Below are 55683 nucleotides of genomic sequence, written 5' to 3' on the forward strand. Positions count from 1 at the left end.
TCGCCTGACGCGCACCCACCACGCTCCCCCGCCTGACGCACCGCCGCACCCACGCTCCCCCGCACCCGTTCACGACCCCGCCCGGCCCGCCCCCACACCACCCGCGGAAGGCAGACCAGACATGTCGCACACACCCGTCCCCTACGAACCGTTCGAGCTGCACGGCGACGCGCTGCGCGAGGCGGTCCTGGCCTACGCCGCCAATCCGCTCTACCAGGACAACGAGGAGTGGGAGAACTCCGACAGCCCCTACCGCCGCCAGCTGCGCCCGCAGGTGCTGCCCTACCTGGACTTCGACCGGGTGGCGGGCCGCGACCGGATCCTGGAGTACAGCAGCCTCGCCGCCCAGCGCCTGCTGACCAGCATCTACGAGGCCGACCTGGTCTTCTTCCCCAAGGCCGGCCTCGGCGACCAGGCGCAGGACCTGCGCCACTACTACAGCCCCGGCAACCGGGCCCGCGGCGAGCTGATCCGCCCCGCGCTGGAACGCTTCGCCTTCGGCTTCCTCGACCAGGAGGTGGAGGTCAGCGGCGACTGGACCACCGAGAGCCTGCTCGCCTACCTGGAGGACCTCGACGTTCACGCCCAGGGCGGGGCCTCCCCCGCCGAGAAGGCCGTCCGCGATTCCTCCGACCCGAAGCGCGCGGCCAGGATGTGGCTGATCCAGTTCGCCCCGGACTTCCTGTCCGAGGCCTCGCCGATGGCCCGGAACGTCCTCGGATATTACGGCTCCGAGCAGTCGGAATGGTTCAAGATCCTCATCGACGAATACGGCTACGGCGTTCACGACACCAAGCACAGCACCCTTTTCGAGGCCACCCTGGAATCCGTCGGACTCGGCTCCGACGTACACCGCTACTGGCAGTACTACCTGGTCTCCAGCCTCGCCCTGAACAACTACTTCCACTACCTCGGAAAGAACCACGAGCACTTCTTCCGCTACGTCGGCGCGCTGTTCTACACCGAGAGCACCCTGGTGGACTTCTGCCGCCGCGCGGAGAACCTGCTCGCCGACGTGTTCGAGGGCACCGCGGACGCCCGCTACTTCTCCGAGCACGTCCACATCGACCAGCACCACGGCCGGATGGCGCTGGAGAAGCTGGTCAAGCCCCTCGTCGAGCGCCACGGCGAGCAGATCATCCCCGAAATCGTGCGCGGCATCGAGGAGTTCCGCCTGCTGAGCGCCATCGCCGACGACGACTTCGCCACCCAGATCGCCTGGATGGACGACGCGGACCGCTACAAGGACCTGCACGAGCCCGTCTACGCGGCCATCACCGAGGGCCGGATCACCCCGCCGGTCGCGGACATCGTCGAGCCCTTCGGCGAGCTGTCCAACACCCACAGCCACGAGGGCGACGAGCTCTGCCACATCGTCAGCGGCACGATGCGCTTCGTCAGCGGCTTCAACTCCTACCGGATCCTGGAGGCCGGCGAGGGCACCGTGATCCAGCGCAACCGCCTGCACGGCGCGATCATCGAGTCCGAGGAGTGCGTCTACCAGATCTTCTCCGTGGGGGACTACCGCGCATGCCTGTCGTGACGTTCAAGGCCGGCGGCGCGGACAACTGCGCCCGCGTCGCCGGCCTGCCCTACGTGTACATCCGCACCGAGGCGGGCGGATCGGTGCTGCCCGCCTCCTGCCCGCACCGGGGCGGCCCGCTGAACCTGGGCACCCCCGACCCCACCGGACGGCGGCTGGTGTGCCCGTGGCACGAGCGGGGCTCCTCGCTCAGCCGGCTGCGCCGCCAGGTGCCGGCCGTCCGCTCCGGCGACACCGTCACCGCGGTGCTGCCGGGACCGGCGGACGCCGCCGCCGAACTCTGCCACCTTCCGCTGTCCCCGGCCCTCGCCGCCGGAGCCTGAACCGCCCCCGGGGGCCGCCCCCGGAGACAGGACGCTCCCGTGAACGCCCCGTCCTCCCCCCAGGTCGCCGTCATCGTCGACCCGTTCTCCTCCGGCGCCCAGTACGCGCCCCGGTTCGCCGAGTTCGGCATCCCCTCGGTCGCGGTCAGCTCGCTGCCCGAGGTACCCGCGGCCTACGCGGACTCCTGGGACGCCACCCGCTACCGGCAGCTGCTCGCCTTCGACGGCGACCTCGAACGGCTGGTGGCGCAGCTGCGCCCGCTGTCGCCGCGCTGCGTACTGGCGGGCGCCGAGAGCGGCGTCGAGCTCACCGACCGGCTCACCGAGCGGCTGCTCCCGGAACAGGCCAACACCCCGCAGCTGTCGGCGGCGCGCCGCGACAAGGGCGCCATGGCGCAGGCGCTGCGCGCCGCCGGGGTCCCGACGATCCGCCAGATCTGCACCGACGACCCGGCGGCCGTCCGGGCCTGGATCGACCGGGAGGGCCTGGCCGGCCGCGACCTGGTGGTCAAGCCGCCCAAGAGCGGCAGCACCGACGGCGTCACCCGGGTGCCGGCCGGCGCGGACTGGCGGGTGCCGTTCGACGCCCAGCTGGGCCGGGTCAACCAGTGGCACAACCTCAACGACCGGATGATGGTGCAGGAGTACGCCCGGGGCACCGAGTTCGTGGTCGACACCTTCAGCCACCGGGGCCGGCACACCGTGGCCGACATCTGCCGCTACAGCAAGATCGACAACGGCGAGCAGATGGCCGTCTACGACAGCCTCACCTGGGTCTCCCCCGACGACCCCGCGGTGCCCGCGCTGACCCGCTACGCCGAGGCCGTGCTCGACGCGGTGGGCCTGCGCCACGGCGCCGCGCACATCGAGATCATGCTGACCGACGAGGGCCCGCGCCTGATCGAGATCAACTCCCGCCCGCACGGCGGCGGCCACCCCGCGTTCAACCTGACCGCCACCGGCGACAGCCAGGTGCACCGCGCGGTGCGCTGGTTCGCCCGCGAGGAGAGCGCCCCCAAGGGCTACCGGCTGCTGCGGCACATGACCGTGGTCTTCCTGATCGCCCGCCGCTCCGGCACGGTGTCCAACACCGCCGTCCTGGACGGGATCACGGAACTGGCGTCGTACCACCACTCGGCGGTCAGGCTCCGGGACGGCGACCGCCTGGAGGTCACCCGCGACCTGCTGGGCACCCTCACCCTCGGCTTCGCGGTGCTCGCGCACCCGGATCCGGCGCAGGTCGAACGGGACGTGGCCGCCGTCCGGGCCATGGAGGCCGCCCTCGTGGTCACGCCGGACTCCGCCGGCTCGCCTGGCTCCTCGGGCTCCGGCGGCTCCGGCGGCTCCGGCGGCTCCGCGCCGGTGGCGGTGGCACCGGGCCACGCCGCCCGATGACCCCGGGCGCCCTCGCCGTCGCCGCCAGCCCGGCCTTCCTGGCCAGCTGCGCGGCGGTGGTGTGCAGCCCGGGCCCGGACAGCATGCTGGTGCTGCGCCTGGTCAGCCGCACCCGCCGCCGCCCGCCGGTGCTGGCCGCCGCCGCGGGCATGCTGCTCGCCGGCGCCGGGTACGCGGTGCTGGCGGTCACCGGCGGCATGGCGGTCGTGGCGCTGCGGCCCGGACTGCTCCACGCCTGGCAGGTGGCGGGCGCGCTCGTGCTGGCCGTGACGGGCGGCCGCGCCCTGTGGGAGGCCCTGCGCGCCCGCCCGGCCGGGGCGCAGACGGAGGAGGCTGAGGGGGCGGGCGTCGACCGGCTGCCGCGGCACCTGCTGCTCGGCTTCCTCTCCACGGCGGGCAACCCGAAGGTCGGCCTGTTCCTGACGGTTTTCCTCCCGCAGTTCCTGCCGACCGGCAGCCCGTCGGCCGGGGCGCTGCCGCTGCTGGCGGCGGTGTACCTGTCGATCGGGGCGCTGTGGCTCCTGCTGCTCACCGAGGTGGGCGTGCGGATCGTGACGGTGCGCGGGGCGAACGGCCGGGCCGCGTTCCCACCGCTCGCGGAGCGGATCGGCGGCGCGGTGGTGGGTCTGGTCCTGCTGGGCCTCGCTGTTGGGCTGCTCCTTCGATGACCTGCCGGGAGGATGGACGGGAGGGTGCACGGCTTCTGGCCATGACGGACGGTCACGACAGACGGCGGCGACGGACGACGGCGAGGACAAGCGGGCTTCCGAGGGGCGGGCTTCCGAGGGGCAGGTGGAGATGGACAGCCAGGGCGGCGGCGCGGATCGGCGGCCGGGACCGAACTCCGGGCCGCGGTGGCGGGCCCTCGGGGCAAGCCTGGACGGCGAGTTGGTGCTGCCCGGGGACGCCGGGTACGAGGCGGCGCGGCTGCCGCGCAACCTGCGGTACGCCGACCGGGCCCGCCCCGGAGCGGTCGCGTACTGCGCCGGGCCCGAGGACGTCGCCCGGTGCGTGCGGTTCGCCCGCCGGTACGGCCTGCGGCTCACGGTGCGCGGCGGCGGCCACTGCTACGGGGCCTGGTCCAGCCGGATGCCGCTGGTGGTCGACGTGTCCCGGCTGTCCGGCGTCCGGGTGGAGGGCGGCGGCCACGCGGAGATCGGCGCGGGCACCCCGCTGATCACCGTCTACGAGGAACTGGCCCGGCACGGCGTGACGGTGCCCGCCGGCAGCTGCCCGACCGTCGCCCTGGCCGGGCTGGCCCTCGGCGGCGGCCACGGGGTGGTCAGCCGCGCGTACGGGCTGACCTGCGACAGCCTGGTCGGCGCCGAGGTGGTGCTCCCCGACGGCCGGACGGTGCGCTGCGACGAGCGGACCGAACCCGACCTGCTGTGGGCCCTGCGCGGCGCGGGCAACGGCAACTTCGGCGTGGTCACCTCGCTGCGGATGCGCACCCACCCGGCCGCCGACCTGACCGCGTTCCGGGCCTCCTGGCCGTACCGGGAGGCGGGCACCGTCCTGGAGCACTGGCAGGACCGGGCGTTCACCGCCCCCGACCGCCTCTGGTCGCACTTCCTGCTGGAGACCCGCCCGGGCGGCCCGGTCACCGAGGTCGCCGGGTTCCTGCTCGGCGGCGGCGGGGAGGAGGAGGCCGAGCGGTGGCTGGACGGGCTGGAAGCCGCCGCCGGACCCGCCCGCGAACGGCAGGCCGTCCGCCGGTCGTACCTGGCCGCCGTACGGGCGAACGCCGGCGGCGAGGCCGTCATCGGGCGCCCGGACGAGCAGCGCGTCGCCTTCGCCGCGGCCTCGCACTTCTTCGACCGCGGGCTCGGCCCGCAGACCGTCCGGGAGACCCTCGCGGTGCTGCGGCGCGTGCCCGACGGCGTGTGCGCCTCGATCTCCTTCAACGTCCTGGGCGGCGCCATCAACCGGGTGCCCGCCGACGCCACCGCCTTCGTGCACCGCGACGCGCGCTTCCTGGCCCAGTGCTACGCCTGGTGGCCCGCCGACGGCCCCTCCGGCCCGTCCGACGCCACCGAGGACGCCGAGGACGCCGCCGTCCGCTGGGTCGGCGAGGCCCGCGAGGCGCTGCGCCCGTACGCCTCCGGCCACGCCTACCAGAACTACCGCGACCCGCAGCTCGCCGACTGGCGGCGGGCGTACTACGGCGCCAACCTGCCCCGGCTGGAACGGCTGCGGGCGCGCTACGACCCGGACCGGCTGCTGGACTTCCCGCAGGCCCTGTGAACGGGCGGCACCGGCTCCCCGGGGGCCTTCGGGAAGGTGAGGGGAGGTCAGGCCGGCACGGGTCGGCAGCTGCGGCAGGCCCGGTAGCCCGCCGCCCGGGCGTCGGCGGCCGAACCGAACGGCACCCGGTGCCGGTCGGTGATGCGGCGGGCGTCGGCGCAGGTCGGGTAGCAGAAGATCCGGGTGGTGTCGCTGCCCAGGAAGTGGGTGCCGTCCGCGGCGAACCGGTGCAGGCGCTCCCCGTCGATGCCCTCGTGCGCGCGCAGCCGCTCGACCAGGTCGGCGGGCAGGCCGCAGTCGAGGGGCCGGCCGTCCTCGTCGCCGAGCCGGTGCACCGGGATCAGCACCGGAACGGGGTTGGCGCGCACCGCCGCCAGCAGGTCCGCCTCGTCCGCGTCCGGCAGCCCCGCCTCGAGGCCCAGCCAGCGCGGAGGCCGCAGTTGGCCGCGCGGGATGGCGCGCACCGCCTCCAGGACGCTGCGCTGCGCCTGCGGCAGGGGGCCGTAGTCGTAGCGCAGCATGCGGTCGCGGCCGGTGCGCAGCGCGCCGACGACGCCGGGCAGCGGTTTGCCGGCGGGCAGCGCGGTGCGGCCGGTGCGGCGCAGGTGGGCTTCCTCGAAGGCCTCCGCGCCGGGGTACCAGTCGACGGGTGCGGCTGCGACGACGGCGCCGCGTCCGTGGGCGACGAACAGGGCGGTGACCGGGCCGTCGACCACGGTGTACCGGTCGTACTCGCGGTCGGCGACGCCGGCGCGTTGCAGGATCCGGATCGCCAGGTCGGCGGGCATCGGTACCTGTAGGGCGTCGAGGCCGGGCACGGTGTGGCTGTCGCTGTCGTTGTCGCTGTCGTTGTCGGGCACGGTGTGGCCGCCGGGCGGTGGGATGTCCGTGGTCCGTGCGGTGGACGCCTTGGGCGTGGCCGTGCCGTTGACCGTGCGCCGTACCGCGTCGGGTGCCGCGTCGTGCGGGGCCTGGCCGTACGGGTCCTGGCCGTCCGGGGCCGCGTGCGGGTGTCCGCTCATCCTCTCACCTCCTCTACCGCCAGCCGGGGTTGGCTGCGCAGTGCGGCCAGCCCCCGTGACACCTGGGCCTTGACGGTGCCTACCGGGCATTCCACCAGCTCCGCGATCTCCGCGTAGCTCAGCTCTCCGACGTGCCGCAGGACCACCGGCAGCCGGTGGTGTTCGGGCAGTTCGGCGAGCGCGGCCACCAATCTCCCCCGTTCGTCCGCGTGCTCCGCCCGCTGTTCGGGTCCGGGTTTGCCGTCCACCAGGGGCAGTTCCCGGACATCCACCCCTTCCGCGGCGGCGGGCCGCCGGGTCAGCGTGCGGACGTGGTTGCGCCACACGTTCGTGCCGATCGCCAGCAGCCAGGCCTTCGGCTGCAGGGCCTGGCGCCGCGCCGGCGGGTAGTCGCGCAGCGCCGTGTACGCCCGCAGGAAGGTGTCCTGCACCAGGTCTTCCACGTCGCGCGACGCCCCGTTCAGGCGCAGCAGCACCGAGTACACGGCGCCGCCGTGGGTGCGCACGAGTTCGGCGAACCCACGGTCGAGGTCTGCCGCGAGCAGCTCGGTGAGCGGAGGAGGCATCTCGTCCATCGTCTCTGAGAACACCGCCGGTGGCGCAGCGGTTGCACCGGGGGCGGGCGGTCCGGCCGGGGCCCTGCCGCGCCTTGCCGGGACCGTGCAGGAAACCGGCGTGGATCCTGCCGGGTCCTGTCGGCGCGGTGCGGGGCGGGGGTGACTAGCGTGGCCGGGGTGGACGTGCGCGAACGTGCGCGAACGTCCGTGACGTGGGGTGGGGTGTGGGGCGATGACACCACTGGGGTTGAGCGTGTCCATCTGGTGGTGGATCGTCGCGCTGGTGACGGTGCTGTTCTGGGCGCTGGCGGTGCCGCCGCAGCCGATCCGGAAGTACCGGATCATGGTGTCCCTGGCGCCGCTGTCCGGAGCGCTCTTCCTGATCGGTCACCTGAGGGGCACGGGCCTGGCCTCGGCACTGTCCATGTACGCGCTGGCCCTGCTGTCGCTGGCGCTGGGGACGGCCGGGCACCTCGGGAAGCTGTCGCGCCGGCACCTCGCGGCGCAGAAGGCGGGCGACACGGACGAGGTGCCGATCCCCGCGGGCCTGCTGGTGCAGCTGTTCCTGTGCCTGACGGCGGGCATGGTGGCGTACTTCGTGATCCAGCCGTAGGCGCTCGGCCGGTCCCGGGCGTCGAGGAGCGGGGCCCGGCGCCGGCCGTGTCCTGCCGGTTCCCCATAATGCCGATCATGACCGATGAGCCCTTGTCCGTGTCCCTCGCCGATCTGCGCGGTGCGTTCGACGTGCTGCTGAGCCGGCTGGAGGCCGCGACGGCGGGCGATGCCGTCGCCCTGGACCAGGACTACTTCTGGGCGGTTCCGCAGGACGAGCTGTACGACGTGACGAGGGAGCCCGGCGACCTGACGATCGGCTCCCTCGGGGAGTCCTGGGGGCAGGTGCGGGAGCTGCTCGCCGACCGGGACCGCGCTGTCGGGCACCACCTGGTGTGGCTCGCCGACGTCCTGCGGGCGGTCGGGCGGGAGTATCCGGCGTAGCGGGTCGTGGGTGCGCCGGCGAGGTCTGTCACCCGGGTCGGCCTCACGCCGGCGGGCGGCCGGCACGTGGCCGGCCGCCCGTCGGCGGCTCCCGCCGGGTGGGCGGGTGTCAGAGCGTGGTTCAGCCGAGGGTCAGCGACCTGGAGTGCGTCCGCCAGGCCTCGTCCACCGAGACGGTCTCGCCCTTGTAGCTGGGGCTCGCGTAGCCGGTGGCCTGGGCGCCGGTGAACAGGTTGAACCAGCAGTTGGCGTACGGGCGCAGCGAGTACACGTGGTTGGTGAGCGGGGCGGGGATGTCGAACGAGTAGTCGGCGCTGTTCCCGTTGTAGCAATCGTGCGGGCCGGTGAAAGTCACCGATTCACCCTCGAAGAAGAAGTCCTGGTAGATCGTCCCCAGGACGACCAGGTTGGACAGGCCGGCCGAGCTGTTCAGCTCCTCGGCGAACGCGCTGTCACGGGCGGCCGCGGCGGCGCTCAGCGGGGCGTCGGTGACGTGCCCGCCGGTGGCGTAGCCGATGGCCTCGCGGTAGGTGCCGAAGCACTTCGACTGCCCGCCGTCCGCGTTCACCACGCAGTGCCGGTTCGAGGTTCCGGACGCCGCGGGCTGGGCGACGGCCGTGGCCGCGCCGGACAGGGACAGCGCGATCGCCGCCGCCGCGAGGGCGGTTCCGGTGCGCTTGAAGGAGCGTGCCATGCGTGATCAACTCCTGGCTCAGATGGGCGACTTGTCGAGCACCCGCGCTGGGCGGGGTGCTCTTCGCCGATTCTGTGCGAGGCCGTTCGGGGCGGGGTATCCGAGAAATCTAGGACATGTCCGCGTCATCTTGCGTGCGGCCCGGCGGGCGCCGGGCGGACGCAGAGCGGCCGCCAGCCGTGAAGCCCCGACCCGGGCGAGTCGGGGGTTCACGGTGGCCGGCAAGGACTTCCACCTGTTCCACGGGGCGGTGACCGGGATGCGGCGGGATTGCCGTTGTCGGATTCGAGGAGAGCTTGGAGGATCCGATCCCCAGCCAGCGGGACGACGCAGCCGAGCCGTTGCGAGCGAAACGAATCCGATCCTCCTGAAAGGCCGGGCAGGAGTACATTCCGGCCGGCCCGCTACGGGGTGTGGTCACCGTGACGGGAGGCGGCGGACAAACGCGCCTTCTCCAGTTCGGCTACGAGCTGTTCGACCCGCCGATTGGGCGTGTTCCCCCACCCGTAGCCCGCCAGCATCGACAGCTGGTCGATATTTCCCGAGGCCAGGAGCAGTTCCGGGACGTCGGAGGAGAACAGTGTTCCGGTGACGACGGCGGGCCTCACCTCCTGGATCTCGGGCCAGGTGTAGGAGCGTGACTTGAGCAGTCCGGAGTACTTCACACCGGCGTCCCCGAAGGCGACGCCGTAGATCGGGGCACGGACTGTCAGTACCAGGCCCGGAACGCCGGCGCCGAGGATGGGGATGAGGTCGTCGAGCCTGGTCGCATAGGCCACTCCCGAGACGCCGACCAGCAAGAGCACGAGCCCGATCAGGAAGTAGACGAGTGCCCAGGGATTGTACCTCTTGTGCATTTTCCATTTCCACGTTTCTGGTGCGTCGGGGCGCCGCCCGATACGGACGGCGCCTCGACGGGTTGGTTCAGTGGATCGGAATCCACCGTCGGATCAATCTAGAATCTGAACGGCTTGAAAACGAAATTCAGCACCGACGGAACGATGGCGGCCACCGCCCTCGAACGAGTGATTGGGTGGCTCGCCGGCGCCCGGCCAGCCACCGGCGGGGCACCAAAAAGCAGTCCGTGCAAGCACGTTCGAACGACATGCGTGCTCGGGGATGCGCCTGGGCACTCTCGGGTGCCATCACACGGGCGGCGCGAGGCTGCGATGCGGACGAGGGTGCTTGGTACTCGGTACTCCGGGCCGTGGACGAGGCCTGCGAGGTCGTCGGCAGCGGTGCGGTCAGGCGATGCGGACCGTCAGGGGGCCCGTGCCGCTCGCGTGGGCGAGGTGGGCTGCTTCCTTTTCGAGCGCCTTCAGGGGAAGGGCGGCGCTGTCCGGGAACGGGGTGACCACCAGGTCCTGGCCGGTGGTCTCCCAGACGCCGACGATCCGGCCGTCGACCACGACGGTCGGGGAGATCCACCCGGACTGGCGGCTCACCAGGGTGCGGTGCCGCGGCGCGAGCAGCAGTTCGTCCTTGGTGCCGGGGCCCAGGACGTACTGGTCGAAGCCGCCGAGCAGGCGCACTCCCTCGGACGGGGTGGTGGTGGCGAGTTCCTCCGCGTGCTCGGTGAGGATGAGCGCCTTGCGGCCCTCGAACTCGACCTCGGTCAGCCGGTCGCCCATGCCCTCGAACCATCGGCGCAGCTTGGGCTTGCTGGTGCTGTTGAGGCACAGCCAGCGGTCGAACACCTCGGGCGTGGCGGGGCCGTGGGCGCCGAGGTAGGAGGCGATCACCACGGGCGCGGCCTCCTCGGGCGCGGGCACGCCCTTCCAGTCGGCGAACCGGCTGGCCGGCTTGACGAAGGTGACCTTGTTGCCCCGGCTGGGGCCGTGGCACAGCACGCCGCGCCAGGCGAGCGGCTTGAGGACGGAGCCCCAGCCGGAGCGCAGCCGCTCCTCCATGCTCCTGAAGCGCTGGTCGGCGACGAGGCGGGTGACCAGTTCGTCGCGGGTGAGGGCCGCTCCCCCGTCGAGGATGCCGGAGACCTCGTCGGTCAGCGCGTCGATCTGCTCCGGGCTGACGCCGGAGGCCTTCTGCCAGGAGGGCTTGAGCCAGGTGCCCAGGTCCGCCATGAGCGACAGGTAGGCGCCGGCCTCGGCGGGGCGCAGCAGGTGGAGGGTGCCGCGTACGGCCCAGGTCTTCAGGAGGGTGCGGTCGGTGACGGCCTGGTCGACGCCGGTGGGGTCGGGGGTGGACTGGCGTAGGGCGACGGCGAGTTCGGCCGCGCTCCAGACCTGGGCCTGGACGCCGGCGAGTCTGCTGACGATCTCGCCCGCGCTGCCGCCGGTCCGCGGGTCGAGGTACTGGCGCCGCATCCGCCAGGCGGTCACCTGCTCCCGGTCGACCTTCATGTCGCCCCCCCCTTTTCCAGCCAACGGGTTCCTCACCCTACACCGCGTCGGACGGGGTGCCTTCGGGGGCAAGTGGCCTGGTGGAAAAGGGGGTTCGGGGTCGGAGAAGCCGGTCGGGTCAGAGGAGCTTGCGGCGGCCGGTCTCGCCCCTGAGGCCGCCCACGTTGACCGGTTGGAGGATGACGGTGATCGCGCCGGCCGAGAAGTGCTGTACCGGGCCGCCGGTGTTCCGTCCGTGGAAGCTGTGCGGCAGTGCCTGTCCGGTGGTCGGGTCGGTGCCGGCGGTGTACATGTCGATGATGCCCTCGTGTCCCTGGCGGGCCTTGGCGTCGTTGCCGTCGGCGGCCTGTTCCACGGTGATGTGGTCGTCGCCGTCGACGGCGACGACGGCGGCCACGTGGTAGGGCCAGCCGCTGGTGTTGTCGGGCCGCTCGTGGTCCCCGTGCCACGCGGTCTCCACGATGGCGAACGCCTGGCCGGGGTTGGGCCGTTCCTCGCCGTTCGCGTTCGGGCCGCCGGGCCGGGCGTTCGCGTAGGCCGTGGCGCCCTGGGCGTTCTCCTGGTCGCCCAGGCCGAACTGGTGGCCGCCCCGGGCGAATTCGCTGGCGTCCTGCCCCAGGGCCAGCCGCTGCTGGTGCATGATCTCCTCGGCGGTGTGGGCGCAGTCGGCGAGGAAGGCGGTCGACGGCTCGTACTGCGCGTACGTGCGCCCCGCGATCTGCCCGCTCTGTCCGGTCGGCGTGCAGTACCGGGGCGCCGGGGCGCCGTCCGCGACCCAGAGGACGGTGGTGTCCGCGCCGGCTTCGACGGTCATGAGGTAGAGGCCGCTCTGCGAGACCCGTACGGGCCCCAGTTCCTCGGTGTCGACCTCGGCGAAGCGCTGGACGGCCGTCGCGCCGTCGCCGCGCGCCGCACCGTGGGTGCCCCGGTCGCCGTGGGTGTCCCGGTCGCCCGGCTCGGGCCTGCGGCTCATCACCCGGTGCGCGTTGGCCTCGGCCTCGCGCTCGAAGCGGTCCCCGGGGTGGGAGATGCTCAGTCCCGACCCGTTGTCGGTACCGGCCACCGGGCCCTGGCGCTGCTGGATGACGTGCGTCAGTTCGTGGGCGAGGGTGTGCTTGTCGCCGCCGCCGTCGCCGATGACGACGTGGCTGCCGGAGGTGTAGGCGCGGGCGCCCACCTCGGCGGCGGAGGCGCGGGCCGCGGAGCCGGTGTGCAGGCGGACGTCGGAGAAGTCGGCGCCGAGGCGGGACTCCATCTCCCGGCGCAGCGTCCCGTCCAGCGGCTTGCCCGGCGCGCGCAGCACCTCGTGCACCGCGGACAGCTGCACCGGCTCGGCGTCGCCCTGCCGGTGGCGGTTGCGCTGGAGCATCCGGACGACGGCCGCGTTGCCGGTGGTGCGCTGCAGTTCGAGGAGCTTGCCGGGCGTCTGCCCGTCCGGGGTCCGTCCCGCCCGCGTGGCCGCGGCCCTGGTGGCGGGCTGCGGCTGCCTGTCCTGCTTCGCCGGCTCGTGCGCGTGCATGGGACTCCGCTCGTAGGGCTGGCCGTTTCGCTGTGCCCTCCCTGCATACCCGGTGCGGCGCTCGCGGGTAAGGGGTGGACGGGCACGATGCGGTGCCCGTACAGGCAGCGCGCTCCGGGCCGGTCCGGGCCGCGGGCCGGTCGAGCGGGGGCCGGTTCAGGCCTGCGGGCCGGCGTGGGCGATGTGCACGGGGTCGGGGACGTCCTCGACGGTGGTGCGGCGGCCGGTGGGGAGCAGGTCGGTGCTCTCGAAGGGCTCCAGGGTCTCCCGGCCCTCGGGCATCACCTGGTGGTGCCAGCGGCGCAGCAGCGGGTCGGGCTCGTCGGGGAGGTAGAAGGAGTTGTGGACGACGGCCTGCGCGCCCACCAGGCCCTCCTCGCGGGCGGTCGGGCTGTCGAGGACGGTCACCACGTCGCCGTTCTCGAAGGGCGGTGGTGTCGCGGCCTCCTCCTCGCCGACCTGGGCGCCGCGGACGGCGGGGTGCAGGAAGGTGTCGGTGCCGGTGCGTTCCCAGGCGGGCCAGTCGCCGTCCTCGTCGGGGCTCAGGCCCAGGGCGCGCAGGCAGTCGGCGGTGGCGGAGGTTGGCGTCAGCTCGACGTCGTAGTGGAGCAGTTCGGGGGTGCGCGGGTACGGGCCCCGGGAGGTGACCGTGGCGCGGCCGAACGGGGCCAGGGCGGCGGCGACTTCGCGGGTGAGCGCGGCGTCCTGCTCGGCGGGGGCCTCCAGCCAGAGGTTCATCCAGACGAGGCGGTGGGGGGCCAGGGCCATGGTGCGGTCGTCTCCAGGGTGGTGCGGTCGGTGGTGCCGGGAATTCGTCCGGGTTTTCCGGTCAATTCACTGACGGCTGGGCATTGTTGGGGGATTTTGCGGAAGAAGGGGCGGCGCCGGCCCCGATGGTCGTTTTCTCCATCGGGGCCGGGCCGAAAGGCGTTACCGCCCGGGGCGGTTCACCGTATTCAGTGCGTCACGTATCCGTCCGGGGCGATGTTGGCGTGCTCGAAGTCCTTCCCCTGGTTCTTGCCGCTGGAGAAGATGGAGAACTTCGTTCCCTTCTTCACCTGGACGTCCCATTCGTCCTTGCCGTCCGTCGCCTTCTTCCAGAGGTTGCCGTAGGCGTCCTTGAAACCGCCGCCGCGTTCCGGCTTGCCCATCCAGCCCTTCGGCGGGACGAACGGCACGGGGCCCTCGAGGTCGGTCGGCAGGTTGTGCTTGATCGCCGCGGCCCGCAGCTTGGTGTTCGTCTTGTACGCCTTCTCGGCGTCGCGGGCGAGGGAGTTGAGTGTGGCCACGCCGTCGCCGAGCTTGGTCACCGACATGTGCTTGAGGCTCTGGGCGGCCCATTCCACCCACTTCATGTCGGTCGCCCGCTTGGCGATCTTCTCGTTCTTGGCCAGCAGCTTGGCGATCTTCGCCGGCTTGCTCGCGGCGTCACCCAGGTACGGGATGAAGCCGACGGCGGACAGGCCCGCGCCGGTCCAGTCGCCGCGGAAGAGGCTGAGGACGCCCGAGGCCCCGTCGCTGATCGGAGTGGGGTCGAAGATGCCGGCGATGTCCAGCGCGAGGGTGGCGGCGTCGGCGGCGGAGATGCCGCCCTCCATGACCAGTTCCTCGTCCGGGTGCTCCGGCTCGTACCCGTCGTCCGAGCCGCCCGGGTCGCCGGGCTCGGCCGGGGCGGTGGCGTTCGCCTGGGCCTCCTGCCGGGCCAGGTCCATGGCGTGGGACAGCGCCTGGCCGGCGGCGGCGAGCGCCTCGGCGGCGCTCTGGCCGGCGGCGACGGCGGAGTTGTACGCCTGGTCGGCCGACTCGTAGGCGGCGCGGGCCGAAGCGGCGGCCGCGGTGGCGGAGTTGGCGGCGCGGTGGGCGGACTGGGTCGCCTGGGCGGCCGAGGTGCCGGCCGAGGCGGCCGCGTTCTTCGCCGTGGCGGCCGAGGCGGCGGCCTGGCGGGCCGAGGCGTCGGCGGCGGAGGCCGCGGCCGAGGCCTGGCCGGCGGCGACCGACGCGGCGGCGGCGGAGTCGCTGGCCTGCCGGGCGTAGCCCGCGGCCTCGGCGGCGGCGCCGCGCGCGGTGGCCGCGGCGGCGGCGGCCTCGGCGGCGTTGCGGGTGGCGGTCGCGGCGATCGCCTTGCCCTCGGCGACCAGGCGCTGGACGCTGGCGACGTGGACGGCGTCGGTCTGGTCGCGCTGGGCCGCCACGTACTGGGTGACGGCGACGAAGTCGCGCAGCAGCGGGGCGGGCCCGGAGAGCGCGACCTGGGCCGCGGCGCGGACCCGCGGTCCGCCCTGGACGCTGAGCCGCAGCGCCTCGACCTTGTCGTCCTCCTCGCGCGCCCGGTACTGGCCGGTGGCGACGAAGGCGCGCAGGGCCTCGGTGGTGCCGGCGTCGAGGGCGGCCGAGCCGGCCTCCTTGACGGCCTTGCCGCCGGCGTTCATCAGGGCGAGGACCTGGACCCGGTAGTCGTCCTTGAGCACGGTGTGCTGGCCGGTCTCCAGGAACGCCGCCCGCTGGTCCGCGGGGGTGTCGAGGGCGGCGAGGGCGGCCGTCTTGAGGGCGGGGGTGCCGGTCGTGGCGAGGTTGGCGATCTTCGTGTAGTCGTCCTGGGCCGCCGCCTCCTGGCGTCCGGTGGCGAGCCACTGCCGGACGTCGGCGTCGGTGCCGGACAGGGCGGCCTCGGCGGTGCGCTCGGTCCACGGCGAGCCGGTCGCCATCAGGTGGACGGCGGCCTTGCGGGCCTTGGCGAGGGCGGTCGCGGGCTCGGTGCCGGGCGCGGCGGCCTCGGCCAGGAGCTGCTTGGTCTCCTCGTCCTGGCGCTGGGCCTCGGCGCGCTCGGTCGCCTGGGCGGCCTGCTGCTCGGTGTACTGCTGCTTGAGCTCCTCGGCGGCCACGATGGCGAGGTCGCGGTTGCTCTCCAGGGCGGCCTTCTCGGCATCCCGGGCGGTCTTCTCCACCTGGTCGGCCTGGTTGGCGGCGCTGGTGGCCCGCTCCGCGGCCTTGACGGCGGAGTTGGCGTGCTCGGTGGCGAGGTTGGCCCAGTTGCCGGCCTGGCCGGCGTGGTTGGCCGCGTCCTCGGCCGCCTGGGCGGCGGCGGTGGCGTGTCCGGCGGACTCGGTGGCGGCGGCGCGCGCCTGCTGGGCCGCCGTCAGGGCCTGCGTCGCCATCGTCTTGGCGGTGCCGGCGGCGGCACTGGCGGTGGCGGACAGGCGGCGGGCCTTGGCGGCGGCCGCGTTCGCCCGCTGGGCCTCGGCCTGGGCCACCGCGCTGTTGCCGCCCGCGTCGGCGGCGGCCTGGGCGGCGGCGGCGGCGTGGAGGCCGGCGTCGACGGCCTGGCCGACCGAGGTGAGGGCCTCGGTCAGGGCGCCGACGGCCCGGTACACGGACTCGGCGGCCGTGGTGGCGCCCTGTGCGGCGTCCCGGGCGGCCTTCGCGGCGTCCCGGGCGGCGGCGGCCTGCGACTCGTCCTTCGCGGCGGCGGAGGCGGCCTCGTAGGCGCGGGCCGCCGCCCGTCCCGCGGCGGCCGCGGCGGACGCGGCGGCGGACGCCGCAGCGGAGGCGGTGCGGGCCGCGCTGCTGGCCGCGTTGGCGGCGTTGATCGCGGTGCGGGCGGCGTTGGCCGCGCTCTCGGCGGCGTCGGCGGCGCGGTGGGCGGCGGCGGTCGCCTTCTGGGCGGAGCCCTGGGCGGCGGCGGTCTCGGCGGCCGCCTTCTGGGCCGCCTCCTTGGCCAGGCGCGCGGCGTCGACGGCGCGGCCCGAGGCCTCCTTCGCGGCGGCGGTCTCCTTGGCGGCCTCCTGGCCGGCCTGGCGGGCGGTCTCGACGAGCTGGCCGACCGTCATGGCCTCCTGGTCCTGGGCGCGGGCCGCGTACTGGCCCTCCCGCAGGAACTCCCGTACGGCGCCGGCGCCGGCGCTCAGGGCGGCGCTGCCCGCGCTCTTCACCTGCGGGCCGCCGAAGTTCATCAGCCGCAGGGTCTGGACCCGGTCGTCCTCCTCCTGCGCCTTCTGCAGGTCGACGGAGAGGAACTGGGCGACGGCCTCGGGTGAGCCGTCGTTGAGGGCCTTCTGCCCGGCCTCCTGCACCGCGGTGCCGCCGGTGTTCATCGCGCGCAGCACGCTGACCTTGCGGTCGTCGGCCAGCGGCGCGTTCCAGCCGGTCGCCAGGAAGGCGTGCACGTCCTGCGGCGTTCCGGCGAGCGCGGTCTGCGCGGCCTCGCGCACGCCGGGCCCGCTGACGTTCAGCAGCTGGAGGACGGCGAGCCGCTCGTCCTGCTCGGTGGCGATCCTGCGCCCGGTGTCCAGGAAGGCGGCGATGTCGCCGTCGGTGCCGGCCAGGGCGGTCTCGGCGGCGGCCCGCACGGAGTCGCCGCCGGTCCTCCACTCGGCGACGGCCTGGGCCCGCGGGCTCGCGCCGGGTGTCCCGTCCGTCGCGGTGGCGGTGCCGGAGAGCGATCCGGTAGTGAGAACGATCACGGTGGTGGCCGCCAGGAGACGGGCCGTCAGTCCGTTGCGTGGCCGTAGGGGGGATGCGGCCTTCCAGCGCCCCCCAGGTATCTGCTGTGTCATATCCCCTCGAAAACACGTCAGTTCGGTAGAAGGACCGATCGGTTCGGCCCGTCCGACCGCACATGATGGCACGTCGGACGGAAACTTTGGATACCGCTCCTTGGCTGACGAGCGGTCAAGGCATTACTTTTCGCTCCTGGTTCGCAATCCCTTGCATCGTGGACATCTCGGGGTCGGCGGACGCCCCCGATGGTGATATCAATGTCCCCGTCAGTTCGGTGGGGGGATGGCAGGTCCTGGAATGCGCGTGCCCGTGCACGGCGTCCGTCCGGGATCCCGCGGGTCTTCGCACCGGCGGGACACTTCATGACGGAAAAGACCACATCCATGGGGGGTGAGGAGCCCGAATGAGGGCCTCTTCTCGAATCCTGGCCGCCGCCGCGACGGCCGGTCTCACGCTTCTCGCCGGAACCGCCGGCGTCCCGGTCGCCCACGCGTCGACCACCGGTACCGCACCGTTCACCGTCGAGGACTACTCCTACCCGGGCGCGGACCGCATCCTGGCCGAGTCGGGCATCCGCCTGAAGTCCGGCAACGGCAACATCACGCTCACCACCTGCTCGGCCGGTGGCGGCGGCCTGCTGCGGATCATGGCGCGCACCCGGGACGACATCTGCTTCCGGATGACCGGCACCGTCGGGCGCCTGAGCCTCGAGGTGCCGCGGGTGCACGGCATCCAGAGCGACGGCGTGCGCGACGTGTCCGTGTCGATGTCCGTCGACGGCACCACCACCTCGTTCAAGGTGGACAAGAGCCTGTGGACGGCGGTCGGCGAGGCCGCCGACCCCCAGAGCCGCCCCCACACCCTGCTGGACATCACCGCCACCGGGCCGGTCTCGTCCAACTCCGGTCTGTCGGACCGCCCTTACGTGGCCAGGCTCGACATCGGCGGCCGCGGCTGCACCGGCACGCTGGTCGACCCGCGCTGGGTGCTCACCGCCGCGAGCTGCTTCGCCGACGACCCCGCCCAGTCCCTCGCCGTCCCGGCGGGCGCCCCGAAGAAGCGGACCACCGTGACGGTCGGGCGCGGGGACCTCAACGGCACCGGCGGCCACACCACCGACGTCGTCGAGCTGGTGCCGCGCGCCGACCGCGACCTGGTGATGGCCCGTCTGGACCTGCCCGCCTACGGCATCACCCCGGTCGCCGTGGCCGCCACCGCCCCGGTCCAGGGCGAGGAGCTGAAGGTCACCGGCTACGGCCGCACCCGCACGGAGTGGGTCCCCGCCGCTCCCCACACGGCGGCGTTCGGTGTCGGCACCGTCGAGGCCACCGGCATCGACGTGGCCGCCAAGGCCCCCGCCGACGCCACCGTCTGCCTGGGCGACGCCGGCGGTCCCGCCGTCCGCGAGACGGCCGGCAAGGCCGAGGTCGTCGCCGTCACCAGCCGCTCCTGGCAGGGCGGTTGCCTCACCTCCGCCGAGACCCGCACCGGCGCCTACGAGACCCGGGTGGACGACCTCGGACCGTGGATCACGGCCCTGCGGGACCGTCGTTCCGCCGCCGTGAACGAGGCCGGCACCGGCCGTCTGCGCTTCACGGACTTCGACGGCGACGGCAAGCCCGACTACGTGACGGTCGAGGACAACGGCTCGGTCAAGGTCTGGCTCAACCACGGCGGCGACCCGGCGGGCGGCTGGCAGGGCATCGGCCAGGTCGCCACCGGCGTCACCTCCGACCGCTCCCGCGTGCGGCTCGCCGACTTCGACGGCGACGGCAAGGCCGACTACATCGTCGTCAACCCCGACGGCTCCGTGAACGTCTGGCTCAACCACGGCGGCGACCAGGTCCGCGCCTGGGAGCCCGTCGGCCGCGTCGCCGTCGGCGTCACCAACCGCCAGGACCAGGTCCGCTTCGCCGACTTCGACGGCGACGGCCGCGCCGACTACCTGGTCATCGAGGACAGCGGCGCCGTCAAGGTCTGGCTGAACCGCGGCGGCGACATCGCCGGCCCCAACGGCTGGCAGGGCCTCGGCCAGGTCGCCACCGGCGTCACCTCCGACCGCTCCCGGGTGCGGCTCGCCGACTTCAACGGCGACGGCAAGGCCGACTACATCGTCGTGAGCGCCGACGGCTCCGTGAACGTCTGGCTCAACCGCGGCGGCGACCAGGTCGCCCCCTGGGAGTCCGTCGGTCGCGTCGCCGCCGGTCTGACGACGGACAACAACGCCGTCTTCCTGACGGACTTCACCGGTGACGGCCGCGCCGACTACCTCTGGAACGCCGGCGACGGCAGCACCAGCGCGTACGCCAACAAGGGCGGCGACGGGCACGGCGGCTGGGACTTCCTCGGCCGGATCGCCTCCGGCGCCTGAGCCCGGGCCCCCGATCCCGGACCGTTCCGCCACCGGATCCACCATCCGCGTGGACGGGCCCGAGCGACCGCCGTGCGCGGCGGCCGCTCGGGCCCGTCCCGTGTTCCCCTCGCCTCCCCAAGACTGGAAACCCTCGTGAAACGCGTCTCCCTGATCGCCCTGGCCGCCCTCACCGCCGCCATGGCCCCGACCGCGGCCTCCGCCGGGACCCCGGCCGCGCCCGCTGCCGTGACCTCCGCCGCCGCCGCTGCCGCGACCCCGGCGCCGGCTCCGATCCCGATCAAGGTCATGCCGCTCGGTGACTCGATCACCGACGGGGCGGGCAGCACCACCGGCGCGGGCTACCGCGCACCCCTGTGGGACCTGACCGCCCAGCAGTCCCCGTACACCGTCGACCTGGTCGGCACCTCCTCCTCCGGCACCGTCGCGGACCCCGACCACGAGGGGCACAGCGGCTACCGGATCGACCAGGTCCGCGCGGACATCGACCGCTGGCTGTCCGCCGCCGACCCCGACGTCGTCCTGCTGCACCTCGGCATCAACGACCTGAAGTGGGACGCGAACGCCGACCCGGTGCAGGCCGCCCAGCGGCTGTCCGACCTGGTCGACCGCATCTTCGCCGACAAGCCGGGCGTGACCGTCGTCGTGCAGGGCCTGCTGACCGCCACCCCCGGTCTGGAGCAGAAGACCGCCGTGTTCAACCGCGAGTTCGCCGCGCTCCAGGACCGGGGCCAGAACCCGGCCGGTGGGGCCGCCGGCCGGCACTTCCGGTACGTGGGCCCGGCGGACCTCGACGCCGCGGCCGACCTCCCGGACCGGCTGCACCCCAACGACGGCGGCTACCGCAAGATGGCCGAGGTCTTCCACCGGGCGCTGGACCAGGCCGTCGCCGACGGCTGGACGTCCCGCCCCGCGGCCCCCCGGGCCGGCAACGAGGTGGGCGGCAGCGGGCGCGTGCGGTGGGCGGACTTCGACGGCGACGGCAAGCCCGACTACGTGACGGTCGAGGACAACGGCGCCGTCCGGGTCTGGCTCAACCACGGCGGCGACCCGGCAGGCGCGGGCGGCTGGCAGGGCATCGGCCAGGTCGCCACCGGCGTCACCACCGACCGCAGCCGCGTGCGGCTCGCCGACTTCAACGGCGACGGCAAGGCCGACTACATCGTCGTCAACCCCGACGGCTCCGTGAACGTCTGGCTCAACCACGGCGGCGACCAGGTCGCCCCCTGGGAGCCCCTCGGACGGGTCGCCACCGGCGTCACCAACCGCCAGGACCAGGTCCGCTTCGCCGACTTCGACGGCGACGGCCGCACCGACTACCTGGTCATCGAGGACAGCGGCGCCGTCAAGGCCTGGCTGAACCGCGGCGGCGACCCGGCCGGCGCGGGCGGCTGGTACGGCATCGGCCAGGTCGCCACCGGCGTCACCACCGACCGCAACCGCGTGCGGCTCGCCGACCTCGACGGCGACGGCAAGGCCGACTACCTCCTGATCAACCCCGACGGCTCCGTCGGCGCCTGGCTCAACCACGGCGGCGACCGCCACGGCGGCTGGCTGCCCACCGGCCGGATCGCCACCGGCGTCACCGACCACCAGGAGCAGGTCGCCCTCGTCGACTTCGACGGCGACACCCACGCCGACTACCTCCTGACGGACACCGGCGGCGCCGTCACCGCCTACGCCTACCGCGGGGGCGACGGCGCCGGCGGCTGGGCCGACCTCGGCCGCATCGCCGGCGGCGCGTAGCGGCGCTCCGTCACGTTCGCCGCCCGGGCCCGGATCCGGGCCCGGGCGGCGAACGTGACGGATGCCGGTGTCCGGTGCGCTGTCATCGAGTGGATCATGGAGTATGTTGAACGCGTTCAAATAGAACCGGACGGGCCCGACGGCCCGTCCGGCGAGGCGTCTTGGGGGAAACGCGATGAAGGTGCTCAGGGGTGTGGCGGCGGCGGCCCTGCTGCTCGGGCTCTGCGGCTGCCAGGCGGCCGCGGGGGCGGGGGCGGGCTCCGCCGGGTCGGGATCCTCCGGATCGGACTCCGCGGAATCGATGGCGGAAGCGGTCTCGATCAACCCCCTCGACGGCAGCCGCCTACTGGAGACCGCGACCGAGAACGCGATGGCGGCCGGATCGGTCACGGCCGAGCTCCGGGCCTCGGTGATGGGCCAGCCGGTCACGGGGAGGGTCTCCGTGGACGGCTCCCGCCACTGCGTCGGGTCCCTCGAACTGTCCAAGCTCGGCCCGGTGGACTTCCTCTCCGACGGGACCCACGCCTGGCTGAAGGCCGGCGAACGCCTCTGGGGCGCCGAGCGCGGCGCGGTGATCGGCGACAGGTACGTCACCGGCCCCGAATCCGACGGCGTGTTCCGGTCCCTGACCGTCTTCTGCTCCGCCGCCGACCGGGCCCTCACCGGCGACCTCGGCCTCGGCGAGGTGACCGGGCAGAGCCGTCGGCGGACGGGCGGAACCACCACGGTCACCCTGGTCGACCGCGACGGCGCCCAGGCCGAGGTCAGCGAGACCGGGACGCCGTACGTCACCCGGCTCCGCTCGGGCCGGAACGCGGAGCCGTTCGACTTCACCTACCGCGACTACGGGAAGGCGCTCGCCTTCACCCCTCCCCCGGCCGACGCGGTCGTCGACGTCGCGACCGCGCTGCCGGCCCCCGCCGAGCGGGCCGACGGCTGACCCGGCCGGCGGCGTGACGCGGCGGCAGCGGCAGCGGCGCGCAGGCCCGGGGCCGGGCTCGACAGGACCGGTGTGGCGGTCGTGGTCCGATGCGCGGCCTCCGCCATGGACGCCTGGGCGAGGACGATGACGTCCGCCCCGTCCACGGCGTCGACGGCGGCGGTGATCGCGGACAGGTAGCCGGCGTGGTCACCGCTCTCGAACCAGTCCCAGGCGCCCTCGACCACCGTGGCCGTCACCGTGACCGGCCGGCCGGACCGGGCGGCCTCCTCCTCGACGAGGGCCACCGTCGGGCCGACGGTGCCGGCCAGGGCGGCGATCACCACGACGCGCGTCGTGGTCCGGCCCCCGCCGGGCGCGGCGGCGACGGCGGCCGCCGCCATCGGACGGTCGACGCGCAGCACGGGCACCCCCAGCGCCTCGGCCCGGGCCTCCGCGACCCCGCCGATCGTCGAGCAGGTGCACAACACCGCCGCCGCCCCCTCGGCGACCGCCGAGGCGAGCACCCGGTCGATGTCCCCCGCGACGGACTCGGGCCCGTCGGCCCGGGCCCCGGCCAGCAGCTCCTCGGACACGACGTGCCGCAGGGGCAGCCCGGGGTGGTCGCGGTCGCGCAGCGCGTCGAAGACCGGGACGTGGACGGACGAGGTGTGGAGCAGCGCCAGCATGCGCGCGATGCTAGCCGCCACGGTCGAACGCCCGACCGGCCGGGTGGGGCGGTGTGCGGGTGCGGGCTGCGCACCTGCGGCACGGCCCTCACCCCCACCGCTCCCCCGCTTCCGGCCGGCCCCGCTGGAGCACCTGCGGGACGTTCGGCGAGGGCAGGGCCAGGGGACGGCCCCGGGGCGGGCGGCGGCGGCTCAGGGGGCGGTGAAGAGCCCGGGGAAGGACGGGGCCAGCCAGGGCCGGCGGCCCCAGGCGAGCACCTTGCCGCGGGCGATGGCGCCGGTGGTGGAGTAGCGGCCCAGTGCGAGCAGGAAGAACGCCACCGGTTCGATGAGGATCGTGCAGTCCGGGCGGCGCGGCGGTTCCTGGCCCACCACGACGGTGCCGTCGGTGAAGGTCACCGTGAACCCGCCCTGGCCGCGCAGCCGCAGCCGGTAGCAGGCGCTGTGGCCGGCCGCGGTGCGGGCGTCCGTCACCAGGGGCATGGCCGTGCGCAGGAACGGCATCGTCAGGGCGACGCGTCGCCGGTCGATCGGGTGTGGCCGGCCGAGGGCGACGGCGATGTCGTAGAGGTGGGCCAGCATGTGGGTCAGCAGGTAGGAGCCGAGGGTGTCCAGGTCCATCGGGCCGAGTGGGGTGAGCATCGGTTCGGTGCCGGTGCGCGGGCCGGCCGCCGTGGCGAACTCCCCTGCCTGCCGGGCGATCTGCTCCGCGAGTACGGCGGGGTCGCGTTCGGTCCGCTCGGCCAGTGAGGCGGCGTTCGCCGCGGCCAGCGCGCCCGGGGTGCCGTCGCCGTACGGCCGTTCCTCGCCGGCGGCCAGGGCGGCCATCAGTTCGTTGGCCATCGCCAGGTGGGCGGCTGCCTCGGCGACCGTCCACTGGGCGCCGGGGATCCGGGTGTCGCCGCGGCAGCCGGCGAGCAGGGGGACGGCCTCGTCGCCGACCGCGGTGACCGCCTCGAACAGCGTGGTGCGCACGGCACCGGGAGAGTGCTGGGGGAACGTCATGGTGGTGAAGACTGGTCGAGTTGCGCACCGGTGTCCAGTGAAGTTGACAGGGCCGGGAGAACATGCGTTCCAGCGGCTCCTCCCCGGGCGGGGAGGGGCCGGTTCCGGGGCGAAGGGCCGGGCCGGTTCCGGGCCGGTTCGCGAGTTCGCGTCCGCAGGCAACCCGAACGGCCTCCCATCGCGTCGAGCTGCCGTGAGAGGAAGAACGACACTGCGGCCGGACCGGCCGCCACGGCAGACGGGGACGGCACGGGCACCATGGCGGGGACGACGGCAGGATGACGAACGCGATACCTCCGGACTTCGAGGAGTTCGTCGCCGCCTGCGGGCCGAAGCTGCTGCGGACGGCCTGGTTGCTGACCGGCGACCCGCACCAGGCCGAGGATCTGCTGCAGACGGCGCTCGCCAAGGTCTGGCCCAAGTGGGCGCGCATCGCGCCCGACCGGCCCGAGGCGTACCTGCGGAAGGTCCTGGTGAACTGTCACGTCTCCTGGTGGCGGCGTCGCTGGACCGGGGAGCTGCCGCACGGGGAGATGCCCGAGCCGCAGCCGGAGGAGGACCCGTTCGAGGGGGTGGTGCTCGGCCAGGTGGTGGCCGAGGCGGTACGGTCGCTGCCGCCGCGCCAGCGGGCGGTGGTGGTGCTCCGTTTCTTCGAGGACCTGAGCGTCGAGGAGACCGCCGAGGTGCTGCGCTGCAGCACGGGCACCGTCAAGAGCCAGACGCACCGGGCGCTCGCCGCCCTGCGCGGACGGCTGCCGGCCCGGGAGCTCCTGCTGAACGGGGGACCTCGTGACCGGAACTGACCTGCTCGGCCCGTACGGGCCGGGCGACGGCGGGCACGACGAGGATGAGCTGCGGGTCCTGCTCCACCGGGCCGTCCCGGCCCTGGCCTCTCCGAAGGACCGGGTGGAGCGTGTCCTCGCCCGGGTGGAGCGGTCCAGGCGCCGCCGGCGGGCGGCCGGTCTCGCGGCCGGGCTCACCGTCGGCCTGGCCACGGCCGTCCTGGCCGCGGCGCCCGCGCTCGCGCCGGCCCCGGTGCGGGGGGTGGGGCTGGGGCCCGCGGGCTCCGTGTCCGCCCCGGCGCCCACGGTGCCGCCCGCCCAGGCACCGACGGGAACTCCGTCCGCCCTTCCCGGGCCGCCGGTCTACTTCCCGCAGTTGCCGGAGATGGTCGTCGCCCTGCCGGTGAACTGGCACATCCTGGCCCTGCCGGCCGCCACGCCGAAGGACAAGTTCGGCTACCTCGGCACCCAGCCGCTGGGGCCGTCGTGCACCTCGGGCGCCGCCTACTGTCCGATCTCCGGGCTGCTGCCCGTGGACGGCGCCGTCGTCGGGTTCCGACTGGTGGACGACGGCAGCCGGGGGCTGGCCGAGAAGCTCGCCCCGAGCCCGTCCGGGCTCAACGAGTCGGGCTACCTCGAGCAGGAGTGCGCCACGCTCGGCGGCAACCGCGAGCTGGGCGGCCGGCGCGCCGTCGACCGCGCCGGCTCCCGGGTCGTGGTCGAGGTGACGGCCTGTCTGCGGCAGCCGTCCGAGTCGACGCTGCGGCAGGTGCGGCAGGTGTTCGACACCATCCGGTCCGCTCCGGCCGGCCAGCCGCCGACCACCACCGCCGTGAGCCCGGCGCCGACACCGTAGGGGACGGGCCCGGGGGTAGCCAGGCCGGGCCGGCCTGACTACCCCCGGCGGCGAACCGCCGGGTGTTCGCCGCCCTTCGGGGGTCGTCGGGGGCGGGTTCGGGCAGGCGGGTGCCCGTCCCGGGGCCGCGGTGGGCACAGCGCGCATGGCTGCGCCGCGGCCCGTCCCCCTCGACGGGCCGCGGCGCAGCGGCTTCACCGGGTGTCAGCGCGTACCGGTCACACGGCCTGCCACAGGGCCGGGACGTTCGGCGGCTCCCAGCCGACCTGGGCGGTGTGGCCCTGGAGGCAGCGGTAGCCGACGCCGTTGTAGGTCACGGCGTCGCCGGCCTGGTAGGTGGTGCCGGCGGCCCAGGTGCCGCCGGGGTTGGGGGTGCCCCCGCCGCCGACGGTGAGGCTGTACTGGGCGGTGTGGGTGGTGGTGCCGGCGGTGCCGGTGACGGTGATCTGGTAGGTCCCGCCGGCCGCGGTCGCGGAGGCGGAGAGGGTCAGCGTCGAGGACGAACCGGCCTGCACGGAGGAGGGGTTGAAGCTCGCGGTGACGCCGGCGGGCAGGCCGGAGGCGGTCAGGGTGACGCTCTGGGCGGTGCCGGAGGTGACGGCGGTGCCGACGGTCGAGGTGGTGGTGGCGCCGGGCTGGACGGAACCGGAGGCCGGGCCGAGGGTGAGCGAGAAGTCGTTGCCGCCGTTGCTGCTGCAGGTGGGGTCGCCGGCCTGGGCGGGGACGCTGACGGCGTCCCAGGCGGCCTTGGTCCGGTTGAAGAAGGTGCAGGTGGGGTCGAGGTTCTTGGCGGCGGTCAGGGTGGTGGTGCGGTAGCGCTTGTAGGTCATGCCGCTGGTCTTGAGCAGCATGCCGCCGTAGAAGACCTGGCCGGCCTGCTTGACGCCGATGCCGGTGACGGTGGAGTTGTTGCAGGTGGGGCTGGTGGGCTTGCCGCCGCCGGGGTTGGAGCCGTTGGACAGCAGGTAGAACCAGTGGTTGAGCGGGCCGGCCGCGGCGTGCACCTCGGTGCCGGGGATGGCGGAGGAGTAGCAGTTCGGGTCGTTGTTGACCAGGGACGGCTGGTAGAGGTTGCGGATCGGGCCCTGGCCGACCAGGTTGATCATGCGGCCGACCTGGTAGTCGGGGTAGTCGTAGGGCGCGGGCTCGTTGTTGTACTCCTTGGTGAGCGCGCCGAAGATGTCGCCGGTGCCCTCGCCGAGGCCGTTCTCGTTGTTGGCGCCGCCGGGGGTGTACTGGTCGATGCCGTGGCCGAACTCGTGGCCGACGACGTCCTGGGCGGCGATCCACTCGCCGCTCTGGCTGTGGCCGATGGAGACGGAGCTGCCGTCCCAGTAGGCGTTGACGTCGTTGAGGCCGACCTTGATGGGCCAGCTGCCGCCGTTGCCGTCGTGGCCGTTGCGGCCGAGCCAGTCGCGGAGCATGTCCCATTCCTTCTGGGCCGCCCACATGGCGTCGCCGCAGCCGGTCTCCTTGGTGGAGGGGCTGCCGTTGCCCCAGGAGTCGCTGGACTTGGAGAAGACCTGGCCGGTGCTGTAGTCGGAGCAGCTGAGGCCGGGGCGGTTGGGGTCGCGCAGCGAGTAGGAGCCGCCGGAGTTGGTGGTGCTGATGGTCAGCGGGCCGGGGCCGTTCCACTTGCTGTTGACGGTGCCGGCGCGGGCGTCGTCGTAGCTGTCGACGACTTCGCCGGTGGTGGCGTCGACGAAGACGTGCAGGGTGCTGGGCGCGGCTTCGGTGTGGCCCTTGAGGACGGTCTCCCAGGCGAGGCGGCTGCTGCCGTCCTTGACCCGGACGACCAGGCGGCGGGTGTCGACCGTGTCCACGGCGGCGAGCTTGGTGCGGGCGGTCTTCTCGGCGTGTTCGGCGCTGACCTGCGGGGTGGTCGGGGCGCCGAGGGGGCCGGTGGTGGCGGACTGCTGGGCGCGGACCTTGCCCTGGGCGTCGGCGAGGACGACGGCGTCGCCGCCGACCACGGGCAGGCCGTGGTAGGTGCGTTCGTAGGACACGGAGTAGAGGCCGCCGAGCCAGGGGGTGACGGTCTTGCGCTGGTAGGTCTCGTCGGGGCCCTTGGCCAGGGCGTCGAGGCCGGCGCTCGCGGCCGCGTCGGCGGCGTTGACGGCGGCGGCCGGAGCGCTCGGTGCCGGGGTGGGGGCGGGCGCGGCGGTGGCCGGCCCCGCGGTGGCGGCGATCATGCCGGCCAGCACGGTCAGGGTGGTCGCGGTGGTCAGCAACCGGCCTGCGGTGACTCTGTGTTGCATCGAGGCTCCTCGCGTGTGGGGGTCCTCGACCGCGGACGGCACAGGGGCCGGTGGCGCGCCGCGGGGCCGTGTGTGGGGACGGCCGTGCGGGCCGTCCGCGCTCGGGTGCCCGAACACTCACACGACGTCATGCCCGGGTCAATGCCTGGTGCGGGTGGTGCGCGGGGCTGGCGAATTCCGTCAAGCCGGCGGGTCCGGTTTTGCGCCAGGCTGCGGTTTTCCTGCAGTGGTTGAGACCACATCAGGTGTCGGGCGGCGGCGCGGCGGAGCGGGGCCGGCCCGCGGTGACGTGCCGCGGCGGTGGGCCGGTTCAGCCGTCGCTGCCGATGGAGCAGTTGGCGTCGGGGGCGTGGACGAGGGGCCAGGCGAGGGTGTCCAGGACGGCGTTCCTGGCGGCCGGGTCGAGGTGGACGATGGGCACGGCCTTGTTGTACGGGTTGCCGTACTGGTCGAGGCAGATCCAGCCGCTCGCGCCCTCGACCCGGTTGTCGCCGTGCAGCCGTCGCCAGCTCTGGACGACGTCGTCGGTCGAGGGCACCTTGACGTCCCCGACCGTCTGGTTGCGGATGCCCGCGATGGCGGTGGAGACCGAGTCGTAGGTGATGATCACGCGGCCGTCGCGCAGGTCGGCGGGGCCGATCGCGTCGGGTGCCTTGGTGTCGGGTTCGCCCAGCAGGTCGGCCAGTTCCTTCGAGGCGGCCTTGGAACCGCCGGGGGCCTCGGTGCTCTTCTCCCCGAAGGTGTCGGGGTGGGCGAGGGCGGTGTAGCGCACGGTGATGCCGGCGCCCGTGGTGAGGGCGTCCCACTTGTCGGCGAACTTCGCGTCGACCATCAGGGTGGAGGCGTGCGAGCCGCTGATGACCGTGTAGTGCTTGTTGCACCTCCGGTTGCCCAGTTCGACGAGGAACTGGCGCAGTTGGACCGGGCGGCCGGCGAAGTAGAGGGTCGTGGCGGCGGAGGTGCAGATGCTCGGCACCATCTGGTGGAAGTCGTTGGCGAGGTTGCCCTCGTCGTTGAAGTCGGGCGGCGACTGGTAGGTCTCCGGTGCGTTGGGGGCGCCCTTGGTGAGCTTCTCGAAGGTCTGGCGCAGGGTGGCGAGGTAGTTGTCGTTCTCACGCGTGTCCTCGATCACCAGGGCCTCTTCGGGCTTGATGGCCGCCCCGTACGAGCCGAGGGCGCCGGCCTGGTCGGAGTTGCCGGGGGCGATGCGCGCCAGTCCCGGGTAGCGGCGCGGGTCGGCGGGGGTGTTCTTGATGTCGTCCGCGGTCATGGGGCCGGCGACGACCGGGATGTGCTTGTCCGCGGTGAGGTAGCGCACGGCCTGTTCGGTCTCGGTGATGCTGATGTTGATGCCGGCGACGGCCCGCAGGTTCTGCTGGTCGTCGGCCGCGGCCCGGGCGAGCTGATCGGCGACGGGGCGCCACTCCTTGTAGCCGCGGCCGGGGTTGGCCAGCACCAGCCGGATCGGGGGCTGCCTCCTGTTCTTGTTCCGCTCGTCGTTGGCCCAGTGCTGGGCCAGGTAGGCGCCCTGCACCTGTTCGACCAGCTCGCGCCGTTCGGCGGGCGCGGCGGAGGTCATGGGGATCATCAGTGCGACGGTGACGGGCGAGCTGCCGGCCACGCGGTCGTTCTCGGCCTTGATGCGGGCGCTGACCTGCTTCAGGTCGTCGGTGAAGACGTAGGCGCCGTCGGTGACGCCGACGCACTCGTGCTGGTCTCCGCGCTGTTCCACACCGGGGGCGCAGGAGGGGTCGTCGACCAGCCATGCCTCGTATCCCAGGTAGCCGCCGGTGGCCAGGACGGCGACGGCCACGGCGGCCGCCAGTGCGCGGTTCAGGGGCCCGTCGGGCAGGAACCTCATGGTCGGGGTCTCCTCAGATCGGGAGGTGGGGGGCCTGGACCCAGCGCCGCAGGAGCTGCGGCCAGGTCTCGTACGCCCGGAAGAACACCGTCTGGTGGGCGGCCCCGGCGTGTTGGGCCAGGGTGAGCAGTTGCAGCCGGACGCTGCCGATCAGCTGCTCGTCGGGTGGTGCGAGCGGGTGCGACTGCCGCCACAGCGCGTCGACGAGGGACGTGACCGCCTGGTGCACGAGGCCGCCGGCGCCGGCGCTCGCGCAGGCCGGGCAGTCCTCGGGCCGGGCGGCGAGGGCGGTCAGGTTCCGGGGCGGGTGCGGCGCGGCGCAGACCAGGTTGAGGGCGGTGAGCCAGGTGGCCGTGGACTGGTCGGCCAGGCGCCGGTGGAGGGTGCGGGCGACGGTGCCGGTGTCGAGGACGGCGAGCGAGTGGTGCAGGAAGCGCTCGTCGGGCGGGTCGGCGTCCGGCGGGGCGTAGCGGTCGCAGAGGGTCTCGTGGATGTCGTGCCACCGGTCGGCCCCGGGGGTCTCGCCGAGCAGGGTGACCAGGTGGTGGCCGAGCAGGGCGCGCAGGGTGGGGTCGCCGACGAACGGTGCTCCGGTGCCCGGCCACGGGCGGGAGCCCCAGTGGTCCTGCGTCAGCAGCTGTCTGGTCGTCTGGACGCGCAGGAGGTCGTTGTCGCCGGGCGGGTGGTGGGCGGCGAGCGCCTGGGCGGCCTCCTCGTCGAGGGCCGGGGAGAAGTGGGCCAGGCGGGCCCGGGCGGTGTCGTCGGGGACCAGCAGGCGCAGCAGCCGCTCGTGCACCCGGGTGTCCGGCTCGTCGTCGGCCGGCAGGTCGAGCAGGGTGCGGGGGTCGGGGCTCTGCCCGAGGCGCACGGCCCGTCGGCCGGCCTGGACCAGGGCGTGGGCGATCCCGGCCCGTCCCGCGCTGAGGCGGTGGATCAGCTGGGCGGTGTCGGGCCCGGGGTGGTCCGTGCCGAACATCCACGTGATCTCGTCGAGGGTCAGCTGGGCCAGGGGCAGCCGCAGGGTCCAGCCGGCCGGCGTCTGCGGCCGGTCCGTACGCCAGAACGGGCCGGCGGCGTTGCGGGTCGTCGGGTCGACGTCCTCCGGCTCGGGGGTGGCCGGTTCCGGTGCCAGGACGGTGACGACCACGCCGGGCCGCGTCCGCACGTCCTCCTCGTGCCAGACCCGGGTCAGCGTGTCCAGGACCGGCCGGCCGAGCGGGGTGTGGGCGTTGTCCAGGAGCAGCAGCGGGCGTGGCAGCCGGTTCTTGCGGCGCGCCCAGGTGTAGTGGTCGTCGATGTCCGCGAGGAGGGCGGCCGTCAGGTGGCGCTCGGCGCGCTCGCGGTCGTGCGGGTTGCCGCGGAAGCCCCGGGCGAGTTCGGAGAGCTGGACGTTCGCCTCGCCCTGGGCGCTGACCCGGCGTTCGGCCCACCAGCGCAGGCCGTTCCTGTTGGCGCGGGCGCCGAGCAGTTCGGTGGCGACGATGTCGGCGAGCGAGGCGACGAGTTCGTTGACCCCGGGGCCCAGCCCCGCCGCGGTGCCGATGTTCGGGGCGACCTGTCTGGTCCAGCCCGCCACCTTGTCCCGGCGCGCCTGGGCGTCGGGCTGGCTCTCGCGCAGCAGGCTCTCCAGGCGCCGGCCGGCGGCCTCCAGTTCGCCGAGCCCGACGGTCTGCCAGCTGGTGACCGCCAGCAGGCCCTGGGTGAGCCGGGGGAAGGACAGGCCCGCGCCGAACCGGTTCGCCTGCCGGCTCAGCTCGTACCGCAGGTGGAAGAGCAGGTCCGAGGTGTGGGAGGCGTTGCTCAGCCGGGGGGCCTCGTTCTCGGCGGGCAGGGCCAGGCCCGGCCGGCCGAAGTCCGCGCGCCCGAGGTCCGCGTACGCCTGGGGCAGTCGTTCCGCGTACCGCTCCTCCAGGGTCTTCAGGAGGGTGGTCTTGCCGGTGAGGCGCCCGCCGGCGCACTCGATCAGCAGGGGGATCCCGGCCGGGACGGGCAGCCGGGTGCCGTTCCCGGGAGCGGGCCCCGCCAGTTCGAGGCCGACCAACGAGGGAACGACGGCCCTGAACACAGCCGCTCGTCCGTCCAGAACCACCGCGTCCCCCCGTCCTCCGGCGCGGCGGGAGTGCGCCGCGCCGGATGGAGGATAGGGGAGCCGGCCGGTCCGTCACAGGGGTATCGGCGCACGACCGGGCCTCGGTTGCCGATTCGTGATGCTCCTGATAGTCCATCACATCCCGTGTGGAGCACGGGCAGTGGGGCCTGTGGTGCCTGTGGGGCCGGTGGTTCCGGTGGGGCCGTGCCCGATCCGGATCCCCTCCCGCGCCGGGCTCCCCCGCGCGGCCGGACGCCGCGGCCGGGCGGATCCGCGCAACGCGCGGGATTCACCCAGGGCAGAACGCCGTGCTCTTCCCCCGGGGCCCGGGGTGCCTAGGCTGAAGGGGTGAGCACTCATGCGTCGAACGAAGCCCGCGTCATCCCCCTGCGTCCGCAGGCCTCGCCGCCCGCGTCCGGCGAGCGGCCCCGCGCCCGGCGGGAGCCGCTGTGGCGCGATGTCGTCGGCGACGTGCTGCGGCGTGAGCGGCTCGCCCAGGAGCGCACGCTGAAGGACGTCTCCGAGGCGGCCCGGATCTCGATGCCGTACCTGTCGGAGCTGGAGCGCGGGCGCAAGGAGGCCTCCTCCGAGGTCCTCGCGGCCGCGGCCCGGGCGCTGGGGCTGGGCCTCGGGGACCTGCTCTCGCTCGCCCAGGAGGAGCTGACCCGGTACGCCCCGAGCCCGGCGGGCCGGGTGGGCCAGGCGGGCCGGGGCCGCACCTCGCCCACCGGGCGCTACGACGGCCTCGCCCTGGCCGCCTGACCGGACCCGGCCGGACCGGCGGCCGCCCAAGGGTCAGGCGGCCGTACGGGGTCAGGCGGGCGGGTGCCGGCGGTTCAGCACCTGGTCGGCGATGCCGTACGCGACGGCCTCCTCGGCGGTGAGCACCTTGTCCCGGTCCATGTCCGCGCGCAGCGTCGCCGGGTCGTGGCGGGTGTGCCGGGCGAGGACGTCCTCCACCTGCGCGCGGATGCGGACCATCTCCTTGGCCGCGAGGCTGAGATCGGAGACCGTGCCCTGCCGGCCGCCGCTGGCGGGCTGGCCGAGCAGGACCCGGGCGTGCCGGAGTACGAAGCGCCGCCCCGGGTCCCCGCCGGCCAGCAGGACGGCCGCCGTGGAGGCCGCCTGGCCGACGCAGAAGGTGGAGATCGGCGCCTGCACGAAGGTCATGGTGTCGTAGATCGCCATCAGCGAAGTGAACGATCCGCCGGGCGAGTTGAGGTAGATCGAGATCTCGCGTTCCGGGTTCTCCGACTCCAGGTGCAGGAGTTGGGCGATGACCACGTTGGCGACGCCGTCGTCGATCTCGGTGCCGAGGAAGATGATCCGCTCGTTCAGCAGCCGGCTGAAGACGTCGTAGCTGCGCTCGCCCTGCGCGGTGCGCTCGATGACGTAGGGAACCGTGTAGGAGCCCATGTCACAGTCCGATCCGTCGGCGGGCGGCGGCCGGGCGGATGTCGGCGACCGACTCCACGACCTTGTCCACGAGCCCGTACTCCCTGGCCTGTTCGGCGGTGAACCAGCGGTCCCGGTCGCCGTCGCGCGCGATGGTCTGCTCGCTCTGCCCGGTGTGCTCGGCGGTGATCCGCTCGATGACCCGCTTGGTGAACTGGAGGTTCTCCGCCTGGATCTCGATGTCCGCGGTGGTGCCGCCGATGCCCGCCGAGGGCTGGTGCATCATGATCCGCGCGTTCGGCAGCGCGAACCGCTTGCCAGGCGCCCCAGCGGTGAGCAGGAACTGGCCCATGCTGGCGGCGAAGCCCATCGCCAGCGTCGAGACGTCGTTCGGGATGAGCCGCATGGTGTCGTAGACGGCGAGCCCCGCGCTGACCGACCCGCCGGGGCTGTTGATGTACAGGCAGATGTCGGTGCGCGGGTCCTCGGCCGACAGCAGCAGCAGCTGCGCGCACACCCGGTTCGCCGACACGTCGTCGACCTGGGTGCCGAGCAGCACGATCCGCTGGGCGAGCAGCTGCGCCGCGAGGTGGTCGTCGAAGGCGCTGGGCGGGGTGTCGCCGTCCGCCGCGCGGGGCGGGGGCGTGGTGGGTGGAGTCATCTGACCTCTCCTCGTCGGAGCGGGGTTGCCGTCGACTCCACTGTCGGCCCGGGAAGACCTCCGGATGCCCCGTCTCTGCCCGCAGCGGATTCGCCACGGGCAGACGGCGGCCGGTGGGCGCTCAGCCCGGCAGGGCCGGGAGGCGGTCCAGTGCGATCCCGAAGTGGGTGCGGTAGGCGGTGAGGGCCTCGTCGTCGGTGAGGGCCTGCTCGGTGCGCCCGCCGGCCGGGGTGGTGGTGATCAGGCGGCTGCCGGTGATGGTCACCCGGCCGCCGTCGTCGGTGGGCAGCGAGCAGGTCGTCGAGCGGGTGAAGTGGGAGTGCGGCGAGGTGGTCTGCCACCAGCAGGTCGGGGCGAAGTCGGCGAGCTCGTACGGGCGCGGGCCCAGGCGGTACTGCGGTGTGCCGTCCCGCAGGACGTCCAGGTCGCCGTGCCCGCCGGTCGGGACGACGGTGAACGCGCCGTCGGGGTCGGCCTGTTCGCCGCGTTCGTCCAGGCGCAGCGGGTGGCGGCTGAAGCGGCCGAAGCCGACGTCGACCAGCCACGGCTCGTCGAGGTCCACCCGCAGGGCGAGGTGGTCGAACGGCGGTCCGAGCCGTTCGCCGTCGAAGACGCGGGCGGCCAGCAGGCTCACCCGGTAGCCGAGTGAGGTGAGCAACTGGGCGAAGGCTCCGTTGAGTTCGTAGCAGAAGCCGCCCCGGCGGCGGGCGACGACCTTCTCCTGCAGGGCGGCGGGGTCGAGGTCGACGTGTTCGCCGAGGTGGATGCTCAGGTTCTCGAACGGGACGGTGCGCAGGTGCGCGAGCTGGATCCGGGCGAGGGCCTGCGGGGAGGGTGTTCCGGGGTCGGGCAGGGCGATGCGGTCGAGGTAGGCGGAGCGCTGGGCTGCGGTGAGGCCGGTCGGCGGCTGCTCGGGGTGCGGTGCGTGGTTCATCCGGCCATTCCACCGGGGTGCGGGGCGGGTGGGCATCGGCTGTTGGTCCTACGCCCAGCGGGGCGGGTGGCCATCGGCTGTTGGTCCTACGTCTCGCAGGCCGGGCCGGCCGGTGGGGCGCCGACCGGTGCCCCACGGCCTGCCCTTTCGGCCCTCGCGGGGGCCGTGCCGGGGGCGTAGGGTCGGCGTGCCGGGCGGTGACGGAGGAGGGCCGGGAGCATGCGAGAGACCGTGAGGGGCTCGGCGGCGCCAACGCCCGGGGCCGCGCCGAGGAGGCGTGCGGCACAGAGTGCGGCCCCGGTGCCCGCCGCGCCCGGGCGGGCCCCGCACCCCGCCGAACTCGCCGCCCTCCAGCGGACGGTGGGCAACGCGGCCGTGACGCGGCGGCTGCAGCGCCTGGAGGATCCCGGGGTCAGGGAGCAGGCGAGAGCGCACGCCGCCGACCCCGTCTCGCACGGCGAGTGGGGCACGTTCCGCGAGGACATGGCCCAGGCAGGTTTCTCCCGGGACGTCACGGAGATCGCCTGGCAGCTCGTCCTCGGCGGCATCGCCGAACAGGGGCAGCTCAACGACGAGGCCATGGCACGGTTCACCGAGCGCCAGGCCCAGCGCGACCACCGCGCGTCGAACAGCTGGTACCAGGAGCTGGTGAAGGTCGTCGGCGACTACCTGGAGATCGACACGCCGACGCTGGCCCTGTGGTCGGGTGGTCGGGAGCTCAGCGACTACGCCCGCGGCAAGGGCCACACCCCACTGGAGGCCACCGCCTTCGGCGCGGTGGTCGACAGGCTGGCCCTGACCCCGGACTGGATGCTCAAGACGCCGATGTGGAACGTCCTGTCCAAGGCCTTCGTGAGCCGCGCCCGCGGCCCCGTCCACATCTTCCTGCGGGCGTACAACCCGGAGAGCGTCCTGATCGCGCAGGAGGTGCCGCAGCTGCGCGTGGTCATGGCGCTCGACCCCGCGGTGCGGCTCGTCTGGCATCCGGTGTACGCCACGGAGGACGGGAGCCTGATGGAGATCACCGGGCGTCTCGGCCTGGCCCCCGACGCGCCCTGCTCCGGCCGGGACGAGTGCGTGCGGATCCTCTACGACTACCTGCGCCTGGTCCACGACCCGGCCAACCCCCACTCCCAGCGCGCCCACGCGGAGATGAGCGCCCACCTCGCCGCCAACGGCACTCCGCAGTAAGGCCCGTGGGCTTCGGGGACAAGTCAGTAGGGTGGGTCGGATTCGGTACCGGAGTGGGGAGAGCGATGACCGACCCGAGGGAACACCGCGGCTGGATAGGCCGGTTGCTCGGCGGCCGCCGTGCGCGCGCCGGGCAGGAGGCGCCCGTGCGGCCCGTCGACGAGGACCGCAGGGCGTGGGCGCGCCCCGGGGAGCTGGTGGACCTGTCCTCCCTGCCCCCGCGGGTGGCCGAGGGCCTGGTCGAGGTCGCGGCGGCGATCGACGCCGCCGACCGGGCACGCTTCGACGGCGACCGGGCCGAGGCCCACCGGCTGCTGCGCGGCGCCGTCACCACAGAGATCGAGCCCTACCGCCAACTCGCCGAGGAGCGGCTCGGGGTGATGGTGAGCGAGGACGGCGACGTCCGGGAGGCCGTGGAGCTGTGGCTGCGCGCCGCCCGGGGCCCGGACCCCGAACTGCGCCGTTCCGTCGCGGTCTACCTGGGCTCCATCCCCTTCGCCGACGGCGCGTTCCTGGTGAACGCCGATCCGGCGACCGTGCTGGCCCTGCTCCCCGAGGCGTGGGGCTTCGGGCGGGTGGGCGCCGCGGTGTACGAGGCCTCCTCCCACCGCCACCGGGAGGCCGGCCCCGCGGTGCGCCGCCAGCTGCTGGCGCTCGACGCCCTCCGGTACCGGGACGGCAAGCTGGCCGCGCGGATCGAGGCCGTCCCGGTGGCGGACGAGCGCTTCCCTCGCCGGCGCGCCGAGTGGGCCAGCGGCGCCCAACTGGGCGGCTGCCGCTGGAGCGTGGCCGGCCACCGGGACGGGGTGTCGGCGCTCGCCGCCGTCCCGGTGCCGGTGGACGGGCGCGAGGTCGTGGTCACCGGCGGGGACGACGGCACCGTGCGCCTGTGGGACCTGGCCACCGGCGAGGCGGTCGGCGAGCCGATGGCCGACCACGTCGGGCAGGTGCGCGCCGTGGCCGCGGCCGAGCTGGACGGCCGGGCGGTGGCGGTGTCGGTCGGGACCGACGAGGTCGTACGGGTCTGGGACCTGACGACGCGCCGGCTGCTGTACCCGCCGCTGGCCGGGCACTTCGACTGGGTGACCGGCGTGGACACGGCGGTGGTGCGTGGCCGCCCGGTGGCCGTCACCTGCGGCGACGACCTCAGCGTGCGGGTCTGGGACCTGGCCACCGGCCAGCCGGTCGGCAAGCCGATGCGCGACCCGGCCGCCCCCGCCGACCGCCGGACGGGCCGGCCGACGGCGCTGGTGACGACGGTGGTGCTGCGCCGGCCGGTGGCGGTGGTCGGCGACTTCCAGGGGGTCGTACGGGTGTGGGACCTCGTGAAGGGGCGTGAGTTCCTGCCGCCGGTGAGGACCGGGGGCGGCGCGGTGCAGGCGCTGGCCGTGATGGACGTCGACGGCCGCCCGGCCGTGGCCGTCGGTGCCTGGGACGGCGCGACCAGCCTGTGGGACCTGGCGAGGGCCCGCCCGGTGGGCGAGCGCCTCGTCGCCGCGCACGAGTGGCCGCAGGAGGTCGCGGCGGTGGCCACCGGGGCCGGGGCTGCGGTCGCCGTCAGCGACGACTCCGGCATGGTGCGGCTGTGGGACCCGGTCGGCGGGCGGCAGTTCGCCCAGGCCTTCGCCGGGCCCCACGGCCGGACCCGGGCGCTGGCCTCGACCGTGACGCCGGACGGGCGGCCAGTGGTGCTCGTCGGCACCGACGACGGCCGGGTGCACCGCTGGGACCCGGCCGTCGACAGCGGCTCCGTGGGCGACCCGCGGCCCGGGCACGGCGACGAGGTGACCGCCGCGGCGACCGTCGAACTCGACGGCAGGGCACTGGTGGTCAGCACCGCCCTGGACGGCTCGGTGCGCCTGTGGGACCTGGCCACCGGCGCCGAGGCGGACACGCCCTTCGCCGAGTCCGGGGAACCGGTGGAGGCGGTGGCGACGGCGGTGGTCGGCGGCCGGCCCGTGGTGCTCACCGTCGAGCCGTACGACAAGGCGGTCCGGCGGTGGGATCCGGCCACCGGGGAGTCGGCGGGCTCGCCGCTGGCCCACGACGACACCGTGGGCGCCGTGGCGACGACGGTGCTGGACGGCCGGCCGCTCGCCGTCACCGGGAGCGCCGACGGCCTCGTCCGGGTCTGGGACCTCACCGCCGGGGAGGTCCTCCACGGGCCCCTGGCCGGGCACGAGTCCGAGGTGACCGCGGTGGCCACGGCGGTGCTGGACGGCCGGCCGGTCGCCGTCACCGCGGACGAGGTGAAGCTGCGGGTGTGGGAGCTCGCCACCGGCGCCGCGCTCGGCGAGCCGATCGACCTCCCGGGCGCCTCGCCGCGCGGCGGGGACGAGGCGGAGGACGAGGACGACGAGGCGGACTGGGACGAGGCGTCGGCCCCGGACGAGGCGGACGGCGAGGAGGACTGGGACGACGAGGACGAGGACGAGGACGACGAGGGCGACGGATCGGTCGTCGAGGCGCTGGCCACGGCGGTGGTCGACGGCCGCCCGGTCGTGGCGGCGGCCTGCGACGACGGCCTGGTACACGTCTGGGACCTGGCCACCCGCACCCTGCTCGGCCCGCCCCTGCGCGCCTCCGACGACGACACCCCCGCGCTGACCACCGCCCGGGTCGCGGGCCGCCCGGTCCTCGTCACCGGCGGCGACGACGGCACCGTCCGGACCTGGGACCTGACCACCCTCGCCCCGGTCGGCCCCGACCTGGTGCTGCCGCTGCCGGTCGGCGCGCTGGCCACGGCCGCGGCGGACCGGCTGGTGGTCGGGTTCGGCTGGGAGGTCGGGGTGTTCCGCCTCGTGGAGTCCGCCGAACCCGCCGAACCCGCGGAGTCCGCCGGGTCGGCCGGCGCCGCCGGGTGAGCGCGAGGGTCCGGCCCCGCGGGGCCGGACCCTCCTGCGGCGCGGGGGGCGTCAGGCGGCGAGGTGCTCCAGCGTGAACAGGGTCGCCCGGTAGGAGTACTGGGCGATGACCGAACCCGCGGCGCCGTTCGGGTCGGAGACCGCGGCGAAGGACCCGCTGTGCCCCACCCGGAGGATCACCTGGTTCGAGCCGGGCGCGACGGGGTGGATCCGGAACTGCTGGTTGCCCACGATCCACCCCGAGCACTCGGACGCGGAGAAGTTGGCGCCGTCGGCCAGCCCCTCGTTCGGGTCGTTCGGGTCCTGCTTCCAGATGCCCAGGCAGGAGTTCTCGTTCGACCGGTTGCGGAAGATGAAGAGATCGGCGTCGTTCTCGTAGTGGCACATCTTCCACTGCTGGTTGTAGCCGCCGGTGTCGGGGTTCTGGACTGCCTGGCTCCAGGCGCTGAGCAGGTTCCGCTCCACGAGCTGTCCGTACGGCGTCTTGATCCGGTAGTAGCCGTCGTCGCAGATGTAGTGGTGCCAGGCGGTCGAGGACAGGCCCTGGGGCGCGGCCGACGCGGGGGCCACGAACAGGGTGAGGCCGGCCAGCGGGGCGAGGGCGGCGGCACCGAGGGCGCGCAGTGCCGTGCCCCGGCGGGTGGTCGCGCGGCGCAGCGGGTTCGTCACGGGTTCCTCCGTCGTCGTCGGGTCGGTGGGCACGGTCAGCAGCTGCTGATGAGGAGTTGGGCGGCCCGGCGCACGGTGCCGGCCGGCTGGACGGGCGCGCAGCCGACGGAGCCGATCTCCGGGGACTCGTAGGTGGTGAACGTCCCGGGGGTCGGCGAGGAGGTGACCCAGATGCCGGTGGTGGGGCCGGTCTGGGCGCAGACGCGGTTGACGTACTGGCCGGTGACGACGCGGGTGCCCCGGTAGAGGCCGTACCGCCCGGGGTCGTTGAGGTTCCAGACGTCGCTCACGGTCTGGCTGGTGGTGCTGGAGGTGGTCTTCTGGACCGAGAAGCCGACCTTGGCCTCGACCTTGAGCCACAGCGGGCCCGCCGAGGCGGAGATCTCGGTCCTGTTGTCGACGGTGGTGGTCACCGAGCTGATCTTGGTCAGGGTGTCGCTGTGCTGTCCGGTGGTGCCCGGGGCGACGTTGACGATGAGGAAGTCGGTGACCGTCGGGGTGACCTGGACGTTGAAGGGTTCCTTCGCGGTCTGGTCGACGGCCGGGTTGCAGAACGTCGGGAGGGTGTCGGCGTGGGCGGCCGGGGCGGCGCCGAGGACTGACAGGCCCAGGGCGACGGCGGCGGTGGCCGAGGCGGCGAGGGTCCGCCGGCGCGTCCTGTGGACAGGGGTCATCTGTTCTCCTCCGTGGTCTGGCGGACGGTCCGCACTCCTGCGACCGGAACCGCGCGGGTGCGGGCGGGCGCGGTGGTGCGATCCGTCGTGCGGCGGACGCCGCCCGGCCCGGTGACGATCCTGCGCAAGGCCGTCACGATTTCCTCACGACCGGCTCACGGTGCGGGCGGGTTCGGGCATGCCGGACCGCCCGGCCACCATGGCGGCGCCGGTGGCGGGCGGTGCGGCCGGGGCGTCAGGCGGGGAGGTGGGAGGCGACCAGGGCGGCGAACTCCTCGGGGGTGAGGATGCGGATGCCGAGTTCCTCGGCCTTGGCGCGCTTGGAGCCGGCCTTCTCGCCGGCGACCAGGAGGGTGGTGCGCTTGGAGACGGAGGAGGAGGCCTTGCCGCCGGCGCTTTCGATCAGTTCGTTCATCTGGTTGCGGGAGAGGTCGGCGAGGGCGCCGGTCATGCTGCCGGTGACGACGACGGCTTCGCCGGCCAGCGGGCCCGCCTCGGTGGTGCCGCTCTCCCCCGCCGCCGCGGCGGGGGCCGTCGGGGCGGTGACGGCGGTGCCCACGCCGAGGTCGGCGAGGCGGTCCAGCAGCGGGGCGAGGTCGGCGAGTTCGGCGGCGACGACGCGGGCCTTCTCGGTGCCGATGCCGTCGACGCCGGCCAGGGTCTCGGCGTCGGCGGCCCGGATCGCCGTCATGCTGCCGAAGTGCGCGGCGATCCGGCGGGACATGGTCCGTCCGGTGCCGCGGATGCCGAGGGCGCAGAAGACCCGGTTGAGCGGCTGGGTGCGGGCGGTGGCGATCGCGGCGAGCAGGTTGTCGGCGCTGGTCTCCCCCATCCGGTCCAGGGTGAGCAGCTGCTCGCGGGTGAGGGTGAACAGGTCGGCGAGGTCGGCGACGAGTCCGGCTTCGACGAGTTGGACGGCGCGGGTGCCGCCGAGGCCCTCGATGTCGAGCTGGTCGCGGCCGGCCGCGTAGAGGACGGAGGCGACGGCCTGGCAGTTGCGGCCGCGTATGCAGCGCCAGCGCTGTTCGGTGGTGTCGATGGCGTCGCCGCAGCGCGGGCAGGCCTCGGGGAAGGCGATCGGCTGCTCGTCGCCGGTGCGGGCGTCGAGGACGGGGGCCTCGACCCGGGGGATGACGTCGCCGGCGCGGTAGACGAAGACCTGGTCGCCGATCATCAGCCCGCGCCGTTCGATGTCGGCGGGGTTGTGCAGGGTGGCGAAGGTGACGGTGACGCCGTCGATGACGACCGGTTCGAGGACGGCGCGCGGGGCGATGATGCCGGTGCGGCCGACGTTCCACTCGACCTCGAGCAGCCGGGTGACCTTGTGCTGGGCGGCCAGTTTGCGGGCCACCGCCCAGCGCGGCGCGCGCGAGCCGGAGCCGGCCTCGGCGCGGTCGGCGGCCAGGTCGGCCTTGACGACGACGCCGTCGATCCCGAAGGGCAGTTCGGCGCGCAGGGCGGCGATCTCGTCGATGCGCCGCTGGACGTCGGCGATGTCCGCGCAGTGCCGCGGCGCGGCCGCGGTGGCGGCGGCGGTGTGGGCGCCGAGGGCGGCGAGGCGCTCCAGCAGGGCGCTGTGGGCGAGGTCGCCGGGGCCGACGGCGTCGTAGGCGAAGAAGGTCAGCTCGATCCGGTAGGGGCGGTCCTTGGCGCGCAGGGTGCCGGCGGCGCCGCTGCGGGGGTGGGCGAAGGGGGTGGCGCCGTGGTCGGCGCGCACCCGGTTGGCGTGCTCGAACTGGCTCTGGGTGAGCAGGACTTCGCCGCGCAGTTCGATGTCGGCGGGCTCGGTCAGTTCGGCGGGCAGGCCGAGGATGGCGTCGGCGGCGTGGGTGACGTCCTCGCCGGCCAGGCCGTCGCCGCGGGTGATCACCTGCTGCAGGCGCCCGGCGCGGTAGCGGGCGGCGACGGCGAGGCCGTCGAGCTTGGGCTCCACGCACCAGGCGGCGACGGGCCGGCCCAGGCGCCGCTCCAGGCCGGCGGCCCAGGACTCCAGCTCCTCGGCGGAGAACACGTTGTCCAGGGAGAGCATCGGCACGCTGTGCGGGACGTCGCCGGTGGCGGCGCCGCCGGCCACCTTGCCGGTCGGCGACTCGGGCAGCACCTCGCCGGGGTGGGCGCTCTCGTACGCGGCGATGTCGCGCAGCAGGGCGTCGTACTCGTCGTCCCCGAGCGGGGTGGAGCCGTCGGCGTAGTACGCGGCGGCGGCCTGCACGGCGGCGGTGACGGCGTCGGCGTACGCGGACGGCGAGGTGAGCGGGGCGGCGGTCTCGGTCATGGGGGAATCATGGCGGCCGACACTGACAATCCGGCGGCGGGCGGGGTCAGGCCTGCCGGGCGGTGGCGAAGATCCCCGGCGTCGCGGTCGCGCGCCGGGACGGCGGCGGGAAGGTCGAGTCCCAGTGGATCTTCGACCGCGCCGACTACACCTTCCTCGGCGAGCGCACCGTCGCCCTCACCGACGGCACGACCTTCAAGAAGGGCGACGTCACCGGCCGGACGGCCGTCCTCCGCCGAGCCCTCGTCGACGCACCGGGCACCCGCCCGTAACGGCCTCAGATCGGCTGAAGCCGCCCACGCAGCGCCGCGCGGGCGCGGGCGGCGCCCCCGGGGGTGGCCCGCGCCCCGCTGCCGACCGCGACGTCCCTCGTGCCGAGGCCCGCACAGGCGCGGCAGATGCCGGGCTGGGGCACCGGGTCGTGGCAGCGGCCGCATTCGGCGTAGGAGGCGGGCGGGGCTTCGGGGCGTTCCGGCGGCAGCTTGCGTCGCAGGCGGTCCCGGAGGATCGCCGCCGGGGAGTGCATCGGCTGCGGCAGTCCGGGGATCAGGGCGTTCGCCAACTCGGCCTCAGTGCTTCCCCGTTCCAGCCACTGGGTGACGAGCGGAGCCAGCGCCTGCGCCTCGGCCTCGCCGAGACGCAGGCGGGGCTCGGGCCGGATCACCCGGAACAGGGTGGCCACGGCCGCCCGCGTCCGTTCATCCGGGAGGGTGGGTTCTTCTCCCGGGTCCTTTACGGGAGGGGCGACAGCGCCGCCGGTGCCCCCTTCACCGGCGTCCGGACGGGGGGCAGCCGGTGCGGGCTGAGGGGTGTCGAAGACGTGGGCCTCGGAGCGGACGGTGCCGTCGGCCAGCCGGACCGTGTCGACCCGGTAGTACCCGGCGTCCTTCAGTTCCTTGAGCGCCCGCCGGACGGCGCCCCGCCCCTGCGGACTGCTGTCCGCCATCTGCCGCCCGTCCTCCCGCCAGCCGTCGGGGCGGGAGAGGAGGTCCGCGAGCAGGCCGCGGGCGGTGTAGGAGAGTCGGCGATCCTGCAACAGGCCGTTGGGAAGGACGGTGAACGCGCGCGTGTGCGCGCTACGATGAATCTGCATCTGGAGTTACAGCTCCTGGTGCCCGACCCCGGGGTGTTCCATCACCGCCGGGGTCTCCTATGTTCTGTTGATGATGCGGAAAGTAGCACACCGGCTACGCAGAGTGCGAGCCGTTTTCATCTCTCCGCCAGGCGGACGAGCTGTGCCCGTAGTACTCCCTCCAGTTCGAGGTTGTCGCCTCGGGTAACTGTCTGCAGCAGTTCGGTGATGACCACGAGTTCTGCGAACCTCCCGGCGGGAGTATCGAGGATGTGGCCGAGGCGACGCCGGATCTCGTCGGCAGTGTCGGGAACGAGAAGACTGTAGGCGTGGAGGAGTGCCGCGTCGTACCCGGCGGGCGCGGCGCCCCAGCCTTCCCAGTCGAGGACGGTGAGGGTCGGGCCTGTGAGGTTGGCCCAGTGCAGGTCGCCGTGCGCGGTCGTCCAGGCGGGCGCTTTGGTGTCGATCGGGATGCCCAGGTACTGGGGCATGGCACGGTCCAGGTACTCCTGCCGGACCGCAACTCGGCTGCTGGGGACGGCGGCGATGCCATCGAGTGCGGTGCTGAGCCCGTCCCACCAGGCGTCGTCCAGGTCGGGCGCTTTCCGGAGGATCGGCTCGTGCGTGGTGATGGTGGAGGCGGTGATCTTGTCGTACAGCTCTGCCAGGTAGCCGTGCTCGCCCTCGGTCCAGGTGCGCCGCTCCCGCAGGCGCGGCCTGGGTACCGCAGGAGGCATGAGTTGTTCTGCCTCCTGCGGCCCCTCCCAGAGCTTTCCGCCGGCCTTGTCGACCGGGGCGGACACCAGGCGGAGCCAGCCCTCGCCGGATGCCGCGGCGACCGGACGGCTGAGGGTGCGTCCGCGCCAGCCCCACGCTTCGCGGGAGCCGATCGGCGTCACGTGGAGCACCGTTGCTGCTGTGGCGTGCATCCCGCGCATCCGCCTGGCGGTGTCCGGCTCAGGTTCCGAGTACATCAACGACCCTTCGGAGTACGTCCGGAGACAACGGCGGCCGGCCGACGGCTTCGGCGGCCTGCCCCCAGTGTTCCGGGTTCCCCGTCGACAGGAGCACGCGCTTCACCCCTGGGGCTGAAGCAACGACGGCGAGGGCGGTCTCGGCAGGGGTCTTGCCAGGGTTGATCAGCTCGGACAGTTCCGAGGTCACCATGCCGGGGATCTCGCCGCCGTGGAGCGGGGCGGAGGCGAACACCTCCAGTCCCGCATCCAGGGCATCAGTCAACGGGCCGTATCCGTCGAGAGCCTGGGCGACGGGCGCAAGGTGGACGAGGGAGAGCGGGAGCTGGATGGCCCACAGGTGATGATTCGGCCCGCCGGCCTTGGCCGCGAGTTCGATCAGCGTGGGCACGTCGAAGAGGCCGCTACTGAAGCCACGCCAGGTCGCCACTCCGTAGGCACTGATGATCTGTTGGCTGCACGCTTCCTCCAGAGCCTGGAAGGCGTTGAAGAGCCGATCGGTGATCTCGCCTTCCGGGCAGTCGTGTTCGGGGTTGTGTACGAACACCAGGTCGGGCACCCGGTCGAGCATGAGCCTGGTGCGCGCGAGCTGCCAGGCGATGTAGTCCGGGGCGAGGCAGTGCCCGCGTTCGGCGTCCGCTGCGGACAGGGCGCCGGCTCGCACACCGATGTGCCTGGCGCTGGCCGGGACGAAGCCCACCTTGGTGGAGACGCGCAGATCCGGGTAGGCAGCCAGAACCACGGCGAGCCACGTCTCCGCCCGGCCGCCTGCGTAGTTGGGCGCGGTGTCCACCCAGTCGGCACCTCGGGAGGCGGCCATCAGCGCGGCCTCGGCCACATCGGGGCAGCGGTAGGTACCGAGGCCCAGCCTGGCCGTCATCGCGCACCTCCGATCGCGGCGGCCTGGCCGTCGACCAGCTCCGTCACGACACCGGCCGCCTGCCCGAGAGTGATGCCTGCGGCCTGTGCGAGATCGGCCAGCCGGTGAGGCTCCCCGTCCGCGAGGAGCGCGAGCATCGGCTCGGCCTTGGCGGCGAACGTCCACTCCTCACCGCCGGCGGTCAGCCGGACGGTGCCGTCGGACACGGCCGTGAGCGCGGGCCGCGTGGTGACCAGGCGCACCTGGAGGTCGGTGTCCGGTGGGGCCGCCGTGATGTGGGGCAGCGACGGTGCGAGCCGGGCTCGCTCGGTGGCGTCACGCGCGGAGGAGAAGCGGGCGATCAGGTCGTCGCTTTCCAACTCGGCCGTGATGAGCTTGCCGATCGTATTGAGGAAGGCGTGCTGCTCCTCGGCGGTCCCGAAGTGCGGGAGGTCCGCTCGGACCGCCTCGTGGGTGCGCAACGTCTCCGACAGCCAGGTGATCAGATCGGCGCCCGTCGTGCTCTGCAGCCCGCACGTGACGTGCAGCGAGTGCTGGCCCTCGGAGGCGGCGACGGCGTGCCACCAGCCCCGGGGCAGATAGAGCACATCTCCGGCGGTGAGGACCAGATCGGCGACGGGCTCCTCGGGCGGCGGTTCGGGCATCTCGACGTCGCGGTGCATCGGCACCGTGCGGGTGGGGCCGTAGATGCGCCAGCGCTTCGCGCCGTCAAGCTGGACGACAACCACGTCGTGATCGTCCCAGTGGACACCGAAGCCTTCGATGTCGGTCCAGGAGCCGTACAGGTTGACCTGTACGCCGGTTCGCAGCCAGCGCTCAAGTTGGCCGGCCAGAGCACCGATTCCGGGGTGCAGCTCGTCGACGGCGTCCAGCACCAGCGTGGCGCCCTCAGCCAGACGCCGGTGCAACTCGGAGGGCTGGAGCTGGTGCCAGACGGTGCTCCGCCGGGTGACGATCGGCCGGGAGTACGTGTGCGCGGGCAACTGCTCCCCGTTGGTGGCGAGTCGGAAGCGAGGGGGTTCGAACCGGTGGCGGGTCAGGATGGCGTTGAGGTCATCCCAGCTCATGAGTCCGGCGAGTGACGCGGCTTCACCGCGTGCGACCTTGAAGCTGCGGCCGAGCGTCCGGGCGAGGAAGTCATCCCCGCCCAGACGCTCGACCACCGAGAAGTGCTCGGCGGTCATCGTGATGCAGCCGTCAGTCGTTGGTGTCGGTTCGGCCGGTGGAGCCGCCGTCCGACGACTGCTCGCCGCGCGATCGGGCCGCGGCGACCTTCGCGCGGGCGACCAGCAGGCCGTCGCCCTCCAGCTCGGTGTTGTTCGTCAGGTTCTCGGGCATGAAGCACTCCTTCGGAGTCATGGGGCAGGCCGACTGCCCGGCCCCGTCGTGGGTGAAGCGATGGATCCGTTGCCGGGGCAAGCCGCCGGCGAGGAACCGCAGGTGTTTATGCCGCGTGGCTGTTGACCAGCGCAGCCACCCGCATCCCCCCAGCCCGCGTCGGGGCGGGAGGAAGTCTTGTCAGACGCTGGTCGGCACGACGTCCCGTGCCTTCGGGGTAGCGGCCCTCACCAGCGGGGTGAGTCGCTCGTCGCCCGAAACGGCAGCGGCGGTGCCGACCTCGAACCAGATCCGCTTGCCGACGGGGTCCGGCTCGGCGCCCCAGTCCGTCGCGAGCGCTGCCACCAGGAACAGCCCCCGTCCGTCGGTGGCGTCGAGATCGATCCCACCTGCAGTCGGCAGTTCTTGGCCGACATCCGTCACCTCGACGCGCAGCCGCTCACCGTCCCAGGACACGCACACGACGCACGGGGCGTCCGTGTGGCACACGGCGTTGGTGATCAGCTCGCTGGACAGCAACTCGACATCGCGAAGCGCGTCCTCCGCCAGCGGCAAGCCCCAACCGCGCACGGCCCGTATCACCCGCCGCCGGGCGTCCGGCACGGCCTCGGCACTGGGCAGCACGCGAAAGCCGAACGGGGCGAGGCCAGCGGCTTGGCGAGTGGCGACGGACATGAGTGCGGACCTTTCACCGGGACGAGGTCGGCAGCGGGCCGATTCGCGCCGGGATTCACCCGGCAGGTATCTACAGAACCGCCTCCAACGCCGGTGAACCAGAGCAGAATTGAAGCGGCAATGAGGCATCCGTGCTGCAAACCCGGGCATGACCTGGCCTGTTATGGCTACAGACGAACTGACGTACCTCTGGAGGACGCGGGATGGCATCCAGGAGGTCCCGGCTGATCCAGCACAGGGAGGCTGTCGGCCACACCCAGGAATCCCTGGCTGAAGCCCTCGACGTGGACCGTACGACTGTGGGGCGATGGGAGAGCGGTAGGGGTGCCCCGCAGCCCTGGATGCGGCCGAAGCTCGCTCGCGCCCTGGGACTCTCGGTCGATCAGTTGGCCGACCTACTGGCAGCACCCCCTGCAGTCGCCGAAGCAGCTCCGCCACCCAGCAGCATCTGCGACGCCTCGCCTCCCGTGCCTGCCCGGCGCACAGACCACGACAACGATCTCGTAGTGGCCGTGGCAGCTGACTCGGCGGAGTCCGCGCTCTTCCTCCGGTTCGCGAGCGCGTCCAACGTGGACGACACGCTGCTCGAACAGATCGACGCGGACATTGCGAGGCTGGCAGGGGACTACGTGAGCAAGCCGGTGTCCGAGCTCTTCCATGACATCGGAACCCTCCGGCGAGAGGTGTTCAACTTACTCCGAGGCCGCCAACACCCGTACCAGACAAGCCATCTCTACCTGCAAGCCGGACGCCTCTGCGGCCTGGCCACCCATGTCGCCCTCGACCTCGGCCAGTACGCGGCTGCGGCTACGCATTCGCGAACGGCCTGGCGCTGCGCGGAGTCAGCCGGCCACAACGGCCTTCGGGCCTGGATCCGATCCGTCCAGTCCCTGATCGCCTACTGGCAGCAGGACCACCGCCAGGCCGCCGAGTTGGCCAGGGCCGGACTGCCGTACGCGGGCAGCGGGACGATCGCAGCTCGTCTGCTCAGCCTCGAAGCACGGGCCACCGCGGCGCTCGGCGACAGCGCGAACGCGCTACGAGCCGTGGCAGCGGCCGAGGCGGGGCGGAGCAGAGCAGCCGCTGTGGATCTTCCCGGCGTATTCACGTTTCCCGAGGCCAAGCAGTGGACCTACGCCGGCACCGCCCTCCTTGCCCTGGACAGCCGGCGTCACGTGAACCGTGCCATCGAGGCGTCCTCCAGGGCCATCGCCCTGTACGAGGCCGCACCGCAGCAGGAACAGTCCTCCGGTGATCTGCTGGCTGCCCGCCTTGACCTCGCCAACGCCCACCTTGCCCACGGCGACCTCGACGGCGTGCAGGAGAAGCTCTCGATGGTGCTGGACGCCGCACCGGACCGGCGAACAGCGAGCATCTCCACCCGTCTTCAGGCTCTGAGCGCTCGTCTCGCCGAGCCCGCCTACGCAGGCTCCCCGATCGTCCTGAGTCTCCGTGAGAATGTCAGAGAAGCCTGCTCTCGACCCGCACTCACGAACCCTCCGGAGCTTCCACAGTGACGAGCAACACTGCACAGCAGGACGCCGCAGTCACCGACAAAGCGCTCCTCGCGAACAGCGCCTACGCCGACGGACGCCACCTGGCCGCCCGCCAGTCCATCTACCGGTGGCAGCAGCCGCAGTACGACCTGCCCGGGATCGTCATCGAAGAGCTGGCCGGCGCAAGCGGGATCATCCTCGACGTCGGTTGCGGCAACGGCAAGTTCGTCAACCGCCTGAACAGGGACCGACCGGACCTCCAGGTCGTGGGAGTGGACATCTCGGCAGGCATCCTCGCCGATGTCCCGAAGCCGGTCCTGGTAGCCGACGCCCAAGCCCTGCCGTTCGGCGACGGCAGCGCCGCCGCGGTGCTGGCCCTGCACATGCTGTACCACGTAGGCGACATCGAGGCCACGATCAAGGAACTGGCCCGGATCCTCCGGCCTGGCGGCGTGCTCATCGCCTCGACCAACAGCGACACGGACAAGCAGGAGCTGGACCGGCTCTGGGCCAGGGCCGCAGGGGACGTCCTTGGGCTTCCCGAGGGGCCGGCGAGGGTCTCCCTCAGCTCGCGATTCTCGTTGGAGAAGGCCCCCGGTTACCTCGGTACAGCGTTCGAGGACATCAGGGTGCGGGAACTGCCCGGTGTCATCGAGGTTCCCGACCCTGCGCCGATCGTCGCCCACCTGGCCTCGTACGAGGCGTGGGCTGACCGTTGTGGTGTCCCGTTCCACGAGACGGTAAGCCGAGCAGCGGAGATCGTTACTGAGGTGATCGCCACTGAGGGGGTCTTCGAGATCGCCTGCCTCGGCGGCATCCTGATCTGCCGCCGTTGAGGGGCAGGTCGGTTGTGTGCCCGGCGGCCCCGGCCACGAGTGGCCGGGGAAGGCCTTCACTCTGGTGATTCCTCATATTCGTAAAGCCCGCTGCCTCTACCTCAGGTGGTCGTTTGGGGCGGGCCGCGTTTTCAGCGCAGCCCCGCCGTCGGCCTTGACGTAGCTCGTCCGCTGTCTGCACAGGAAATCGGACTGGTGACTCTGCTGGCGAAGTAGTTGCGACACCGCGCCGTCAGCGGGGCGGCGCGGCATGGGCCTCGGACCGGACGGTGCAGCACACCGACTACAGGGAGTGCGAGCCGTTTGCGACTTGCCAACCACCAGCGCTCCGCCGGGATCAGGTACGAGCTGCGGCCACCGCGTCCGTGTACAGCTCCGTTGTCAGGTCGGCCTCGTTGATCCCCAGGTCGGCCAGTACGGCCCGCACGGCGTCGAGCGCCGTCCAGGCCCGCCATCGATGCAGCAGCACCGGTGGCTAACGCACCACGGGGATCGCCCCGGAGCGCCAGTCGGCCAGCCGCTTGCGGATGCTCGACACCATCGGCAGCCCGTCCGTCTGGGCCGGGGTGAACCATCCCACCTCGTGGGACTTGTCGGACACCCGCAGCTCACCGCCGAGCGGGCGTGCGAGGAGGCAGATGGAGAACTCCTGGCGGACCTCGCCGTCATCGTAGGCGAAGACGTGGCGGGGGGTCGGTGTAGGTGCCGACGATCCCGGTGATCTCGACGTCGATGCCGGTCTCCTCGCGGGTCTCGCGGATCCCGCACCCGGCGAGCGACTCGCCGATGTCCATCCTGCCGCCGGGCAGGGCCCACATCCCGTTGTCGGTGCGGCGCTGGAGCAGGACACGGCCCGCGTCATCGACCACCACGACGGACGCGGCGGGAACCAGTGAGTTCGCCCGCGGGGCGTTCGGGTCGTCCACGTAGTCACGCCTGGGCATGATCCACCACCTCCACTGTCCGGCCTGTCACAGCAGGTGCCGGCCGTCATGAGTCCGGACACTTGGTGCAGCGTCGTCCTGAAGCGCGTCCAGGACACGCACGGCATAGACCTCAGCCATGCGCGCGGAGACCTCGGCCGGTGTGAGCCAAGCGGCCTCGACCGACTCCTCCGAGAGCCGCGCCTGATCGCTCTCCGGTCGGCAGCGAAGGACGAGGGCGACGATCCCCCGGTTCACGTTCTTGTAGACGCCGGTCAGCCGCTCCACGCCGACCTTGATCCCGGTCTCCTCGTAGACCTCGCGGCGCACGCCGTCCTCGATGGCCTCGTCCAGTTCCAGCACGCCACCCGGGGGTTCCCAAGTTCCGTTGTCAGCCCGACGGATCGCCAGCACGCAGCCGTCCTCGCGCACCACGACTCCGGCGACAGACACCGAGTGGAGCGGCGTTGACCGGGACTTCCCGGCACTGTTACTCATGTGCAGGAGGATAGGAGCACTGAAGGACTATGGCGAGTGATGAGGTGGCCTCGTCGGCCACAGCGAAGTACCTACAAATAGCGGCCGACCTCACCGCGCAGATCAAGTCGGGTGCTCTGCCTCCCGGCGCGATCGTGCCAAGCGAGGCCGAGCTCATGCAGCGCTACGGAGTCGCATCCGGGACAGCACGCAAGGCCGTCGCCGAACTCCGAGCAGCTCAGCTCATCGAGACTCACCATGGTCGAGGCTCGTTCGTCCGCTCCCGCCCACCGGTGCAGCGGAAGTCCTCGGACCGGTTCCGCCGCGCCCATCGCAAGGCCGGCAAGGCCGCGTACCTCGCGGAGGCGGAGGCCTCTGGCGGCGTCCCGTCCGTGACCGTGCTCTTCGTGGGCCCGATTGCCGCGCCTCCTGAGATCGCCGATCGATTGGGCCTTCCCGCCGGCACCCAGGTACTGGCTCGCAAGCGCCGCTACTTTCGCGATGGGACACCCACCGAGGAAGCCACGTCGTACCTGCCGTGGGACGTGGTCAAGGACATCCCTGAGGTCTTCGCCGACAACCCCGGTGGCGGCGGCATCTACGCCCGCCTCGAAGAGCACGGCTACTCCCTGGCCGAGTTCACCGAGTCCGTACAGGCCCGGCTCGCAACCAAGCCCGAGACCAAAGCACTCACCCTGAGCCCCGGTGCACCAGTGATTCATCTCGTTCGCGATGCCATCACTACGGATGGCCGGGTGGTGGAGGTGTGTGACACCGTCATGGCCGCCGACCAGTTCGTTCTCGACTACCGGTTCCCCGCTCGCGACTAAATGACTAACCGACAATCAACTTCCCTAACCCGTCGCGAGATTCTCCTCGCGACGGGTTGACTCATATACAGGAGTCGGGCACTCTTCTATTCACTACTCATGTACATAAGTGCATGGCGCTGTCTCATGCACATGAGATGGCTGGGTCGTAGCACCCGGCCACTGGATGACGTCACAGCAGGAATCTGTGACGCAACGAGTCTCTCCATCTGCACAGACTGGTTCCCTTGGGGTACTTCGCCATGGTCAAAACCTGCTGCAGCCGCACGAACCGCTGGGCCGCCTGCCAGAACACCGACGGCCGCCCCAGCCGCGCCATTCACCACACCGCGCTCCAGTACATCGGCCGACGCGGCGGACGGTTCGTACGCACGCCCGATCCGAGACGCGCTTCCTTCACATGCCCCCTGCCCCGCCCTTCCGAGATGCCCCCATGCTCACTGCCCGCCGTCCCCGTGCGTTCGTCGTGTGTCTCGACTCCCGTGTCGAATCCACGCCGCTGGCCCGGTACTTGCTCCGGGCCTACCTCTCCGGGCTGCCCTCCGGGGACCGCTACTGCGACACCGCCGAGCTGCTGCTGTGCGAACTCTTCGCCAACGCCGTCCAGCACTCCGGCGCGCCCGACGACCGCCACATCGAGGTCCGCTTCGCCCTCGTCAGCTCCCGCCTCCGCCTCGAAGTCCACGACGCCAGTACCGTCCGCCCCTCCGTCCGCGCCGCCGCCCCCGACGACGAGCACGGGCGCGGGCTGTTCCTCGTCAACGAACTCGCCGAACGCTGGGGCTGCGTCCCCCGCCCCTGTGGCATCGGCAAGTTCGTCTGGGCCCTCATCGCCCCCGCCGTCTGAAGGGCCATCGCCGTGAACCTCGCCACCCTCGCCCGCCACACCCTCTCCCGTGGCGCCACTCCCGCCGCGACGTATGCCCTCCTCGCCCGCCTCGGCCACCGCCCCCTGCCGGTCGCCCGAGCCGTCTGTCTCGCCCTCGACATCCCCCGCGCCGAGACCTCCCGCCGTCTGGCCGACTGCCACGACGCCCTCCTCGCCGACCCCCGCCCCAACTCCGAGAACGACATCGGCGAACTCCTCGAAGCCCTCGGCGTCTTCGACGTCCCCAAGTCCCTCACCGACACCGAACTCGCGGTCGTCGAACACTTCCTGGTCGCCATGGACGCCATGGGCGGCATCCGCCCCGGCCACCGCCACGGCCTCAACCGCTGGTTCACCACCGGCAACCTCACCACCGCCTACCTCTCCCTCGCCGCCGCCCGCCCCCTGCCCCGCACCGGCGACCCCGCCCTGGGACACCTTTCCCGAGCGGCCGGAGATGCACGTGGCCCACGAGACCGTCTACCAGGCCCTCTACGTCCAGGGGCGGGGCGAGTTGCGCCGTGAGCTGGCCGGCTGCCTGCGCTCGGGCCGTGCCCGCCGCATCCCCCAGCGGCAGGCCAACTGCCGCAGACCACGCTTCATCGACCCCATGGTGATGATCAGCGAGCGTCCCGCCGAGGTCTGCGACCGGGCGGTGCCCGGCCACTGGGAGGGCGACCTGATCATCGGCAAGGACGGCTCCTCGGCAATCGGCACCCTGGTCGAACGCGCCACCCGCTACGTGATGCTCCTGCACCTGCCGCATGGCCGCACCGCCGAGCACGTGCGCGACGCCCTCGTGGACACCGCCCGAACCCTGCCCTCACACCTGATGCGGTCACTGACCTGGGACCAGGGCGCAGAGATGGCCTCCCACGGCTCCTTCACCGTCGCCACCGGTATCCCGGTCTACTTCTGCGACCCGGCCAGTCCCTGGCAGCGCGGCTCGAACGAGAACACGAACGGCCTGCTGCGGCAGTACTTTCCCAAGGGCACCGACCTGTCCGTCCACAGCCCGGAGCACCTGACCGCAGTCGCCGCCGAACTCAACGGCCGCCCACGCAAAACGCTCGGCTGGGAAACCCCAGCCGAGCGCCTGCATAAACTCATCGCGGCCTGATCAAACCGACCACGTGTTGCAACGACCCATAGAAACCGCCCCGGATCAGACCGCGCCGCGAGAGCAACTTCCCAGAGTGATCACAACCGAATACGCACCCTGGGTGCGCGGTCCCACTCCAGGCAGTCCTACTGCATGTCCCACTTCTCCAGCAGGTCGAAGAGGTGCCGGTCGCCTTCGAGCTTCAGGGAGTCCAGCGGGATGCGACCGTAGAAGGACAGGACCAGGTCGCTCGCCGTACCCCGGACGGAGGCGTCGACCGACTCCGGGTCCTCGCCGGCGGCGGGAGCGGATTCGGGCAGACGGAAGGCCCGCGAACCATCGGCGGAGAGCGCTTGGCGCCAGGAGCCGCCCTCGGTGACGTGATAGTCGACGACGGCGGGCTTGTGCGGCCAAGCGACCGTCGTGGTGCAGCAGGTGAACAGGAAGTCCTCGACACCGTCAAGCGCCACCTCCTCCGGCAGCGGCTCCGGGGCGCCCACGGTGAGCTGGGCGTCATAGGTGTGCATCGCGATCTCCTGAAGCTGGTGCCGGGCGACGGCGCCGCAGGTCCGCGGCGACTGCGACGAGCCCCACCACGCCCAGCATCCGCGCTCCGGGCCGGCCTCCCGCAACGCGTCCAGCATCTGCTGCGTCGACTCGGCCAGCCAGGCGAGCAGGGCCTCGCGCTCCTGCGGTGCGTCCAGGCCCTCTCCCGCCAACTTGCCCGAGGCGTCCGGCCCAGCCGCGACCGTGGCGGCCCAGGCGCGACGCCCCCCGCCCAGGTGGTGCACCAGGTCGAGCAGCGTCCACTCGGGGCAGGTCGGCACCTGCACATCGAGGCTGGGCGCGGAGGCGATCGCGGCCCGGAAGGCGGCCGACCGCTCGTCGATCAGGCGCAGCAGCTCAGGGAAGTTCAAGATCTTGGTCACCCGGGGTTTCTATCACTGTGCGGCGGAGACGCAACAGCGATTTTCGCGGGCCGGCCTCCACCTTCGCGGCACGCCCTGGCCTGGGCGTAGCTCGTCCACGGTCTGCACAGGAAGTCGGCCTGGCCGACTTCCTGTGCAGCGGCATGGCGACCGACGACAACGCGGCGAGGTGCGCTTGTGCCTTGGGGGTACCTCCCGGCCGAAGGCTGGGGGAGCGTCGCGGGCCCGGCAAGGATCCAGGAGACAGGTCCTACGTACCCGGGGGTGTGTCATCGGGGACGGGGGCGGCGAGGGCCGCGGCGGGTTCGGTGGGGGTGGGGGCCCGCAGTGGGAGGGGGTGGCCTTCGCGCCACTGGGCGGTGGTGCGCTCGCCGCCGGAGCGGCGCCGCCAGTACAGGTGTTGGGCGACGATCAGCGGGCCGAGGGCGGTGAGCAGCGGGAAGCCGGTGGTGAGCCAGCCGGCGGCGAAGCAGGCGCTGACGGCGCTGGTGGTGAGCAGGCCGGTGAGGGCGGCGGCCCAGGCGGCGGTGCGGCCGTGGGCCTTGGCGGCGACCAGCGGGTACAGGACGAGCAGCAGGAGGTCGCCGAGGCCGACGGCGACGGGGGCCGGGCCGCCGGTGAGGGCGAGCATCGGGGCGAAGGGGCGGTCCTGGACCTGTGCGAAGAAGCGGGTGGTGGTGTCGGTGAGGGTGGTGGCGGCCAGGTCGTAGCCGGTGAGGACGGCGGCGAGGGCGGCGGTGTGGGTGGAGCGCATGCCGCTCTGGGTCCAGAGGTTGGCGACGCCGATGACGGCGGTGGCGATGATCAGGTCGCTGCCGGCCCGGGCGGCGCCGGGGTGGCCGGTGAGGGCGGCGAGTGCGGTGGCGGCGGTGGCGGCCAGGGCGGCGGCCCAGG

50 protein-coding genes and 4 pseudogenes (2 of these 54 running past the window's edge) are annotated in these 55683 nt (G+C 73.2%); 23 read left to right on the forward strand and 31 right to left on the reverse strand.

The window, feature by feature from the left end:
* The 6 genes from ACGF13_RS35220 to ACGF13_RS35245 form a co-directional block, all read left to right on the forward strand.
* Nucleotides 1–8 carry the final stretch of a methyltransferase domain-containing protein gene (locus ACGF13_RS35220; RefSeq protein WP_392883251.1) on the forward strand. Its footprint begins 1030 nt before the window's first position, so 8 of the gene's 1038 nt are visible here — the last part of the coding sequence; its start codon lies beyond the left edge, outside the window; its stop codon occupies nucleotides 6–8.
* A gap of 113 nt (nucleotides 9–121) precedes the next feature.
* Complete coding sequence (locus tag ACGF13_RS35225) at nucleotides 122–1543, forward strand: iron-containing redox enzyme family protein (RefSeq protein WP_392883252.1); 1422 nt, start codon at nucleotides 122–124, stop codon at nucleotides 1541–1543.
* Nucleotides 1531–1866: a Rieske 2Fe-2S domain-containing protein gene (locus tag ACGF13_RS35230; protein ID WP_392883254.1), complete on the forward strand. Its 336-nt coding sequence runs from the start codon at nucleotides 1531–1533 to the stop codon at nucleotides 1864–1866. The genes ACGF13_RS35225 and ACGF13_RS35230 overlap by 13 nt, the downstream gene beginning before the upstream one ends.
* 39 nt (nucleotides 1867–1905) lie before the next feature.
* A complete protein-coding gene (locus ACGF13_RS35235; protein WP_392883255.1) occupies nucleotides 1906–3261 on the forward strand; it encodes an ATP-grasp domain-containing protein in 1356 nt (451 codons plus the stop codon).
* Entirely contained in the window at nucleotides 3258–3929 is a 672-nt protein-coding gene (locus tag ACGF13_RS35240; protein ID WP_392883256.1) for a LysE family translocator, read from the forward strand. Before ACGF13_RS35235 ends, ACGF13_RS35240 begins: the two co-directional genes overlap by 4 nt.
* Nucleotides 3930–4059: 130 nt before the next feature.
* A complete protein-coding gene (locus tag ACGF13_RS35245; RefSeq protein WP_392883258.1) occupies nucleotides 4060–5505 on the forward strand; it encodes an FAD-binding oxidoreductase in 1446 nt (481 codons plus the stop codon).
* Between the two features lie 47 nt (nucleotides 5506–5552).
* On the opposite strand, the gene ACGF13_RS35250 is transcribed toward ACGF13_RS35245, so the two are convergent.
* Together ACGF13_RS35250 and ACGF13_RS35255 are read right to left on the reverse strand one after the other, a co-directional pair.
* Nucleotides 5553–6527, reverse strand: coding sequence for an Ada metal-binding domain-containing protein (locus ACGF13_RS35250; RefSeq protein WP_392883260.1), 975 nt, complete (start codon nucleotides 6525–6527; stop codon nucleotides 5553–5555).
* Complete coding sequence (locus tag ACGF13_RS35255; protein WP_392883261.1) at nucleotides 6524–7093, reverse strand: RNA polymerase sigma factor; 570 nt, start codon at nucleotides 7091–7093, stop codon at nucleotides 6524–6526. Before ACGF13_RS35255 ends, ACGF13_RS35250 begins: the two co-directional genes overlap by 4 nt.
* A gap of 238 nt (nucleotides 7094–7331) precedes the next feature.
* On the opposite strand from ACGF13_RS35255, the gene ACGF13_RS35260 reads away from it, so the two are divergent.
* Both ACGF13_RS35260 and ACGF13_RS35265 read left to right on the forward strand, forming a co-directional pair.
* Nucleotides 7332–7697, forward strand: coding sequence for a hypothetical protein (locus tag ACGF13_RS35260; RefSeq protein WP_392883262.1), 366 nt, complete (start codon nucleotides 7332–7334; stop codon nucleotides 7695–7697).
* 77 nt (nucleotides 7698–7774) lie between these two features.
* Nucleotides 7775–8080, forward strand: a complete 306-nt coding sequence (locus ACGF13_RS35265; RefSeq protein ID WP_392883264.1) for a hypothetical protein — start codon at nucleotides 7775–7777, stop codon at nucleotides 8078–8080.
* Between the two features lie 121 nt (nucleotides 8081–8201).
* On the opposite strand, the gene ACGF13_RS35270 is transcribed toward ACGF13_RS35265, so the two are convergent.
* The 6 genes from ACGF13_RS35270 to ACGF13_RS35295 all read right to left on the reverse strand — a co-directional run bounded on the left by ACGF13_RS35270 (nucleotide 8202) and on the right by ACGF13_RS35295 (nucleotide 17113).
* The gene (locus ACGF13_RS35270; protein ID WP_392883266.1) at nucleotides 8202–8774 is read right to left on the reverse strand and encodes a hypothetical protein; all 573 of its coding nucleotides are present in this window, start codon (nucleotides 8772–8774) and stop codon (nucleotides 8202–8204) included.
* A gap of 404 nt (nucleotides 8775–9178) precedes the next feature.
* The gene (locus tag ACGF13_RS35275; protein ID WP_392883267.1) at nucleotides 9179–9631 is read right to left on the reverse strand and encodes a hypothetical protein; all 453 of its coding nucleotides are present in this window, start codon (nucleotides 9629–9631) and stop codon (nucleotides 9179–9181) included.
* Between the two features lie 387 nt (nucleotides 9632–10018).
* Nucleotides 10019–11134 (reverse strand): winged helix DNA-binding domain-containing protein, encoded by a 1116-nt coding sequence (locus tag ACGF13_RS35280; RefSeq protein WP_392883268.1) that lies wholly within the window; start codon nucleotides 11132–11134, stop codon nucleotides 10019–10021.
* Nucleotides 11135–11252: 118 nt separating this feature from the next.
* On the reverse strand, nucleotides 11253–12653 hold the full coding sequence (locus ACGF13_RS35285; protein WP_392883269.1) for a DUF4157 domain-containing protein: 1401 nt from the start codon (nucleotides 12651–12653) through the stop codon (nucleotides 11253–11255).
* A 156-nt stretch (nucleotides 12654–12809) separates the two neighbouring features.
* Nucleotides 12810–13421 carry a hypothetical protein gene (locus ACGF13_RS35290; RefSeq protein WP_392883270.1) on the reverse strand — a complete coding sequence of 204 codons (612 nt, stop codon included), beginning with the start codon at nucleotides 13419–13421 and terminating at the stop codon, nucleotides 12810–12812.
* A 188-nt stretch (nucleotides 13422–13609) separates the two neighbouring features.
* Entirely contained in the window at nucleotides 13610–17113 is a 3504-nt protein-coding gene (locus ACGF13_RS35295; protein WP_392883272.1) for a hypothetical protein, read from the reverse strand.
* Between the two features lie 440 nt (nucleotides 17114–17553).
* On the opposite strand from ACGF13_RS35295, the gene ACGF13_RS35300 reads away from it, so the two are divergent.
* The 3 genes from ACGF13_RS35300 to ACGF13_RS35310 all read left to right on the forward strand — a co-directional run bounded on the left by ACGF13_RS35300 (nucleotide 17554) and on the right by ACGF13_RS35310 (nucleotide 22207).
* Nucleotides 17554–19521, forward strand: a complete 1968-nt coding sequence (locus ACGF13_RS35300; protein WP_392883274.1) for an FG-GAP-like repeat-containing protein — start codon at nucleotides 17554–17556, stop codon at nucleotides 19519–19521.
* Between the two features lie 135 nt (nucleotides 19522–19656).
* A complete protein-coding gene (locus ACGF13_RS35305) occupies nucleotides 19657–21267 on the forward strand; it encodes an FG-GAP-like repeat-containing protein (RefSeq protein WP_392883276.1) in 1611 nt (536 codons plus the stop codon).
* A gap of 175 nt (nucleotides 21268–21442) precedes the next feature.
* Nucleotides 21443–22207: a hypothetical protein gene (locus ACGF13_RS35310; RefSeq protein WP_392883278.1), complete on the forward strand. Its 765-nt coding sequence runs from the start codon at nucleotides 21443–21445 to the stop codon at nucleotides 22205–22207.
* On the opposite strand, the gene ACGF13_RS35315 is transcribed toward ACGF13_RS35310, so the two are convergent.
* Nucleotides 22111–22875, reverse strand: a complete 765-nt coding sequence (locus ACGF13_RS35315) for an aspartate/glutamate racemase family protein (RefSeq protein ID WP_392883279.1) — start codon at nucleotides 22873–22875, stop codon at nucleotides 22111–22113. The genes ACGF13_RS35310 and ACGF13_RS35315 overlap by 97 nt on opposite strands.
* Before the next feature lie 192 nt (nucleotides 22876–23067).
* The gene (locus ACGF13_RS35320) at nucleotides 23068–23880 is read right to left on the reverse strand and encodes a maleylpyruvate isomerase family mycothiol-dependent enzyme (protein ID WP_392883281.1); all 813 of its coding nucleotides are present in this window, start codon (nucleotides 23878–23880) and stop codon (nucleotides 23068–23070) included.
* 278 nt (nucleotides 23881–24158) lie between these two features.
* Here ACGF13_RS35320 and ACGF13_RS35325 point away from each other — a divergent pair, with 278 nt between their 5' ends.
* A complete protein-coding gene (locus ACGF13_RS35325) occupies nucleotides 24159–24683 on the forward strand; it encodes a SigE family RNA polymerase sigma factor (protein ID WP_392883283.1) in 525 nt (174 codons plus the stop codon).
* Nucleotides 24670–25518, forward strand: coding sequence for a hypothetical protein (locus ACGF13_RS35330; protein ID WP_392883284.1), 849 nt, complete (start codon nucleotides 24670–24672; stop codon nucleotides 25516–25518). The genes ACGF13_RS35325 and ACGF13_RS35330 overlap by 14 nt, the downstream gene beginning before the upstream one ends.
* Nucleotides 25519–25736: 218 nt before the next feature.
* On the opposite strand, the pseudogene ACGF13_RS35335 reads toward ACGF13_RS35330, so the two are convergent.
* The 4 genes and pseudogenes from ACGF13_RS35335 to ACGF13_RS35350 form a co-directional block, all read right to left on the reverse strand.
* Nucleotides 25737–25862, reverse strand: a pseudogene (locus tag ACGF13_RS35335) (carbohydrate-binding protein); the annotation flags it as partial.
* A gap of 12 nt (nucleotides 25863–25874) precedes the next feature.
* Nucleotides 25875–27746: pseudogene (locus ACGF13_RS35340) on the reverse strand (M4 family metallopeptidase); the annotation flags it as partial.
* A 340-nt stretch (nucleotides 27747–28086) separates the two neighbouring features.
* Complete coding sequence (locus ACGF13_RS35345; protein ID WP_392883285.1) at nucleotides 28087–29637, reverse strand: hypothetical protein; 1551 nt, start codon at nucleotides 29635–29637, stop codon at nucleotides 28087–28089.
* A gap of 13 nt (nucleotides 29638–29650) precedes the next feature.
* A complete protein-coding gene (locus ACGF13_RS35350) occupies nucleotides 29651–31702 on the reverse strand; it encodes a hypothetical protein (RefSeq protein ID WP_392883286.1) in 2052 nt (683 codons plus the stop codon).
* 372 nt (nucleotides 31703–32074) lie between these two features.
* Between ACGF13_RS35350 and ACGF13_RS35355 the strand changes: the two genes are divergently transcribed.
* Nucleotides 32075–32488 carry a helix-turn-helix domain-containing protein gene (locus ACGF13_RS35355; RefSeq protein ID WP_392883287.1) on the forward strand — a complete coding sequence of 138 codons (414 nt, stop codon included), beginning with the start codon at nucleotides 32075–32077 and terminating at the stop codon, nucleotides 32486–32488.
* A 51-nt stretch (nucleotides 32489–32539) separates the two neighbouring features.
* On the opposite strand, the gene ACGF13_RS35360 is transcribed toward ACGF13_RS35355, so the two are convergent.
* The 3 genes from ACGF13_RS35360 to ACGF13_RS35370 form a co-directional block, all read right to left on the reverse strand.
* A complete protein-coding gene (locus ACGF13_RS35360) occupies nucleotides 32540–33142 on the reverse strand; it encodes a ClpP family protease (protein WP_392883288.1) in 603 nt (200 codons plus the stop codon).
* Nucleotide 33143: 1 nt separating this feature from the next.
* On the reverse strand, nucleotides 33144–33782 hold the full coding sequence (locus tag ACGF13_RS35365) for an ATP-dependent Clp protease proteolytic subunit (RefSeq protein WP_392883290.1): 639 nt from the start codon (nucleotides 33780–33782) through the stop codon (nucleotides 33144–33146).
* Between the two features lie 121 nt (nucleotides 33783–33903).
* Nucleotides 33904–34716 carry an arylamine N-acetyltransferase gene (locus ACGF13_RS35370; protein WP_392883291.1) on the reverse strand — a complete coding sequence of 271 codons (813 nt, stop codon included), beginning with the start codon at nucleotides 34714–34716 and terminating at the stop codon, nucleotides 33904–33906.
* Between the two features lie 300 nt (nucleotides 34717–35016).
* Here ACGF13_RS35370 and ACGF13_RS35375 point away from each other — a divergent pair, with 300 nt between their 5' ends.
* Together ACGF13_RS35375 and ACGF13_RS35380 are read left to right on the forward strand one after the other, a co-directional pair.
* Nucleotides 35017–35907, forward strand: coding sequence for a hypothetical protein (locus tag ACGF13_RS35375; protein WP_392883293.1), 891 nt, complete (start codon nucleotides 35017–35019; stop codon nucleotides 35905–35907).
* A 65-nt stretch (nucleotides 35908–35972) separates the two neighbouring features.
* Nucleotides 35973–38771, forward strand: a complete 2799-nt coding sequence (locus tag ACGF13_RS35380) for a WD40 repeat domain-containing protein (protein WP_392883294.1) — start codon at nucleotides 35973–35975, stop codon at nucleotides 38769–38771.
* Between the two features lie 51 nt (nucleotides 38772–38822).
* Here ACGF13_RS35380 and ACGF13_RS35385 read toward each other — a convergent pair whose 3' ends face one another.
* The 3 genes from ACGF13_RS35385 to ligA form a co-directional block, all read right to left on the reverse strand.
* A complete protein-coding gene (locus ACGF13_RS35385; RefSeq protein WP_392883295.1) occupies nucleotides 38823–39440 on the reverse strand; it encodes an RICIN domain-containing protein in 618 nt (205 codons plus the stop codon).
* A gap of 35 nt (nucleotides 39441–39475) precedes the next feature.
* A complete protein-coding gene (locus tag ACGF13_RS35390; RefSeq protein WP_392883297.1) occupies nucleotides 39476–40114 on the reverse strand; it encodes a hypothetical protein in 639 nt (212 codons plus the stop codon).
* Between the two features lie 235 nt (nucleotides 40115–40349).
* The gene (gene ligA / locus ACGF13_RS35395) at nucleotides 40350–42389 is read right to left on the reverse strand and encodes an NAD-dependent DNA ligase LigA (RefSeq protein ID WP_392883299.1); all 2040 of its coding nucleotides are present in this window, start codon (nucleotides 42387–42389) and stop codon (nucleotides 40350–40352) included.
* A gap of 62 nt (nucleotides 42390–42451) precedes the next feature.
* Here ligA and ACGF13_RS35400 point away from each other — a divergent pair, with 62 nt between their 5' ends.
* Nucleotides 42452–42661 (forward strand): hypothetical protein, encoded by a 210-nt coding sequence (locus ACGF13_RS35400; RefSeq protein ID WP_392883301.1) that lies wholly within the window; start codon nucleotides 42452–42454, stop codon nucleotides 42659–42661.
* 5 nt (nucleotides 42662–42666) lie between these two features.
* Here ACGF13_RS35400 and ACGF13_RS35405 read toward each other — a convergent pair whose 3' ends face one another.
* The 6 genes from ACGF13_RS35405 to ACGF13_RS35430 form a co-directional block, all read right to left on the reverse strand.
* Entirely contained in the window at nucleotides 42667–43482 is an 816-nt protein-coding gene (locus ACGF13_RS35405) for a hypothetical protein (protein ID WP_392883302.1), read from the reverse strand.
* 116 nt (nucleotides 43483–43598) lie between these two features.
* A complete protein-coding gene (locus ACGF13_RS35410) occupies nucleotides 43599–44435 on the reverse strand; it encodes a hypothetical protein (RefSeq protein ID WP_392883304.1) in 837 nt (278 codons plus the stop codon).
* On the reverse strand, nucleotides 44419–45315 hold the full coding sequence (locus tag ACGF13_RS35415; protein WP_392883305.1) for an aldo/keto reductase: 897 nt from the start codon (nucleotides 45313–45315) through the stop codon (nucleotides 44419–44421). The genes ACGF13_RS35410 and ACGF13_RS35415 overlap by 17 nt, the downstream gene beginning before the upstream one ends.
* Nucleotides 45312–46499: a cupin domain-containing protein gene (locus ACGF13_RS35420; protein ID WP_392883306.1), complete on the reverse strand. Its 1188-nt coding sequence runs from the start codon at nucleotides 46497–46499 to the stop codon at nucleotides 45312–45314. The genes ACGF13_RS35415 and ACGF13_RS35420 overlap by 4 nt, the downstream gene beginning before the upstream one ends.
* 13 nt (nucleotides 46500–46512) lie before the next feature.
* The gene (locus tag ACGF13_RS35425) at nucleotides 46513–46653 is read right to left on the reverse strand and encodes a hypothetical protein (protein WP_360430406.1); all 141 of its coding nucleotides are present in this window, start codon (nucleotides 46651–46653) and stop codon (nucleotides 46513–46515) included.
* Nucleotides 46654–46833: 180 nt separating this feature from the next.
* A complete protein-coding gene (locus tag ACGF13_RS35430) occupies nucleotides 46834–47328 on the reverse strand; it encodes an ATP-binding protein (RefSeq protein ID WP_392883307.1) in 495 nt (164 codons plus the stop codon).
* A 203-nt stretch (nucleotides 47329–47531) separates the two neighbouring features.
* On the opposite strand from ACGF13_RS35430, the gene ACGF13_RS35435 reads away from it, so the two are divergent.
* Together ACGF13_RS35435 and ACGF13_RS35440 are read left to right on the forward strand one after the other, a co-directional pair.
* On the forward strand, nucleotides 47532–48845 hold the full coding sequence (locus ACGF13_RS35435; RefSeq protein ID WP_392883308.1) for a helix-turn-helix transcriptional regulator: 1314 nt from the start codon (nucleotides 47532–47534) through the stop codon (nucleotides 48843–48845).
* Entirely contained in the window at nucleotides 48842–49660 is an 819-nt protein-coding gene (locus tag ACGF13_RS35440) for a class I SAM-dependent methyltransferase (RefSeq protein ID WP_392883309.1), read from the forward strand. The genes ACGF13_RS35435 and ACGF13_RS35440 overlap by 4 nt, the downstream gene beginning before the upstream one ends.
* Nucleotides 49661–49997: 337 nt before the next feature.
* On the opposite strand, the gene ACGF13_RS35445 is transcribed toward ACGF13_RS35440, so the two are convergent.
* The 3 genes and pseudogenes from ACGF13_RS35445 to ACGF13_RS35455 form a co-directional block, all read right to left on the reverse strand.
* Nucleotides 49998–50129, reverse strand: a complete 132-nt coding sequence (locus ACGF13_RS35445; RefSeq protein WP_392883311.1) for a hypothetical protein — start codon at nucleotides 50127–50129, stop codon at nucleotides 49998–50000.
* 6 nt (nucleotides 50130–50135) lie between these two features.
* A pseudogene (locus ACGF13_RS35450) lies at nucleotides 50136–50604 on the reverse strand (NUDIX domain-containing protein).
* Between the two features lie 27 nt (nucleotides 50605–50631).
* On the reverse strand, nucleotides 50632–51093 hold the full coding sequence (locus ACGF13_RS35455; protein ID WP_392883423.1) for an NUDIX hydrolase: 462 nt from the start codon (nucleotides 51091–51093) through the stop codon (nucleotides 50632–50634).
* A 17-nt stretch (nucleotides 51094–51110) separates the two neighbouring features.
* Between ACGF13_RS35455 and ACGF13_RS35460 the strand changes: the two genes are divergently transcribed.
* The 4 genes and pseudogenes from ACGF13_RS35460 to ACGF13_RS35475 form a co-directional block, all read left to right on the forward strand.
* Nucleotides 51111–51890: a GntR family transcriptional regulator gene (locus tag ACGF13_RS35460; RefSeq protein ID WP_392883312.1), complete on the forward strand. Its 780-nt coding sequence runs from the start codon at nucleotides 51111–51113 to the stop codon at nucleotides 51888–51890.
* 433 nt (nucleotides 51891–52323) lie between these two features.
* Nucleotides 52324–52737 (forward strand): ATP-binding protein, encoded by a 414-nt coding sequence (locus ACGF13_RS35465; protein WP_392883313.1) that lies wholly within the window; start codon nucleotides 52324–52326, stop codon nucleotides 52735–52737.
* 12 nt (nucleotides 52738–52749) lie between these two features.
* The gene (locus ACGF13_RS35470) at nucleotides 52750–53283 is read left to right on the forward strand and encodes a hypothetical protein (protein ID WP_392883424.1); all 534 of its coding nucleotides are present in this window, start codon (nucleotides 52750–52752) and stop codon (nucleotides 53281–53283) included.
* Nucleotides 53198–53878, forward strand: a pseudogene (locus ACGF13_RS35475) (IS30 family transposase); the annotation flags it as partial. The gene ACGF13_RS35470 and the pseudogene ACGF13_RS35475, both read left to right, overlap by 86 nt.
* Nucleotides 53879–54006: 128 nt before the next feature.
* Here the strand turns inward: ACGF13_RS35475 and ACGF13_RS35480 are convergent.
* Both ACGF13_RS35480 and ACGF13_RS35485 read right to left on the reverse strand, forming a co-directional pair.
* Entirely contained in the window at nucleotides 54007–54789 is a 783-nt protein-coding gene (locus tag ACGF13_RS35480) for a maleylpyruvate isomerase family mycothiol-dependent enzyme (protein WP_392883314.1), read from the reverse strand.
* 250 nt (nucleotides 54790–55039) lie between these two features.
* A protein-coding gene (locus ACGF13_RS35485; protein WP_392883315.1) for a hypothetical protein crosses the window boundary here: on the reverse strand, nucleotides 55040–55683 show its 3' portion. The gene runs 289 nt beyond the window's last position; 644 of the gene's 933 nt are visible here — the last part of the coding sequence; the start codon falls outside the window, past its right edge; it ends in the stop codon at nucleotides 55040–55042.

The sequence above is a fragment of the Kitasatospora sp. NPDC048286 genome, from assembly GCF_043201735.1.
Lineage (GTDB): Bacteria > Actinomycetota > Actinomycetes > Streptomycetales > Streptomycetaceae > Kitasatospora.

Bases quoted from the DNA above. Each gene is read 5' to 3' on its own strand.
- ACGF13_RS35225 (WP_392883252.1), top strand. From the start codon at position 122: ATGTCGCACACACCCGTCCCCTACGAACCGTTCGAGCTGCACGGCGAC.
- ACGF13_RS35230 (WP_392883254.1), top strand. From the start codon at position 1,531: ATGCCTGTCGTGACGTTCAAGGCCGGCGGCGCGGACAACTGCGCCCGC.
- ACGF13_RS35240 (WP_392883256.1), top strand. From the start codon at position 3,258: ATGACCCCGGGCGCCCTCGCCGTCGCCGCCAGCCCGGCCTTCCTGGCC.
- ACGF13_RS35245 (WP_392883258.1), top strand. From the start codon at position 4,060: ATGGACAGCCAGGGCGGCGGCGCGGATCGGCGGCCGGGACCGAACTCC.
- ACGF13_RS35250 (WP_392883260.1), bottom strand. From the start codon at position 6,527: ATGAGCGGACACCCGCACGCGGCCCCGGACGGCCAGGACCCGTACGGC.
- ACGF13_RS35255 (WP_392883261.1), bottom strand. From the start codon at position 7,093: ATGCCTCCTCCGCTCACCGAGCTGCTCGCGGCAGACCTCGACCGTGGG.
- ACGF13_RS35265 (WP_392883264.1), top strand. From the start codon at position 7,775: ATGACCGATGAGCCCTTGTCCGTGTCCCTCGCCGATCTGCGCGGTGCG.
- ACGF13_RS35270 (WP_392883266.1), bottom strand. From the start codon at position 8,774: ATGGCACGCTCCTTCAAGCGCACCGGAACCGCCCTCGCGGCGGCGGCG.
- ACGF13_RS35275 (WP_392883267.1), bottom strand. From the start codon at position 9,631: ATGCACAAGAGGTACAATCCCTGGGCACTCGTCTACTTCCTGATCGGG.
- ACGF13_RS35280 (WP_392883268.1), bottom strand. From the start codon at position 11,134: ATGAAGGTCGACCGGGAGCAGGTGACCGCCTGGCGGATGCGGCGCCAG.
- ACGF13_RS35285 (WP_392883269.1), bottom strand. From the start codon at position 12,653: ATGCACGCGCACGAGCCGGCGAAGCAGGACAGGCAGCCGCAGCCCGCC.
- ACGF13_RS35290 (WP_392883270.1), bottom strand. From the start codon at position 13,421: ATGGCCCTGGCCCCCCACCGCCTCGTCTGGATGAACCTCTGGCTGGAG.
- ACGF13_RS35300 (WP_392883274.1), top strand. From the start codon at position 17,554: ATGAGGGCCTCTTCTCGAATCCTGGCCGCCGCCGCGACGGCCGGTCTC.
- ACGF13_RS35310 (WP_392883278.1), top strand. From the start codon at position 21,443: ATGAAGGTGCTCAGGGGTGTGGCGGCGGCGGCCCTGCTGCTCGGGCTC.
- ACGF13_RS35315 (WP_392883279.1), bottom strand. From the start codon at position 22,875: ATGCTGGCGCTGCTCCACACCTCGTCCGTCCACGTCCCGGTCTTCGAC.
- ACGF13_RS35320 (WP_392883281.1), bottom strand. From the start codon at position 23,880: ATGACGTTCCCCCAGCACTCTCCCGGTGCCGTGCGCACCACGCTGTTC.
- ACGF13_RS35325 (WP_392883283.1), top strand. From the start codon at position 24,159: ATGACGAACGCGATACCTCCGGACTTCGAGGAGTTCGTCGCCGCCTGC.
- ACGF13_RS35345 (WP_392883285.1), bottom strand. From the start codon at position 29,637: ATGAGGTTCCTGCCCGACGGGCCCCTGAACCGCGCACTGGCGGCCGCC.
- ACGF13_RS35360 (WP_392883288.1), bottom strand. From the start codon at position 33,142: ATGGGCTCCTACACGGTTCCCTACGTCATCGAGCGCACCGCGCAGGGC.
- ACGF13_RS35365 (WP_392883290.1), bottom strand. From the start codon at position 33,782: ATGACTCCACCCACCACGCCCCCGCCCCGCGCGGCGGACGGCGACACC.
- ACGF13_RS35370 (WP_392883291.1), bottom strand. From the start codon at position 34,716: ATGAACCACGCACCGCACCCCGAGCAGCCGCCGACCGGCCTCACCGCA.
- ACGF13_RS35380 (WP_392883294.1), top strand. From the start codon at position 35,973: ATGACCGACCCGAGGGAACACCGCGGCTGGATAGGCCGGTTGCTCGGC.
- ACGF13_RS35390 (WP_392883297.1), bottom strand. From the start codon at position 40,114: ATGACCCCTGTCCACAGGACGCGCCGGCGGACCCTCGCCGCCTCGGCC.
- ligA (WP_392883299.1), bottom strand. From the start codon at position 42,389: ATGACCGAGACCGCCGCCCCGCTCACCTCGCCGTCCGCGTACGCCGAC.
- ACGF13_RS35405 (WP_392883302.1), bottom strand. From the start codon at position 43,482: ATGCAGATTCATCGTAGCGCGCACACGCGCGCGTTCACCGTCCTTCCC.
- ACGF13_RS35410 (WP_392883304.1), bottom strand. From the start codon at position 44,435: ATGTACTCGGAACCTGAGCCGGACACCGCCAGGCGGATGCGCGGGATG.
- ACGF13_RS35415 (WP_392883305.1), bottom strand. From the start codon at position 45,315: ATGACGGCCAGGCTGGGCCTCGGTACCTACCGCTGCCCCGATGTGGCC.
- ACGF13_RS35420 (WP_392883306.1), bottom strand. From the start codon at position 46,499: ATGACCGCCGAGCACTTCTCGGTGGTCGAGCGTCTGGGCGGGGATGAC.
- ACGF13_RS35425 (WP_360430406.1), bottom strand. From the start codon at position 46,653: ATGCCCGAGAACCTGACGAACAACACCGAGCTGGAGGGCGACGGCCTG.
- ACGF13_RS35430 (WP_392883307.1), bottom strand. From the start codon at position 47,328: ATGTCCGTCGCCACTCGCCAAGCCGCTGGCCTCGCCCCGTTCGGCTTT.
- ACGF13_RS35435 (WP_392883308.1), top strand. From the start codon at position 47,532: ATGGCATCCAGGAGGTCCCGGCTGATCCAGCACAGGGAGGCTGTCGGC.
- ACGF13_RS35460 (WP_392883312.1), top strand. From the start codon at position 51,111: ATGGCGAGTGATGAGGTGGCCTCGTCGGCCACAGCGAAGTACCTACAA.
- ACGF13_RS35465 (WP_392883313.1), top strand. From the start codon at position 52,324: ATGCTCACTGCCCGCCGTCCCCGTGCGTTCGTCGTGTGTCTCGACTCC.